This window comes from Streptomyces sp. NPDC058195 (genome assembly GCF_042883525.1).
Lineage (GTDB): Bacteria > Actinomycetota > Actinomycetes > Streptomycetales > Streptomycetaceae > Streptomyces.
This window is the reverse complement of the sequence record NZ_JBHVVM010000006.1, coordinates 3101-59708: the sequence shown is the minus strand read 5'-3', so window position 1 is coordinate 59708 and position 56608 is coordinate 3101. Positions and strand designations below refer to the sequence as shown.

At 71.1% G+C, this 56608-nt stretch carries 50 protein-coding genes and 1 pseudogene (1 of these 51 only partly in view); 27 read left to right on the top strand and 24 right to left on the bottom strand.

All coding sequences use genetic code 11. From position 1 onward, the window contains the following. On the bottom strand, positions 1-1297 hold the 5' portion of the coding sequence (gene eat / locus ACFVWY_RS09750; RefSeq protein WP_389869148.1) for an ethanolamine permease. Its footprint begins 161 nt before the window's first position; 1297 of the gene's 1458 nt are visible here — the first part of the coding sequence; its start codon is at positions 1295-1297; the stop codon falls past the left edge of the window. A 293-nt stretch (positions 1298-1590) separates the two neighbouring features. Between eat and ACFVWY_RS09745 the strand changes: the two genes are divergently transcribed. From ACFVWY_RS09745 to ACFVWY_RS09735, 3 genes are read left to right on the top strand one after another with little or no spacing between them, the layout of a single operon-like run. Then, a complete protein-coding gene (locus tag ACFVWY_RS09745) occupies positions 1591-2955 on the top strand; it encodes a glutamine synthetase family protein (protein WP_389869145.1) in 1365 nt (454 codons plus the stop codon). A gap of 41 nt (positions 2956-2996) precedes the next feature. Next, positions 2997-4388 carry an aldehyde dehydrogenase family protein gene (locus tag ACFVWY_RS09740; protein ID WP_389869142.1) on the top strand — a complete coding sequence of 464 codons (1392 nt, stop codon included), beginning with the start codon at positions 2997-2999 and terminating at the stop codon, positions 4386-4388. Positions 4389-4393: 5 nt separating this feature from the next. Further along, positions 4394-5179: a 3-oxoacyl-ACP reductase gene (locus tag ACFVWY_RS09735; protein WP_389869140.1), complete on the top strand. Its 786-nt coding sequence runs from the start codon at positions 4394-4396 to the stop codon at positions 5177-5179. A gap of 75 nt (positions 5180-5254) precedes the next feature. On the opposite strand, the gene ACFVWY_RS09730 is transcribed toward ACFVWY_RS09735, so the two are convergent. Next, positions 5255-5836, bottom strand: a complete 582-nt coding sequence (locus ACFVWY_RS09730) for a TetR/AcrR family transcriptional regulator (protein ID WP_389869138.1) — start codon at positions 5834-5836, stop codon at positions 5255-5257. 248 nt (positions 5837-6084) lie between these two features. On the opposite strand from ACFVWY_RS09730, the gene ACFVWY_RS09725 reads away from it, so the two are divergent. After that, a complete protein-coding gene (locus ACFVWY_RS09725; protein ID WP_389869705.1) occupies positions 6085-7224 on the top strand; it encodes a lipase in 1140 nt (379 codons plus the stop codon). Positions 7225-7313: 89 nt separating this feature from the next. On the opposite strand, the gene ACFVWY_RS09720 is transcribed toward ACFVWY_RS09725, so the two are convergent. After that, positions 7314-7892, bottom strand: a complete 579-nt coding sequence (locus tag ACFVWY_RS09720) for a GNAT family N-acetyltransferase (RefSeq protein WP_389869136.1) — start codon at positions 7890-7892, stop codon at positions 7314-7316. A gap of 628 nt (positions 7893-8520) precedes the next feature. Between ACFVWY_RS09720 and gndA the strand changes: the two genes are divergently transcribed. Together gndA and ACFVWY_RS09710 are read left to right on the top strand one after the other, a co-directional pair. Beyond that, on the top strand, positions 8521-9960 hold the full coding sequence (gndA, locus tag ACFVWY_RS09715) for an NADP-dependent phosphogluconate dehydrogenase (RefSeq protein ID WP_389869133.1): 1440 nt from the start codon (positions 8521-8523) through the stop codon (positions 9958-9960). A gap of 694 nt (positions 9961-10654) precedes the next feature. After that, on the top strand, positions 10655-12070 hold the full coding sequence (locus ACFVWY_RS09710) for an aldehyde dehydrogenase family protein (protein ID WP_389869130.1): 1416 nt from the start codon (positions 10655-10657) through the stop codon (positions 12068-12070). Between the two features lie 110 nt (positions 12071-12180). On the opposite strand, the gene ACFVWY_RS09705 is transcribed toward ACFVWY_RS09710, so the two are convergent. The 5 genes from ACFVWY_RS09705 to ACFVWY_RS09685 all read right to left on the bottom strand — a co-directional run bounded on the left by ACFVWY_RS09705 (position 12181) and on the right by ACFVWY_RS09685 (position 16460). Further along, positions 12181-13461 (bottom strand): ATP-grasp domain-containing protein, encoded by a 1281-nt coding sequence (locus ACFVWY_RS09705; RefSeq protein WP_389869128.1) that lies wholly within the window; start codon positions 13459-13461, stop codon positions 12181-12183. 123 nt (positions 13462-13584) lie between these two features. Beyond that, positions 13585-14154, bottom strand: a complete 570-nt coding sequence (locus tag ACFVWY_RS09700; protein WP_389869126.1) for a cupin domain-containing protein — start codon at positions 14152-14154, stop codon at positions 13585-13587. Further along, complete coding sequence (locus ACFVWY_RS09695; protein WP_389869124.1) at positions 14151-14411, bottom strand: indolepyruvate ferredoxin oxidoreductase subunit alpha; 261 nt, start codon at positions 14409-14411, stop codon at positions 14151-14153. The genes ACFVWY_RS09700 and ACFVWY_RS09695 overlap by 4 nt, the downstream gene beginning before the upstream one ends. Before the next feature lie 14 nt (positions 14412-14425). Further along, positions 14426-14722, bottom strand: coding sequence for a Rieske (2Fe-2S) protein (locus tag ACFVWY_RS09690; protein ID WP_389869122.1), 297 nt, complete (start codon positions 14720-14722; stop codon positions 14426-14428). A gap of 13 nt (positions 14723-14735) precedes the next feature. Further along, a complete protein-coding gene (locus ACFVWY_RS09685) occupies positions 14736-16460 on the bottom strand; it encodes a hypothetical protein (protein WP_389869119.1) in 1725 nt (574 codons plus the stop codon). Between the two features lie 630 nt (positions 16461-17090). On the opposite strand from ACFVWY_RS09685, the gene ACFVWY_RS09680 reads away from it, so the two are divergent. After that, on the top strand, positions 17091-18320 hold the full coding sequence (locus tag ACFVWY_RS09680; protein WP_389869117.1) for an ATP-grasp domain-containing protein: 1230 nt from the start codon (positions 17091-17093) through the stop codon (positions 18318-18320). 278 nt (positions 18321-18598) lie between these two features. Here the strand turns inward: ACFVWY_RS09680 and ACFVWY_RS09675 are convergent, their stop codons facing one another. Then, entirely contained in the window at positions 18599-19855 is a 1257-nt protein-coding gene (locus ACFVWY_RS09675; RefSeq protein WP_389869114.1) for an MFS transporter, read from the bottom strand. A 480-nt stretch (positions 19856-20335) separates the two neighbouring features. Between ACFVWY_RS09675 and ACFVWY_RS09670 the strand changes: the two genes are divergently transcribed. Beyond that, a complete protein-coding gene (locus ACFVWY_RS09670) occupies positions 20336-20698 on the top strand; it encodes a hypothetical protein (RefSeq protein ID WP_389869111.1) in 363 nt (120 codons plus the stop codon). A 325-nt stretch (positions 20699-21023) separates the two neighbouring features. Beyond that, on the top strand, positions 21024-21389 hold the full coding sequence (locus ACFVWY_RS09665; RefSeq protein WP_389869108.1) for a hypothetical protein: 366 nt from the start codon (positions 21024-21026) through the stop codon (positions 21387-21389). Positions 21390-21436: 47 nt separating this feature from the next. On the opposite strand, the gene ACFVWY_RS09660 is transcribed toward ACFVWY_RS09665, so the two are convergent. Continuing rightward, on the bottom strand, positions 21437-21637 hold the full coding sequence (locus ACFVWY_RS09660; protein ID WP_389869106.1) for a hypothetical protein: 201 nt from the start codon (positions 21635-21637) through the stop codon (positions 21437-21439). 771 nt (positions 21638-22408) lie between these two features. Between ACFVWY_RS09660 and ACFVWY_RS09655 the strand changes: the two genes are divergently transcribed. The 4 genes and pseudogenes from ACFVWY_RS09655 (at position 22409) to ACFVWY_RS09640 (ending at position 24769) form a co-directional block, all read left to right on the top strand. Next, positions 22409-22786, top strand: coding sequence for a hypothetical protein (locus ACFVWY_RS09655; RefSeq protein WP_389869702.1), 378 nt, complete (start codon positions 22409-22411; stop codon positions 22784-22786). 20 nt (positions 22787-22806) lie between these two features. After that, positions 22807-23463, top strand: a pseudogene (locus tag ACFVWY_RS09650) (caspase domain-containing protein); the annotation flags it as partial. A 438-nt stretch (positions 23464-23901) separates the two neighbouring features. After that, complete coding sequence (locus tag ACFVWY_RS09645) at positions 23902-24354, top strand: YbjN domain-containing protein (RefSeq protein ID WP_389869701.1); 453 nt, start codon at positions 23902-23904, stop codon at positions 24352-24354. 16 nt (positions 24355-24370) lie between these two features. Continuing rightward, on the top strand, positions 24371-24769 hold the full coding sequence (locus ACFVWY_RS09640; RefSeq protein WP_389869729.1) for a hypothetical protein: 399 nt from the start codon (positions 24371-24373) through the stop codon (positions 24767-24769). A gap of 107 nt (positions 24770-24876) precedes the next feature. Here ACFVWY_RS09640 and ACFVWY_RS09635 read toward each other — a convergent pair whose 3' ends face one another. Further along, complete coding sequence (locus tag ACFVWY_RS09635; protein WP_389869698.1) at positions 24877-25401, bottom strand: AAA family ATPase; 525 nt, start codon at positions 25399-25401, stop codon at positions 24877-24879. A gap of 671 nt (positions 25402-26072) precedes the next feature. On the opposite strand from ACFVWY_RS09635, the gene ACFVWY_RS09630 reads away from it, so the two are divergent. Further along, positions 26073-27161: a Dyp-type peroxidase gene (locus ACFVWY_RS09630; RefSeq protein ID WP_389869103.1), complete on the top strand. Its 1089-nt coding sequence runs from the start codon at positions 26073-26075 to the stop codon at positions 27159-27161. Then, positions 27161-27958 carry a family 1 encapsulin nanocompartment shell protein gene (locus ACFVWY_RS09625; RefSeq protein WP_389869101.1) on the top strand — a complete coding sequence of 266 codons (798 nt, stop codon included), beginning with the start codon at positions 27161-27163 and terminating at the stop codon, positions 27956-27958. Before ACFVWY_RS09630 ends, ACFVWY_RS09625 begins: the two co-directional genes overlap by 1 nt. Positions 27959-27964: 6 nt before the next feature. On the opposite strand, the gene ACFVWY_RS09620 is transcribed toward ACFVWY_RS09625, so the two are convergent. Beyond that, positions 27965-29359 (bottom strand): M64 family metallopeptidase, encoded by a 1395-nt coding sequence (locus tag ACFVWY_RS09620; protein WP_389869098.1) that lies wholly within the window; start codon positions 29357-29359, stop codon positions 27965-27967. Between the two features lie 217 nt (positions 29360-29576). On the opposite strand from ACFVWY_RS09620, the gene ACFVWY_RS09615 reads away from it, so the two are divergent. After that, a complete protein-coding gene (locus ACFVWY_RS09615; protein ID WP_389869096.1) occupies positions 29577-30953 on the top strand; it encodes a tetratricopeptide repeat protein in 1377 nt (458 codons plus the stop codon). Positions 30954-31192: 239 nt separating this feature from the next. Here the strand turns inward: ACFVWY_RS09615 and ACFVWY_RS09610 are convergent, their stop codons facing one another. After that, positions 31193-31909, bottom strand: a complete 717-nt coding sequence (locus ACFVWY_RS09610; RefSeq protein WP_389869093.1) for an aspartate/glutamate racemase family protein — start codon at positions 31907-31909, stop codon at positions 31193-31195. A gap of 180 nt (positions 31910-32089) precedes the next feature. Between ACFVWY_RS09610 and ACFVWY_RS09605 the strand changes: the two genes are divergently transcribed. From ACFVWY_RS09605 to ACFVWY_RS09595, 3 genes are all read left to right on the top strand, one after another. Then, on the top strand, positions 32090-32746 hold the full coding sequence (locus ACFVWY_RS09605; protein ID WP_389869091.1) for a M15 family metallopeptidase: 657 nt from the start codon (positions 32090-32092) through the stop codon (positions 32744-32746). A 279-nt stretch (positions 32747-33025) separates the two neighbouring features. Then, positions 33026-33352 (top strand): plasmid stabilization protein, encoded by a 327-nt coding sequence (locus tag ACFVWY_RS09600; RefSeq protein ID WP_389869088.1) that lies wholly within the window; start codon positions 33026-33028, stop codon positions 33350-33352. A gap of 605 nt (positions 33353-33957) precedes the next feature. Further along, complete coding sequence (locus tag ACFVWY_RS09595; protein ID WP_389869086.1) at positions 33958-34776, top strand: isocitrate lyase/phosphoenolpyruvate mutase family protein; 819 nt, start codon at positions 33958-33960, stop codon at positions 34774-34776. A 230-nt stretch (positions 34777-35006) separates the two neighbouring features. Here ACFVWY_RS09595 and ACFVWY_RS09590 read toward each other — a convergent pair whose 3' ends face one another. Then, complete coding sequence (locus ACFVWY_RS09590) at positions 35007-35939, bottom strand: alpha/beta hydrolase (RefSeq protein ID WP_389869695.1); 933 nt, start codon at positions 35937-35939, stop codon at positions 35007-35009. 339 nt (positions 35940-36278) lie between these two features. Here ACFVWY_RS09590 and ACFVWY_RS09585 point away from each other — a divergent pair, with 339 nt between their 5' ends. Further along, the gene (locus tag ACFVWY_RS09585; RefSeq protein ID WP_389869084.1) at positions 36279-37076 is read left to right on the top strand and encodes a GPP34 family phosphoprotein; all 798 of its coding nucleotides are present in this window, start codon (positions 36279-36281) and stop codon (positions 37074-37076) included. A gap of 78 nt (positions 37077-37154) precedes the next feature. Here the strand turns inward: ACFVWY_RS09585 and ACFVWY_RS09580 are convergent, their stop codons facing one another. From ACFVWY_RS09580 to ACFVWY_RS09570, 3 genes are all read right to left on the bottom strand, one after another. After that, complete coding sequence (locus ACFVWY_RS09580; protein ID WP_389869082.1) at positions 37155-37835, bottom strand: DUF5701 family protein; 681 nt, start codon at positions 37833-37835, stop codon at positions 37155-37157. A 112-nt stretch (positions 37836-37947) separates the two neighbouring features. Continuing rightward, positions 37948-39090 carry a glycoside hydrolase family 3 N-terminal domain-containing protein gene (locus ACFVWY_RS09575; protein WP_389869079.1) on the bottom strand — a complete coding sequence of 381 codons (1143 nt, stop codon included), beginning with the start codon at positions 39088-39090 and terminating at the stop codon, positions 37948-37950. A gap of 175 nt (positions 39091-39265) precedes the next feature. Then, the gene (locus tag ACFVWY_RS09570; RefSeq protein WP_389869693.1) at positions 39266-40057 is read right to left on the bottom strand and encodes a GH25 family lysozyme; all 792 of its coding nucleotides are present in this window, start codon (positions 40055-40057) and stop codon (positions 39266-39268) included. Positions 40058-40670: 613 nt separating this feature from the next. Between ACFVWY_RS09570 and ACFVWY_RS09565 the strand changes: the two genes are divergently transcribed. Continuing rightward, positions 40671-41546: a methylenetetrahydrofolate reductase gene (locus ACFVWY_RS09565; RefSeq protein ID WP_389869077.1), complete on the top strand. Its 876-nt coding sequence runs from the start codon at positions 40671-40673 to the stop codon at positions 41544-41546. A gap of 16 nt (positions 41547-41562) precedes the next feature. Here the strand turns inward: ACFVWY_RS09565 and ACFVWY_RS09560 are convergent, their stop codons facing one another. The 4 genes from ACFVWY_RS09560 to ACFVWY_RS09545 form a co-directional block, all read right to left on the bottom strand. Continuing rightward, positions 41563-42255 (bottom strand): L,D-transpeptidase family protein, encoded by a 693-nt coding sequence (locus ACFVWY_RS09560; protein WP_389869074.1) that lies wholly within the window; start codon positions 42253-42255, stop codon positions 41563-41565. Between the two features lie 124 nt (positions 42256-42379). Beyond that, positions 42380-44197, bottom strand: a complete 1818-nt coding sequence (locus tag ACFVWY_RS09555; protein ID WP_389869073.1) for a choice-of-anchor A family protein — start codon at positions 44195-44197, stop codon at positions 42380-42382. A gap of 107 nt (positions 44198-44304) precedes the next feature. Further along, entirely contained in the window at positions 44305-44883 is a 579-nt protein-coding gene (locus ACFVWY_RS09550; RefSeq protein WP_389869071.1) for a dienelactone hydrolase family protein, read from the bottom strand. Between the two features lie 76 nt (positions 44884-44959). Next, on the bottom strand, positions 44960-45421 hold the full coding sequence (locus ACFVWY_RS09545; RefSeq protein ID WP_389869068.1) for a hypothetical protein: 462 nt from the start codon (positions 45419-45421) through the stop codon (positions 44960-44962). A 463-nt stretch (positions 45422-45884) separates the two neighbouring features. Here ACFVWY_RS09545 and ACFVWY_RS09540 point away from each other — a divergent pair, with 463 nt between their 5' ends. The 3 genes from ACFVWY_RS09540 to ACFVWY_RS09530 all read left to right on the top strand — a co-directional run bounded on the left by ACFVWY_RS09540 (position 45885) and on the right by ACFVWY_RS09530 (position 50321). Next, on the top strand, positions 45885-46799 hold the full coding sequence (locus tag ACFVWY_RS09540; RefSeq protein WP_389869066.1) for a diiron oxygenase: 915 nt from the start codon (positions 45885-45887) through the stop codon (positions 46797-46799). A 46-nt stretch (positions 46800-46845) separates the two neighbouring features. Further along, positions 46846-48495 (top strand): FAD-dependent oxidoreductase, encoded by a 1650-nt coding sequence (locus ACFVWY_RS09535; RefSeq protein WP_389869064.1) that lies wholly within the window; start codon positions 46846-46848, stop codon positions 48493-48495. Between the two features lie 209 nt (positions 48496-48704). Beyond that, positions 48705-50321 carry a chitobiase/beta-hexosaminidase C-terminal domain-containing protein gene (locus ACFVWY_RS09530; protein WP_389869062.1) on the top strand — a complete coding sequence of 539 codons (1617 nt, stop codon included), beginning with the start codon at positions 48705-48707 and terminating at the stop codon, positions 50319-50321. A gap of 22 nt (positions 50322-50343) precedes the next feature. On the opposite strand, the gene ACFVWY_RS09525 is transcribed toward ACFVWY_RS09530, so the two are convergent. Next, entirely contained in the window at positions 50344-50871 is a 528-nt protein-coding gene (locus ACFVWY_RS09525) for a DoxX family protein (RefSeq protein WP_389869060.1), read from the bottom strand. Positions 50872-51131: 260 nt separating this feature from the next. On the opposite strand from ACFVWY_RS09525, the gene ACFVWY_RS09520 reads away from it, so the two are divergent. Together ACFVWY_RS09520 and ACFVWY_RS09515 are read left to right on the top strand one after the other, a co-directional pair. After that, a complete protein-coding gene (locus ACFVWY_RS09520) occupies positions 51132-53147 on the top strand; it encodes an FAD-dependent oxidoreductase (protein WP_389869057.1) in 2016 nt (671 codons plus the stop codon). A gap of 67 nt (positions 53148-53214) precedes the next feature. Further along, a complete protein-coding gene (locus ACFVWY_RS09515) occupies positions 53215-53772 on the top strand; it encodes a PadR family transcriptional regulator (RefSeq protein ID WP_389869055.1) in 558 nt (185 codons plus the stop codon). Positions 53773-53812: 40 nt separating this feature from the next. Here ACFVWY_RS09515 and ACFVWY_RS09510 read toward each other — a convergent pair whose 3' ends face one another. Both ACFVWY_RS09510 and ACFVWY_RS09505 read right to left on the bottom strand, forming a co-directional pair. Next, positions 53813-54763 carry a hypothetical protein gene (locus ACFVWY_RS09510; RefSeq protein WP_389869052.1) on the bottom strand — a complete coding sequence of 317 codons (951 nt, stop codon included), beginning with the start codon at positions 54761-54763 and terminating at the stop codon, positions 53813-53815. Beyond that, positions 54760-55584: a phosphatase PAP2 family protein gene (locus ACFVWY_RS09505; RefSeq protein WP_389869049.1), complete on the bottom strand. Its 825-nt coding sequence runs from the start codon at positions 55582-55584 to the stop codon at positions 54760-54762. The genes ACFVWY_RS09510 and ACFVWY_RS09505 overlap by 4 nt, the downstream gene beginning before the upstream one ends. Before the next feature lie 162 nt (positions 55585-55746). Here ACFVWY_RS09505 and ACFVWY_RS09500 point away from each other — a divergent pair, with 162 nt between their 5' ends. Beyond that, the gene (locus ACFVWY_RS09500) at positions 55747-56370 is read left to right on the top strand and encodes a TetR/AcrR family transcriptional regulator (RefSeq protein WP_389869046.1); all 624 of its coding nucleotides are present in this window, start codon (positions 55747-55749) and stop codon (positions 56368-56370) included. Positions 56371-56608: the final 238 nt, after the last annotated feature.

Here is a 56608-nt window from a genome sequence, read left to right as displayed (position 1 = left end):
TCGCCACCAGGGCCGAGCATGCCAGTACGAAGGCCACGGAGGAGGTGAGCGCGCCGCCGGGTGTGCGGTAGGGGCGTTCGAGCTCCGGTTCGCGGCGGCGCAGCACGATGTGGGAGAGCGCCATCAGCGCGTAGCTGATGGTGGCGCCGAAGACCGCGACATTCAGGATCCGGCCGCCGTTGCCGATCCAGGCGGCCAGGGTGAAGCCGATGGCGCCGGGGATCAGCAGGCCGAGGTAGGGGGACTTGCGGCGGTTGGTCAGCGAGAGGAAGCGCGGCAGGTACCCGGCCCGGGACAGCGCGAACAGCTGACGGGAACCGGCGTAGATGAGCGAGAAGAACGACGCCACCAGTCCGGCCAGGCCCGCGTAGTTGACGAAACGGCTCAGCCCGGTGGGCCCGCCCTCGCCCTCCAGCGCGACCACCAGCGGGTTGCCCGCCTCCTGGACGGCCCTGGACCCCTGGGCCCCGGTGGCGGCGAGGAAGGTGAGCACCGCCAGCCCCACCAGCACGGTCAGCGAGATGGCCAGCGCCCTCGGCATCGACCTGACCGGGTCCTTGGCCTCCTCCGCGGCAAGCGGTACGCCCTCGACCCCGAGGAAGAACCACATGCCGAAGGGGAAGGCGGCCCAGATCCCGAGCAGTCCGAAGGGCAGCCAGCTCGACGCGCCGAGGGCGCCGTGGTCCACCGGGATGTCGTCGAGCCGGCTGGCGTCGAATTCGGTGAGCGCGCCGACCGCGAAGACGAGCAGGGCGGCCACCGCGATGGCGGTCACGACCAGGCTGAACCGCAGCGCCTCGCCGACGCCCCACAGGTGGATACCGATGAACAGGGCGAAACAGGCGAGGTAGACCGGCCAGCCGGAGGTGAGCCCGAACAGGCCGAGGGACTGGACGTAGTCGCCGATGAACAGCGAGATCGCGGCGGGGGCGAGGATGTACTCGATGAGGATGGCCGTTCCGGTCAGGAAGCCGCCCCAGGTGCCGAGCGCCCGGCGCGCGAAGCCGTAGCCGCCGCCCGCGGTGGGCAGGATGGCGGAGAGCTCGGCCAGCGCGAAGACCAGGCAGGCGTACATCAGGCCCATCAGCGCCATGGCCGCGGCGAGTCCGCCGAAGCCGCCCTTGGACAGGCCGATGTTCCAGCCGGAGTAGTCGCCGGACACGACGTACGCGACACCGAGCCCGGTGAGCAGCAGCCAGCCCGCGCTGCCCCGGCGCAGGGTCCGGCGGTGCAGGTACGCGTCGGCGCCGGACGGTTCGCCGGGTGGGCTGGTGGGGGTGTCGGTTCCCTGGGCCATGGGCGCTCCAGATGTGTGGCGACGGCTCTGCGTCACGGCGGAGAGGCGGGAGGACCGAGAGACGGGGAGGGGCGCGAGACGGACCGACCCTCGATCAAAGGTTCAAGCGCACACCTTTGTGGAACGTCCGGTGAAACACAAGGGTCCTTCACCGAACGGCGGTTTTGGATATCGCACTCCCTCGACATGCCAGCGTCTGACGGGTTCGCGCACCGCCCACGGCCAGGCCCTCTTCCCAAGCAATGGTCTCCTGTCATACCTTACGGATCCCGGTGCACCCAAGGAGGAATCCCGTGGCAGAGCGCACACCCCCGCTGACCGTCGAGAAGCTGCGCGCGCTCGTCGCGGACGGGTCCGTCGACACCGTCGTGCTGGCCTTCCCGGACATGCAGGGGCGGCTCCAGGGCAAGCGGTTCGCCGCCGGTTTCTTCCTCGACGAGGTGCTGGAGCACGGCACCGAGGGCTGCGACTACCTGCTGGCGGTGGACACCGAGATGAACACCGTCGACGGGTACGCCATGTCCTCCTGGGAGCGCGGCTACGGCGACTTCGCGATGCTCCCGGACCTCGCCACGCTCCGTCTGCTGCCCTGGCACCAGGGCACCGCGATGCTTCTCGCCGACCTCGCCTGGGACGACGGCCGCCCGGTGACCGCCGCACCGCGCCAGGTGCTGCGCCGCCAGCTGGACCGGCTGGCGGATCTGGGACTGCGCGCCCAGGTGGGTACGGAGCTGGAGTTCATCGTCTTCAAGGACAGCTACGAGCAGGCCTGGGACCGCGGCTACCGGGGGCTGACCCCGGCCAACCAGTACAACATCGACTACTCCATCCTGGGCACCGGCCGCGTCGAACCGCTGCTGCGCCGCATCCGCAACGAGATGCAGGGCGCCGGGCTGACCGTCGAGTCCGCCAAGGGCGAGTGCAACCTCGGCCAGCACGAGATCGCCTTCCGCTACGACGAAGCCCTGGTCACCTGCGACCAGCACGCCGTCTACAAGACGGGCTCCAAGGAGATCGCCGCGCAGGAGGGCGTCGCGCTCACCTTCATGGCGAAGTACGACGAGCGCGAGGGCAACTCCTGCCACATCCACCTCTCGCTCACCGACGCGGAGGGCGCGAACGCCATGGCCGGAGACGGCCCGGACGGCATGTCGGAGCTGATGCGGCACTTCCTGGCGGGCCAGCTCGCCGCACTGCGCGACTTCTCCCTGCTGTACGCGCCGAACATCAACTCCTACAAGCGGTTCCAGCCCGGCTCCTTCGCGCCGACCGCCGTCGCCTGGGGGCACGACAACCGCACCTGCGCCCTGCGCGTGGTCGGGCACGGCGCCTCCCGCCGCTTCGAGAACCGGCTGCCCGGCGGCGATGTGAACCCGTACCTCGCCACCGCCGGACTGATCGCCGCCGGTCTCCACGGTGTGGAGCACGAGCTGACACTCCCGGAGCCGTGCGCGGGCAACGCCTACACCGCCGGGTACGAGCAGGTGCCGACCACCCTGCGCGAGGCTGCGGACCTGTGGGAGGCCAGCCCCATCGCCAAGGAGGTGTTCGGCGAGGAGGTCGTCGCCCACTACCTGAACATGGCGCGCGTCGAACTGACCGCTTACGACGCCGCGGTGACCGACTGGGAACTGCGGCGTTCCTTCGAGCGCCTGTGACCTCACCCGCCCCGTCCGCCACTCCTGAGCGAGGCCCGCACGTGTACCGTCCGAACGCACCGCACACCCTGGATGTCCTGAACCCGGCCACCGCCGAGGTCATCGCCACCGTCGCGGCCACCACCGCCGACGGTGTCGACGCGGCCGTCACGCGCGCCGTCGCAGCCCAGCGCGTCTGGGCCGCGGCGGCACCCGCCGACCGTGCCCGGCTGCTCCGCCGGTTCGCCGCCGTTGTCGACACGCACGTCGAGGAGCTGGCCCTGACCGAGGTCCGCGAGGCGGGGCACACCCTCGGCAACGCCCGCTGGGAGGCGGGTAACGTACGCGACCTGCTCGACTACTGTGCGGGCGGCGTCGAACGCCTGCTGGGCCGCCAGATCCCGGTCGCCGGTGGCATCGACTTCACGCTGCTGGAGCCGCTGGGCGTCATCGGTGTCATCGCGCCCTGGAACTTCCCGATGCCGATCGCCGCCTGGGGTACGGCCCCGGCACTCGCGGCCGGGAACGCCGTCCTGCTCAAGCCCGCCGAGACCACCCCGCTGACCGCGCTGCGCCTGGCCGAACTGGCCCTGGAGGCCGGGCTGCCCGACGGGCTCTTCCAGGTGCTGCCGGGCGAGGGCCCGGTGGCCGGTGCCGCCCTGGTGGAGCACCCCGGCGTAGCCAAGATCGTCTTCACCGGGTCCACCCGGACCGGCAAGCACATCATGGCCCGCTGCGCCGCGCGCGTGAAACGCCTGACGCTGGAACTCGGCGGCAAGAGCCCCAACGTGGTCTTCGCCGACGCCGACCTGCGGGCCGCTGCGGACGCCGCGCCGATGTCCTTCCTGGACAACGCCGGCCAGGACTGCTGCGCCCGGACCCGCATCCTGGTCGAGCGCTCGGTCCACGACCGCTTCCTCGAACTGCTGGCACCGGCCGTCGCCGCCGTGGTCGTCGGTGACCCGTCGGACGAGAAGACCCAGATGGGACCGCTGATCTCGGCCGCCCAGCGGGACCGGGTGCGCTCCTACCTGGCGGACGGGCCGGTGAACGGCGCGGAGACGATCCTCGGCTCGGCACCCGACGGGCCGGGGTTCTGGTACCCGCCGACCGTCCTCGCCGGGGTGTCGCCCGACGCCCCGGTCGCCGTCGACGAGGTCTTCGGCCCGGTCGCCGTGGTGCTGCCCTTCGACGACGAGGCGGACGCCGTGCGGCTGGCCAACGCGACGGAGTACGGCCTGTCCGGGTCGGTGTGGACCCGGGACGTGGGCCGCGCCCTGCGGGTCGGCCAGGGACTGCGGGCCGGCAACCTCTCGGTCAACTCACACTCCAGCGTCCGCTACGCCACCCCCTTCGGCGGCTACCGGCAGTCGGGGCTGGGCCGTGAGCTCGGCCCCGACGCACTCACCGCGTTCACCGAGACCAAGAACATCTTCATCAGCACGGAGGACTGAGCACCATGACCGACACCACCGCCGTCTGCCGCCGCCTGATCGGCCGCACCGCCGTCGTCACCGGGGCCGGAAGCGGCATCGGCCTGGCCACCGCGCGGCGCCTGGCCGCCGAGGGCGCCCACGTGGTCTGCGCCGATGTGGACGAGACCCACGGCAAAGCCGCCGCCGAGGAGGTCGGCGGACTCTTCGTCCGTACCGACGTGACCGACTCCGAGCAAGTGGAGGCCCTGTTCAAGGCCGCGTTCGACACCTACGGCTCGGTCGGCATCGCCTTCAACAACGCGGGGATCTCGCCGCCCGAGGACGACTCCATCCTGGAGACCGGCCTCGACGCCTGGCGCCGGGTGCAGGAGGTCAACCTCACCTCCGTCTACCTGTGCTGCAAGGCGGCCATCCCGTACATGCGCCGCCAGGGCAAGGGCTCCATCATCAACACGGCGTCCTTCGTGGCCAGGATGGGCGCGGCCACCTCGCAGATCTCGTACACCGCCTCCAAGGGCGGCGTGCTGGCCATGTCGCGGGAGCTGGGGGTGCAGTTCGCGCGGGAGGGCATCCGGGTCAACGCGCTCTGCCCGGGACCGGTCAACACCCCGCTGCTCCAGGAACTGTTCGCGAAGGACCCCGAGCGAGCCGCCCGCCGGCTGGTGCACATCCCGGTCGGCCGATTCGCCGAGGCCACCGAGATCGCCGCCGCCGTGGCCTTCCTGGCCAGCGACGACTCCTCCTTCGTCAACGCCACCGACTTCCTGGTGGACGGCGGGATCTCCGGCGCGTACGTCACGCCTCTCTAAGGGGTGTCCGGTCCAGGGGGCGTTCGGTCCACGAGGTGCCTGACGCCCCCTGGCCCAGTCGTCCCACCGTGTCCGTCAGTCCTCACCGGTCGCGGACGGCCAGTGCTCCAGCAGGAAGTGCAGCGCCTCCACGGACCGCTCCCAGGAGGCCTGCACGTCGCGGGGCGCGCCGAAGCCGCCGCTCGCCTCCAGGGCGCAGTAGCCGTGGAAGGCGCTGCGCAACAGCCGTACCGCGTCCGTGAGATCGGGCTCGGCCAGGCCGTAGGCGCGCAGCATTCCGCCGGTGATCTCGATGGTCCGGTGGTACGCGGACGACCGGGCGACGGTCTCGGGGTCGACCCGCAGCTGCGTCGCCGCGTACCGCCCGGGGTGCTCCAGGGCGAAGGCGCGGTAGGCGTCGGCGAACCCGGTCAGGGCGTCCTTGCCCGCACGGCCCGCTACGGCGGCGGCGATCCGGTCGATGAACTCCCCGGCGGCCAGCAGCGCGACCCGCGTGCGCAGATCATGCAGATTGCGGACGTGCGAGTACAGGCTGGCGTCCTTGACGCCGAAACCGCGGGCCAGCGCGGAGAGGGTGACCTTCTCGAAGCCGATGGAATCGGCGAGGTCCGCCGCCGCCTCCACCACGCGTTCGGTCGTCAGACCCGCGCGTGCCATCCCCCACCTCCGCAGGAACCGTCTAGAGCATCTAGGAATTTTCCTAATATACAGAGGAAGGCTCGTCCGGGCGATGCCGGCTGAGGGCTGTCCTCGACCGCCTGGGCAACGGGCTCGGGCGCACCGGGCCAGGGGAGGTGACGAGTGGCGCGAAATGCTGGTGCGCTGAGGCGCGGCGGGGAAGGTGGGAGACGCAGGCACGATTCCCAACCGCAGGTTGGCCTTGGGCAGGAGCGTTGACGGTGGCGATGCGGGCAGTTCCGCTGACGGGCGGGCCGGTGGAGTTGCGTGGTGCGCTGGATACGGAGATCACGCCGGCGGGGGTGATGCCGCGCCGGCTGCCCGCCTGGACCAAGGAGCAGTACCAGGATCCGTCGGTGTACGGGGTGACCGTGATGCCTTCGGGCGTGCGGCTGGTGTTCCGCACCGATGCGCGTGAGCTGGCGCTTGAGGTGCTCACCTCCACAGGACAGCTCGACAGCGACCCCCGTCCCCGCCCGACGGGGATGCTGGAACTGCTGGTGAACGGCACCCTGGCCGGGCGCCAGCAAGCGCCGGTGGGCCATGTGCTGCGGATGGCGGGCCCCAGAGGTGTGCAGCGCATGATTCCCGGAAAGCCGGGGACGGTGCGGTTCGCCGGGCTGCCGGCCGGAATGAAGCAGGTCGAGCTGTGGCTGCCGCAGCAGACCCCCACGGAGCTGGTGGGGCTGAGCGCCGACGGAGACGTGCTGCCGCCCCTACCGGACGGCCGACGCCGCTGGGTGCATCACGGCAGCTCCCTCAGCCACTGCATCGAGGCCGACGGCCCGACCGGCACCTGGCCGGTGGTTGCGGCCGCGCTCGGAGGGGTCGAGGTGATCAATATCAGCCAAGCGGGCAACGCACTGCTGGACCCCTATGTCGCCCGGACGATCCGCGACATGCCTGCCGACCTGATCAGCCTCAAGACAGGCATCAACATCGTCGGCCTCGCCGCCTTTCGGCTGCGGACGTTCGGCCCCGCCGTACACGGATTCCTGGACACGATCAGGGACGGGCACCCGGACACCCCGCTGCTGCTGATGTCCCCGGTCAGCTGTCCGGCACTCGAGGAAACTCCCGGCCCGGTCTCGATGGGCCCGGACGGGAAGATCACAGCCATGGGCGACCCGGCACAGGTGGCCGCTGGGGCGCTGTCGCTGGCGGTCGTCCGTGCCGAGCTCGAACGGATCGTGACAGTACGGCGGACACGCGATCCCCACCTCCACTATCTCGACGGCCGCGACGTGCTCGGCCTGGACGAGGCCGACGACCTCACCGACGGCCTGCATCCCAACGCCGCCGCGTACCGTCGCATGGGTAAACGTTTCGCCGCCCACGCCTTCGCGAACGACGGCCCCTTCCGCTGAGGGATCCGTCTTCGGCCCTCGGCCAGGGATGAGGCGCAGTGATCAGTTGTGCGCGGGGGTGGCCGCTACTGGGTGCCGGGCGGCAGAACTCAACGGGCGGGATCCGGCTCGGGCGACGGCTGCCACTCCCGCCTGATCAGCCCGTAGACCCATGAGTCGGAGACCTCGCCGTTGACGACGCAGTCTTCCCGCAACGTCCCTTCCCGCAGGAAGCCGAGCTTCTCCAGCACACGGGCAGAAGCCGCGTTGCGCGTATCGGCCTCGGCTTGGACGCGGTTCAGGTCCAGCGTGTCGAATGCCCACCGCAGCAGAGCACGCGCGGCCTCGGTCGCGTAGCCATGGCCCCACGCCGCATCGTCGAAGCAGTAGCCGAGCGACGCGCTGCGGTAGTCCGGATTCCAGCTGTTCAGGGTGCACCAGCCGATGAACGCCCCGTCGGAGGCACGGTCTACGGCCAGCCGGGCCCCGGTGCCCTCCTGCGCCATCTTCCGGCAGTCCGTGATGAACTTCTCGGCGCGCGCGCGTTCGCTCCAGGGTGGCGTGTCCCAGTAGCGCAGCACGTAGGCGCTGCTGTGCAGTGCGAAGAGGTCGTTCGCATCCGTCTCTTCGAAGGCACGCAGTCGAAGGCGGGCGGTGTGCAACGCGGGGGTGGGCAGCGACGTCCTCATATTCCCTTCCCTGGTCGGTGACCGACCTATCAGATATCCGATGCCGGTCGCTCGCAACGGGGTTTCCCGGCGGGCCGACAGGCGTGTCCGCTCATCGGCGCGACTGAGCCTCCCGGAGGGCGGCGCCTGGGGTGAGGCCCGGTCCGGCCTTTCGGGTGGTCTGAGCAGACTGGTCGCGGCCCGCCGGAGGGGCTTCGGCTGCGGCAGGATGAACAGCCCCGCTCGGTCTCGGCCAGGATCCCCGCTCGGCGCGCCGCTCAAGCCGAGGGAAGCCTCAGACGGACGTGGCTGACGTTGCCGGGAGCGATCTCCCAGTCCATCGCCTCGCGCGCCGCCCCCGCCCTCGGGCGGGGCGTCGGCCGCGCTGAGCACCGGCCTGATCCGGCGGCAGGACGCATGGCCCGGCGGCTTCGCGGCCTGCCGGAGCTCTCCGCGTGAAACGGTCCGCTCACCGCCCGCACGAACCGTCGCGCCCCAGAGCGCTGGCGACCATCCGGGGCACATCGGCGACACTACGACAGCCTCCCGGTCCGCGATCGCCGGTACCTCGTAAGCTCGGCAGCCCGTTCCGTTATGGGGGTCGGCCGGACTGCCGAAGACCACGAAACCGGAAGTGGGCAGAGCCACCATGAGCAGCACAGCGAACATCGGCGTCACCGGGCTTGCCGTCATGGGCCGTAACCTGGCCCGGAATTTCGCACGCAAGGGATACACCGTCGCCGTGCACAACCGCACGGCCGCTCGCACCGCGGAACTGGTCGAACGGTTCGGCGATGAGGGTGATTTCATCGCGGCCGAGAGCGCCGAGGATTTCGTCGCGGCCCTGGAAAAGCCGCGACGTCTGGTCATCATGGTGAAGGCCGGAGAGGCCACAGACGCGGTGATCGCGGAGTTCGCGCCTCTCCTGGAGCCTGGCGATGTGATCATCGACGGAGGAAACGCGCACTTCGCGGACACGCGCCGCCGGGAGCGTGAACTGCGCGAGCAGAACATCCACTTCGTCGGCACCGGCATCTCCGGCGGCGAGGAAGGCGCGCTCAACGGGCCGAGCATCATGCCGGGCGGCAGTAAAGAGTCCTACGACTCACTCGGGCCGATGCTGGAGAAGATCTCCGCGAAGGCCAAGGACGGCGCCCCCTGCGTCACACATATCGGCCCTGACGGCGCCGGGCACTTTGTGAAAATGACGCACAACGGCATCGAGTACGCGGACATGCAGCTCATCGGGGAGGCATACCAACTGCTGCGCGACGTGGCCGGATACTCCCCCGCGCAGATCGCGGACATCTTCCGCACCTGGAACACCGGGCGCTTGGACTCCTACCTCATCGAGATCACCGCAGAAGTGCTCTCGCATGTCGACGCTGCGACCGGTAGGCCCTTCGTGGATGTCGTACTCGACCGGGCGGAGCAGAAGGGCACCGGCCGCTGGACCGTGCAGATCGCCCTCGACCTGGGCGTTCCCGTCTCCGCCATCGCGGAGGCCGTCTTCGCCCGCTCCGTCTCCGGCCACTCCGCCCTCCGTGACGCCTCACGCCACCTCGCCGGACCGGCCGTCCGCGAACTGGGCAGGGACGAGGCGGCGGTGTTCGCCGACCAGGTCGAGCAGGCACTGTATGCCTCGAAGATCGTCGCCTACACCCAGGGCTTCCACGAGATCGCGGCCGGAAGCCAGCAGTACGACTGGAACATCGATCTCGGCAAGGTCGCCAGCATCTGGCGCGGCGGGTGCATCATCCGGGCCGCGTTCCTCGACCGGATCACCAGCGCCTACGAAGCCCAGCCCCAGATGGCAAGCCTCCTCTCCGACAAGAGCTTCGCCGAAGAGATCGCCGCCGCGCAGAACGACTGGCGCACGGTGATCGCCACCGCCGTCACCGAGGGCGTCCCCGTGCCCGCCTTCGTCGCCACCCTCGCCTACTACGACTCCTTGCGTGCCGAGCGCCTCCCCGCCGCCCTCACCCAGGGCCAGCGTGACTACTTCGGCGCGCATACCTACCACCGCGTCGACCGCGACGGCGTCTTCCACACCCTCTGGGGCGGTGACAGGACCGAAGTCGAACACTGACCGACGGAATCTGGTGGCGGGGCGGCTTCTTCGCCCCGGATGCGGTCGCGGGCGCCGAAGGGATCAGAAGCGGGGGCACGCTCCCGTTCACCGCCCCGCGGTGCCCCCGGCGCGCCGGTCACCCTGACCGGGACGGCTGGACGCTCCACCTGCTCCGCCACAGTGCCCTGACACACGACGCCGAGGACGGCACATCTCCCCCGATGCTACTGACCCGATCCCGCCACGCCTCTGCCCGCTCCCTTGAGCGGTGCGCCCGCCCCGGCGTCGATGCCGTCGCCCGACGCGTCGCCGAACGCGACCCCGCCGCCCGCCGGAAGCGCTGACGCCTCCGAGATCAACTACTGGCGGCTTCTGGACTCACCTCGGCGACACCCCTGATCCCGGTGCCAGGGGCCCGGAATCCGGTCTGCGCGCACCTCGTACCGCCAGTCCCGGGCGCACTGTTCGGCCTGTTTCTCCTGGCCGAACCACATCAGGCGGCAAAGGCGCCGACGTGACCGGGCTGGTTCCCGGTACCGGTATCCGTGTGTACTGACCAAAGGATTCCGGCAGTGCCCCGAATCCTTCCTGCACCGTCTGACGTATCCGGTCATTCCGGAGGGAACTCCCGGCTGATCCACGAGGACATCCGGTTTCGGACAGAAGTCGGATTTCTGGGGTACCCGGTAAGGCGGAGGGTACCGCGACGTGTATGACGCAGACTCCGCCCTCCGAAAGCGTCGGCACCTCCGACGGAATGGAAGACCTCTCCGGACCGCGGCCCGGTCTCAGGAATCCCAGGACCGGTCACGAGCGGCCCACTGCCGCTGCCGCCGCGCACGCGTCGCAGATCGAGGACGCGGTCGTCGCGGCGCGGGCCGCGGCACAGGAATGGGCGGCCCTGACCACGGGGGAACGATCCCGTCGGCTGCTGCGGCTCGCGGCCACGGTCGAGGAGGACACGGACGCGTACGTACGCGCGGAACAGGCCGGAACGGGAAAGCCGGACTCCGAGGCACGGGGGGAAGTGGCGCAGTGTGCCGACCTGCTCCGCTTCTATGCCGGAGCTGTGCGTGGTGACCTCAGTCCCGGCAGCGGGGGGCGCATGCCCGGCCGGGAGAGCTGGGTCCGCTGGGAGCCACTCGGTGTCATAGCCGCGATCGTGCCGTGGAACTATCCCCTGCTGATGGCGGCCTGGCGCGTCGCACCGGCTCTCGCGGCAGGCAACACCGTCCTGCTCAAACCGGCCGAGACGACACCGGACAGCGCTCTGCTGCTCGCCCGGCACGCCGAGGAGGTACTCGGCGCCGGGGTTCTTCAGACCCTGCCCGGCGACCGGGCCACGGGGCGGCTCGTGGTAGCCAGCAGTGGAGTGGACGGCTTCGCGTTCACGGGCAGCCGCGTCGGCGGCCTCGACGTCCTGCACCGGGCGGGGCTGCGCAGGGTCAGCCTGGAGCTCGGCGGAAACTGTCCTGCCCTCGTCCTCCCCGACGCACCCGGTCACACCTACGAGCGGCTGGTCGACGCGGCAACCTACAACGCGGGCCAGAGCTGTGCGGCCCCCGCCCGCGTCCTGACCCTCCGGGAGTCCTACCGGCGGACCGTCGAACGTCTCTCCGAGGCGATGGCCGCCAAGCGGGCCGGAGCGGATTTCGGACCGCTGAACAACGCTGCCCAGGCCGCACGGTTCGACGGCCTCATCAGTGCCAGTGGCGCCGGCGTCCGGCACATCGGGGAACTGGCCACCACCCTTGACGAGAAGGGCGGGTACTGGCGGCCCGGCATGATTCTGGCCGACCTTCCGGACGACGACCCGGCGGTGACGGAGGAAGTCTTCGGCCCCGTCCTCACCGTGCAGGCGGTCGACTCCGTCGAGGAGCTGCTGCGGGCGGCGAACGGCATGCCCCATGCCCTGGCCGCAAGTGTGTGGAGTGAGGCGTCGTCCTCGACGCTGCGGCTCGCCCGCGGCCTCAACGCCGGTGAGGTGTGGGTGAACTGCCACCTGGAGCAGACTCCCGAACTGCCGCACGGCGGCCGCAAGGAGTCGGGGAACGGCACGGACATGAGTGTGCTGGCCCTGACCGAGTACCAGAGGCCGAAGACCATCACGGTCAACGTGGAGCAGTGAAAGCGGGGGCTGGGCTCCCCGCAGTACGGGGAGTCCGGCGAACGCCCGCGCCCGTCAGTTTCGTACCACCCGCCGTCGGCGGGGTACGCGGACGCGGTAGCCCACACCCGTCACGGTCCGTCCGGTCCGAGCGGATCTGGCCCCGCTTCCTTCACCGTGTCGAAGGTGATGCGGGCGGTGAGGGCGGAGACCAGGGCGTCGAGTTCCTCCGGGCTGTCGGCACCGGCCGCGAAGACCGCCGGGCGGGTGTAGGAGTCGGTCGCCTCCGGAACGGTGTCACCGACTGCGACCTGCAGATGAGAGGCGAACACCGACGGGTGCGCGGCGACCTCCTCCCAGCCGTGCACCGCGCGCAGCCGTCCGGGCGGTGCCAGGACGAACTGCGCGCACGCGGCTCCGGCAGCTGGCGGGACCGGCTGTGGAGCATGCCCGAGCAGGTCGTCAAGGAACGCGCCGTACAGTGAGAAACCTGGCCGGGTGCGCTCCACCAGGGCATGGATGTAGTCGCCGCCGCCACGGTCGTGCAGTTCTCCAAGGACGATGCCAGCGGCGGTGGACCAGAACTCGACGTGGAAGATGCCGCGCGTGATGCCCACCGCGGTCAGCGCCCGTCCGACGGCCTCGCGTGCTTCCGCAGCGGTCGCGGGATCCAGTCCGGACGGGATGCGGTGGCTCGTCTCGACGAACCCCTCGCCCTTGCCCTTGCGGGTCAGTGCCAGGACCTGCGGCCTGCCGTCGATCACGACGCCCTCGGCGGAGTACTCGTCCCCCTCGACGTAGGTCTCGGCCAGGAAGGAGTCCGGCCGCCCCAGCGGGCTTATGGCGGGGGGAAGGTCTTCGAACTTGGCCAGCGCCGCGCCCAGTTCCGCGGGCCCGTGCACCACGGTCACCCCGATGCCGGCAAGGCCGTCCCGGGGCTTGACGACCCACGGGCCGGGGCCGGTCGTACGCAGGAACCGCTCCGCCTCCGCCGCGTTGTGGCACACCGCGGTCGACGGCTGCGGGAACCCGGCCTCCCGCAGGCGCTGACGGCATACGTCCTTGCGCCGGACACGGAGCACGGCCTCGGGGTCGTTGCCCGCGATGTCCCGGACGCGTGCCATCCATGCCGTCGGCAGCACGGAAAGCTCCCGGATCGTGGCCACGGCGGCGATCCCCGCCTCATGGTCCGTCGCCCAGGCACGGCAGGCACGCACATCGTGCACGTCGAGCTCCACCGTCTCGTCCATCCGGGGCTGTTCGCCCCCGGCCACCGCCAGGTTGCCCGGCGTGTCGGCGCCCATCACGCGCAGGCCGCGCTGACGCGCCTGGGCGCTCAGCCGGCTGATCTGGTCGCGTCCCCACGGGGTGCTCGCGGTGCTGCCCACGATGAGCAGCGTGGCCTCCGGCATGCCGCTTCCTTCCTTTCGCCACGGTCGGACGAGGCGGGGCGCACTTGCCCGCGCGCACGGTACCGCGCGCAGCGCGCCCCGAGCCCCGGTGCGGTCCGCCTCGCGCTGCGCGGCAGGCAGGTTTCAGCCGATCGGCCGTCCGTTCACGGCACAGGTGTGACAGGGACAGTGCGGACAGTCCACGTCGTGGAGGTACTGCGGGACACGGGACTTCGTGTCGCACAGGAAGCAGTGCAGATCGCCCACTTCGCTGAGTACTTCCTCGTAGGTGACGACCGCCATGCGCTGGTCGGAGTCGACCGGCATGTGGGGTGCTCCCATGGCGAGGATGACGTGGTCGGTCACGGCCCCGACGGCGTGGGTGACCGCGCCCTCGACGAGGTAGATCTGGCCGGCCTCCGTCGGGTGGACACGGCCGTTGTAGGTGATGGTCCCCCGGCCGCCCAGGACCGCGAGCAGATGGTGCCCGGGGTGGGTGTGCGGAGGGAAGCCGGCGCCCGCGGGCAGCCGGATCACGTCGGCGCCCACGATGCCGTTGCTCACCAGGCCGAGGCCGGTGGAGTCGGCGCCGTGCATGGACACCGGACGCTCACCGTGCGGGATGCGCAGGGTCGTGGAGTCGCCGCCGATGTCCGACTCGGCCCAGCGGACGATGGACAGATGCTCCTGGCCCGGCTTCTCAGTGGTGGTCACGATGCGTCGGCCTCCCGGTCGGTGAAGTAGTCGGCGTTGATCCGAGTGAAGTGCTCCCACTCCTGCGGTACTTCGTCCTCGGGGTAGATCGCGTCGACGGGACAGACCGTCAGGCACAGATCACAGTCCACGCACCGCTCAGGATCGATGAACAGCTGCCGGTCCTGCTCGCCGCCCTCGATGCAGTCGACGGGGCAGACGTCGACGCAGGCTCCGTCCTTGACGTCGACACAGGGCTGAGTGATCACGTACGTCATGCGGACTCCTCGCGTCAGCCGGTGGAGCCGTCGCTCCGCCGCTGCGGCGGAGTGACGGACGTACTCTCGGTGGTCTCGCAGGCCTCGACCCGCAGGTCGGGGCAGACCGGTCCGCGCAGGCGGCTGCCGGTACGCAGGTCGAAGGTGGCCCCGTGCCACGGGCAGACCAGCAGGGTGCCGGTGATCGTGCCCTCGGCGAGCGGCGCGCCCCGGTGCGGGCAGCGGGCCGGGACCTGGACGGTACGGTCGCCGACGCGCACGGCGAAGGCGCTCTCGCCGTTCTGCGGGCCGGTTCGGACGGTGTCGGTCATCAAGTCCTCCGGGTCACAGCGTCAGGTCCACGACCTTGCCGGTCCATTTGGCGTCGAAGGTCATGTCCCTGCGGTACGTGGCGTCCGCGATGCCCTTGACCCACTGCGTGTAGCGGTGTCCGAGAACCATGTCCCGGGGCCGGAAGCGGTTCTCCAGGCTGTAGACGCACCGGTTGAGGCGCACATCGGCCAGACCGTTCCAGTCCGTGCCGCGGTGGTGAACGGTGAGCGGGAGACGGCAGGCCAGCCGGATGCCGGACGCGGCATGCCCGCCATGGTTGGCGTCCTCGGCGATGGCTATGTCGGGCAGGTTGAACCCCTGGGGGGCGAAGCGCATCACGGGCGCGTAGTTCTGCGCCTTCTTGACCGCGTTGTAGCGCATCCGCTGGGCGATGATGTTGTACATGCCCACGCGACCGGCCGTGACGCCGGCATCGGCCGGCTCGAATCCCTCCCGGAATGCCGTGTAGCAGAACAGGTCCGTGAACTCCATCGTCCACGGCTCCCGCAGCTTCGTGCCGCGCGGGGCGGTGAAGACAGCGATGTCGACGGGCAGGTCCGCGGCGTTGGCCGCCCAGTGCGCACACTCCTGGATGACTCGGGTCGGGCCGCTCCCCGCTTCCAGGGCGCGTTCCACGAAGGCGTCCCAGTCCTCGCCCGTTCCCTCGGCCGAGGGCGGCTCGGCCCCGATCCGCTCGTACAGGTGGGCGCGGAGGCTCTCGGGCAGAAGCTGCCTTCGCCGGTAGACCGAGCGCGGCAGGAGGAACTCGCGGCGCTCCCAGTTGCTGCCGTCGAAGTGCAGGCACCGCTCGTACGTCTTCTCCGCGCGCTGCCGCAACGCGCTCAGGTTCCGTGCGTACCGCACCGTGTCGCCGTCCAGGAGTCCGGCCGGGCTCTCCTCCGCGAGCCCTTCCCCGTATGCCGCGTCCTTGCGAGCGAGGAAGAGGGCCAGGGCCGGCAGGGACACGAGGGTCTGGTTCATCTCCTGGAGGACGAAACCGGCTTCATGCCAGCAGCGCAGAAGGGTCATGAGCGCCAGGTGGGTGTGCGGCCACTCGGCCACCTGTTGTTTCGCGCACCGCGCGACAGCCGCGGCCACCCCGCGGTTGTCCAGAACCTGCTCGTCCACCAGGAGCCGCACGCGCTCCACTTGTGTGACGCGCCGCTCCAGCATGGCGAGCAGCTCGTCACGCTCGCCGTCCGGCAGGTCCGCCCAGGTCTGGCGGGCGGCCTCCTCCACCGCGCCCACGGAGACACGCCGTCCGTGCCAGAAGGCGTCGCGGGCGTGCGGCGCCGGGACGAGTAGTGCCGCGTTGCGGATGGCGGTCGCCAGACCCTCCACGTCCGTCGTCTCGGATTCGGTGACCACGGCGGCCGTGTTGGTCAGCCCCGTCTCGTCCAGCAGACCGGACGGCGTGGCCGCACCGGCTGCGGCCTCCAGCATCCCGAGCCAGCGGGTCATCCGGCGCAGTGCCCGGTCGACGCCCTCGCTCTGGCCGAGGGCTCGGCAGAACAGGTGCCACCAGACCAGTGATCCGTGGCCGTAGGGGACCTTGAAGACGTACCACAGCCGCTGGAAGCGGGAGAAGTCCTCCGCGGGAATCCCCTCGGACGCAAGGTCCAGGGGCTCATGCTGGTTCCTGATCCGGTCGATGGCCGGGCCGTCCCACTCCGGCCGCCAGCGGCCGGCTGCGGCAAGGCCCAGGGCGACGATCACATCGTCATCGCGGGAGTGCATGTCGATTCGACGGTAGAGATCCTTTTCCACGGCGGCCGTGTCCGCATCGTCCTGTTCACTGAATTCCGGACGTAGACGCAATTCCAGGAGCATGGCGCATGCCCTTCGCTAAGCCTCGGCAGCGGCGTCGTACGCGCCCACACATGTCCGCCGTTGGCCGAGAAGAGGGAGGCGATCTTCCTGAGGGGCAGAGCGATCATCTGCCGAACGCAGCGTATGCATCTCCCCGGAACTGGTCAACGAAGTGCTGTGTGGCGGAAATACGCTTCCGGCCATGTGTGCCGGATGGGACGGAGTCCCGAATGGTCGGCTTCGTAAGGTGGGCGCTACGTCGTATCACCGCGGCCATGGGCGCCATTCGGGTATCGGCCCGCCTGATTTCTCACCTGAAACACGGCCGGACAGGTCCCGTGGGTGAGGAACGGGCCACTCCTCCTGTCCGGTAATGAGGATTCAGACCGAAACCGGGCGCTGCTGGCTGGGCCTCGGGATGCTGGATTTCCCGCTCCGCTTGCTGGATTCTGATTCCGACATCGAGCCGCACACAGAAACACAGAGGGTGACGCCGTGACGAAAGGAACGATCCTTGTTCTGGGGACATCCGGGATGCCTTCTTGGGGGCGGGACCAGATGAAACGGCTGAGCGAACAAGCGCGCCGCCGCGACCTGCGTCTGGTGGGCGCCGACACCGCGGCGAGGCTGGCCCAGGACACGCCGCAGGAGCGGGCGGTGTTCGACGAGACGGTGGAGCTCGACGTACGGGATGCGAGGGCGTGCCGCGCCTGGGCCGCCGGACAGAAGGGGCTCGACGCGGTGGTCACCATCGCGGAGCTCTCCGTGCTCCCCGCCGCGGAGATCGCGCAGGAACTCGGTCTGCCCGGCAATGATCCCGACGCGGTCCGCGGTATCCGGTACAAGGACCGGTGCCGCCGGCTCCTGCGGGAAGCCGGCTTCGTGCAGCCGGAGTCGGCTCTGTGCGACGGGCTGGAGGAGGCCCGGCGCTTCGTCCAGCAGACGGCTCCCGGTCCATGGGTGGTCAAGCCCCGCGACGGTCTGGCCAGCATCGGCGTCTGCGTGGTCCATGACCCTGAGGACCTGCCGGCGGCCGTGGCACTGGCATCCCGGGCGACGTTCATGGAGGAGGTGACGTCCCCGGCGGATGGCACTCCGGGATCAGTCCGTGACTCCGGCAGGGCGGCCCGGGAGACGTTCCCGTTCCTTGTCGAGACCTACGTGAGCGGAGCCGAGTACTCCGCCGAAGGAGTCTTCGTCGGGGGAACTCCCCTGGTCCTCGGGCTGACCCGCAAGCTGGTGACCAGCGGCTTCATCTCCACCAGCCAGCGCATGCCCTCGGGGCTGGACCAGGCGACCGCGTCAGCGGCCCAGGACACCGTGGCCCGTGCGCTGACGGCGACCGGGATCACCCACGGAGCGTTCCACGTCGAGCTGTGGGTCACCGACCGCGGCATCGTCCTGGGTGAGTTCCACATTCGCACCGGAGGCGACTTCATCCACGCGCTGGTGGAGCACACCCGGCCCGGCCTGGAGTTCTACGGCATGCACCTCGACGATCTGCTGGGCAACACACCGGGTCCGGTCCCGCCGGTGACACGGGCGGCCCGGGTCCAGTTCCTTTTCCCGCCCGCGGGCAGGCTGCGGGCGGTGCACGGATGGGACGCCCTCACGCATCACCCGGCCGTGCTCAACGCCGACCTCATGGTCTCCGAAGGCGATGTCATTCCGCAGACAGCGGACTCGTTCACCCGGGCAGGAGTGTTCGTGGTCGGGGGCGCCACCGCCGAGGAAGTCGACACCCTGGCCGAGAGCCTGGTGGCGCAGCTCGACTTCGAGACCGCGTGACGTGCGGCCCGGCATCCTTCAGCGCACCGGATTGGTGGAACCTCAATTCTTCGAGAGGCACACCCCGGTTTACGGGCCGACGCCGGCAGATCCGATCGGAGCACGCCTCTTTGCCGTGCCGCCCATCCCCTCATCCACCCATCTACGTCCACCCATCTACGTCCATCCATCTATAGAAATAAATCAGGATTCCCGCCCGCTTCGGAACTCACCAGCTCCGCAAGGACCTCCACGTACTGGCCGGAACCTGAATACCTGTGCCTGTGCCGAGGGCGCGGTCACATCGCCGGGACCGCCCTCGCCGGATCGCCCGGCAGTACCCGCATACGGTGCAGCCACGCGGTGGCCAAAGCCGAGGCGAAGCCCACGCCCATGCAGTACATCCAGGGCAACCAGACGCGCCCGGTCTGCTGCCCCGTGTCCATCGCCCAGCCGACGATCGCGTTGCCCACAGCCGCGGCTATGCCGGAGAAGACGTAGTAGAGGCCGAAGTAGGTCCCGGTCAGCGTCTCCGGGCCGAAGCGCGGAATCAGTTCCATCACCGACGGCTGAGCCGTCATCACTCCGGTGTAGAGCAGGAAGGTGCCGATGATCAGCGGCACCATGTGCAGCACCGCCTCTCCGGCGTCGACCGGATCCCGCATCCCCGCCACCAGTACCGGGGGCAGGAAACTCAGCCCCATGAGAGCCAGCCCCGGGGAAACCCAACGGGCGATGCTCCCACGCGCGCACACGTACCGCGTGACCCGGACCTGGAACAGTACGTTGACGGCGGTTCCCAGAATGGGCAGGACGCACGTCGCACCGCTCCATCCCGACGCCTCGCGGGCGGCCTGCGGGATCAGGAGGAGGATCTGGTTCTCCATGGTCGACATGCCCACCATGGCCAGGGCGAATGCCAGAAAGCCCCGGTTCCTCAGCACCTCGCGCCAGTCCCGTAGCACCGTCTCCCGCGCTGGCTTGACGCGATGCGGAGGAAGCGTACGCAGCTGAGTGGTCGCCAGCAGCAGCGAGAGGCCGGCGGCGAACAGCGCGCACAGGCGGAAGTCGGCGAGGAACAGCAGGCTGCCCAGCAGCATCCCGGTCAGGCTGCCGGTCGTGGACGCCATGTTGTGCAGCGCGAATGCCTCCGCTCTGCGGCCGGGGCACTCCACGGCGAGGTAGGCGCGCACCGACGGGTACATCAGGGCCGCGGCGAGACCGCTGAGCGCCGATGCGGCCAGTGCGACGGGGATGCCGCCGACGAGCGCGAAGAGCGAGTAGCCCACGGCGCCGACCAGGCACCCGGCCGGAAGGACGCGGTGTGCCCCGAGGCGGTCGGTGGCGCTGCCGCCCAGCACGAACAAGCACTGCGAGCTGATGCTGCGCAGCCCGAGCACCAGGCCCACGACGGTGGCCGACATGCCCAGGCCCAGGCCGAGATGTGAGGCGAGAAACGGAATCAGCAGATAGAAGCCGAGATCAATGCCGAACTGATTGATCAACAACAGCCGTACCGACGCAGGAAAACTGCGGACCGTCTGAAGCGTTCCCATATGCGGAGGGTAGAAGCATGAATCTCGCTTCAGCTATAAGTCGACAAAAGGAACCCCTTTCGGTGACATTTTCCATATTTACTGCCTTCGGACATGTCGTTCCGCTGCAATAAACGTAACGCCGTTGACGGAATGTGGCAGATGACTCCTTGCCGCACTTGGCTGCCGAGGACAACCGGACCGCCCCGACATCCCGCGGCGTTTCATGCCGGATCATGGCAAGAAAAGTTATTCGGCTGGTCCGATCAGCTGTATGGCCTGGGGAGACCGCCGTCCCACGGGGGAGTGCGGTGCGGCGTTTCCATCGGGCGTCGAAGCAGATGAAGTGGAACGGGGTGGAATTCTGCTCGCCGGTACGACGGGTGATGTCCGGGCTTTTGATGGCCGGGCACCGTTTACGGGAGATGACGGGCAGGATCCGGTGCTCGCGCAGGGCATCGCGGGTGGGGCGGGGGCGCAGGTCTTGACGCCGGACAGGGCGTGGGGGCGTCGCCGGGACCGGCCGAGGCGAGGCGGCCTGCGACGGACGGGATCATTCGACCGGGCAGGGCTCCGCGTGACGCCGCCGACATTGCCGACATCGCCGATACCGCCAACGCCGCTGACGCCTCTGACGTCGACCGCGCCGTGACGGCCTTCAGCGGGGTGCCGCGTCCGCCGCGGATCCTGTGGTGCTCGCTGAGCAAGATCCGGCACAACGGGTCGACGTGCACCTACCTCGCCGACTGGACCGCCACGAAACTCCGCTGGAAGCTCACCGCGGACACCCAGGAACGCGAAGCGCTGGAGAACCTGGCCAAGGACTGCGCGGACACCATCGTGAAGTACGAGGCAGCCCCGTAGACCTACACCACCGCAGCGTCCGCCCGGACCGGGGCGACCACAGCTCCGCCCGGGCTCCGCAGCCCAGCGGGAGTTCCGCTCATCTCCTCGCAGAACGCCCCGTCCCGGCGCTACGGCTGAGGACACACACCAGCAACCCGCCCAGGAGCACCGGATGAGCTAGCAGCGGGCCCCGCGCCCGTCCCCGACCGCCACCCCCTCGGCGAGCACGCCGCCGCGTCCGTTCTCGCGTGCGCAGCCGAACAGCGCGCGAAGGTCGACGCCCTCGCCTCGGTCCTGGAGAACATCGCGAAAACGGCTACCCGGCCGCAGAGTCCGGCCTGCTGTGGGAAAACGCCCGCGACGCTCACCTGGAGCGACGCGCGAGCTCGAAGCAATCGGGCTGGGCCGACCTGCCAGCGGCCAGGACGTCGTCCGGTTCCGCGGCATCGACGTCTTCGGCCTGCCCGCTGCCGGGGTAGTCACCCTGCTGCGCGGGCTCACCACGATCACCAAGGCCGAGGACGACCCGGCCTCCTTCATCGCACCAGACCTTCTTCTCAGCTTCTGGCGCCCCTTCGAAGCGGACGACGAACCTGACGAAGGACAGGGCCACTACTTCAGCTCGGTCCTCCTGGCTCGACCCGGCTACTACGACACGCCTGCTGAAGCAGCTGCCAGACTCCGCGCAGCTGGACACCAGGAGCCGTGACCTGACGAGAGTTCGGCTGGTGACGATCCACTCCCTACCACCGCCTTTCAGAGTGGAAGGGCCTTATCATCCACGGTCTTCAGGTCTGCCGGCAGATCAGGTGAGTCTCGCCAGTTCTGGGCGATCAGCAAGAGCGCGCCCCATGCGTCACGCGCCTCAGCGTTCGGCTGCCCGGAAGGCACTGCGTCCAGCACCCGCCTGGCAAGACCGTCGACAACCTCATAGAGGGCATTCGACACCTTGCTCACGTCATCGAGAGGTGAGCCCGCAGCATGAGGCGGTGCACCGTCGAGCCGGATGGTGACTGAGGCAGCCGAGTACGTCCTTCCATGGAGGAAGTCACGAAGGCTGGCAACTTGATGACGAGACGGCAGTAGCTGATCAGGACTCTGAGACACACTGTCACCCTATTTGGAGCGGGACCGTCGCTAACGTCCCTCACACAGCAGCGAAGCCCTGACCCGTGACAAGGCCACATAGACCCGAGACAACGATCACGATCGTGGCGTACGTCGAAGCCTGAACAGCAGATGAAGCAGCAACGCCTGACCCGCTGCGGTTCGGACGCTGCGGCCGGTCGTTCCCCTCGGCCAGCTCGGTCCCCGCACCTGCGACAAGACCCGGGCCGCCACCATTGAGGACGCCGCCGCGACCGCCCTGTCCTAGGGTCTTTCGTTTGGATCAGGCTGGATCAGGGAGCGGGGGCTGGTGCGTGCAGCTGCAAGGCGGAGGAAGGAGCCGACGCGGAGCGTCGGTGACTGACGACGACGCGGCAGATGTGCGTGCCGGCCCCCGCGAGCCCGGCATGATCCAAACGAGAGGCCCTAGGAGCATGGCCGGTCGGCCACGGAGTGGTCACCGATCGCGAGATCGACGATATGGTATTAGGTCAGTTCAGATGGGCTGCCGTCGGTCACTGCGGGCCGTCACACTGTGGGGCATGCCTTTCGGATACCAGTGGGGGATGCATGCGGCAAGATGCTTCGGGAAGAAGTAGCTGGGCGGGTGACGCAGTGAGTATGTTGCTGGTGTTCGCGCCTGACCCTGAGCTGGACTCTGAGACGGCTGAACGGCTGATGCGGCGATTACGGTCCGAGATTGCTGAGCTGGATGTCGACTCGGTTCGTGCTGGGCCTGCCGCTGCGGCCCCTCATGGTGCGAAGGGCAGCGATGCCGTCACGCTCGGGGCGATCGTCGTGGCGCTGAGCGCATCCGGTGGGGTGTTCACCGCCCTCATCGAAGTCCTGCGTGACTGGCTTGGCCGGACTTCCTCACGGCATCGCATCTCGTTGACCATCGACGGCGACACGATCGAACTGGAGCGGGCGTCCGACTCCGAGCGGCGCGATCTGATTGATGCGTTCATCCGTCGCCACACAAACCACACGGACATTTAGCCGTGGGTCGCCGACTGGCGATGCTCATCGCCACGTACGAATACCAGGACAGCAGCCTCCGGCAGTTAGCCGCGCCAGCACACGATGCGGAAGCCCTCGCTACGGTGCTGAGAGACCCAGCCATTGCCGGGTTCGATGTCACCACCCTGGTTAACCAGCCACATCATCTCGTCGGCGAGGCTATCGGCGATTTCTACCAAAATCGGCGCCGCGACGACCTCACCCTCCTTTATTTCACGGGCCATGGCCTCAAGGACGACGACGGTCGGCTTTACCTGGCGATGGCCAACACGCGCCGTGACAGTCCGCTGTTCACCGCTCTGTCCGCCGAACAGATCGACCAGGCCATAGAGGGGTGTGTCTCCCGGCAAAAGGTGCTGATCCTCGACTGCTGCTACAGCGGGGCGTTCCCCGCTGGGAAGATCTCCAAGGCTGACACTGCGGTACACACGCTTGAGCGCTTCCAGGGCCGCGGGCGTACCGTTCTGACCGCTTCGGACGCGACACAGTACTCGTTCGAAGGAAGCAGGGCGCACGGTCAGGCGTCGCAGTCGGTCTTCACCCGCTACCTGGTGGAAGGTCTACGTGACGGCAGCGCAGACCTCGACCTCGACGGCGACATCACCCTCGACGAGCTCTACAGCTACGTCCATGACCGAGTTGTCGACGAGATACCACAGCAACGGCCCAAGAAGCAGGACAACGTCGAAGGACGCATCGTTATCGCCCGCAACGTCAACTGGACCCTGCCTACTTATCTGCGCAACGGTTTATGTAGCCCCATCGCGACAGACCGGGTTGTCGCACTCGACGGGCTCACTCACCTGCACCGCATTGGCAATGACGTCGTACGCAACGCTGCTATCGAGGAGATCCGCCACCTCACCGAGGACGACAGTAAGTTCGTGTCCGCCGCCGCTGCCGCACGCTGGTCGTCCCTCGTCCAGCGAATTCCGCAGTCGTTGGGCGAAGTATCGGCGGAGCCAGCGGATGAATCACCGACCGAAACGTCCTCCGGTCCTCACTCGGGGCCAACAACCCTTCCCGATCCGAGTGGTGATCACGCTGACGGCCTGATCCCGTCACAGGTGGCTGAGCATGCTCCCACGCACCAGATGGCGGTCGCAGAACCGTCCCCTCTTCCGGAGCTCCAAGAGCCCGCGAACCCTGTTCCAGATCAGGACCTTGTGAAAAGGATCCTTGACGAGATGGAGCTCACCTACGTCGTTGACGACGAGGGCGACCTCACGGCACCGTGGGAGCAGTTCCGCGTCTATTTCATGTTCCGTGGGGAAGAGGACCAGCAGGTCTTCAGTGTGCGAACGTTCTACGATCGCCCCCTCAAGGTCCAAAGAAAGCAGCTACTAGAATCTATCGACGAGTGGAATCGTCGGACCCTATGGCCCAAGGTCTACACTCACACAGCGAACAACACCACCAGACTGATTGGCGAGGCACAGACGCTGGTCAGCACCGGCGTCTGCCTCGAGCAGTTCACCTCCTGCGTGGTCAGCTGGATTCGCGCCGCCATCGAGTTCGACGAGTGGATCGTGGAGCACCTCGCGTGAAGCGTGGGAATCACCCGTGATCCGGGACCTGGACGACTGCGAATTCCTGGAGAGCGACCTGCAGGGGCTGAGCGGCAAGTCCGGGTACACCGACCGCCGGATGCTCTCCCGGGACGGGCGCCCGCCCCCGCTCGGGGACGCGATCGCGCACTACGGGCGGATCTCGATCGGTGCGCTCGTCCACCAGCAGGGCCTCGCGCTGTCGGTCCTCCACCACCGGTTCGACCGGACAGACCTCCACGGCCAGCCACTCGGCCAGCACCTTCTCACCCGCGACGGTCGACGGCCAGAACCCCAGGGCCTCACGGATCTGCTGCGGTGGTACTCGGCGGTCCGGCCGGCCAGCGTGTGTACTCGGCGACGCCGGCAAGCCGCGAAGCGGCTCTGTCTACGCTGCCAGCGGCCCGGTCGATGACCTGCGGTGCCCCGAGATCAGCGAGACGGTTCACCTTGTGTTCGTCTCGGTTGAGTCCAAGCATCCGAGCTGCCGCGGTGGGGCTGTACCTGGGGTGAACCGGATAGTCATGGGAATGACGGCCACCGAGCGGTGGCCCACTCCAGCCAACCCGACCACCCAGGAGGTGGACCGTCAATCTCATGACCATCGAGTTCTGAAGCGTCGGGCTCCTCGAACAGCGCTCTCCAGTGCAAGAGGTCCGCATCGCTCATGAGGAAGGTCTGATCCGGAGTGGTTGACTGGCGATGGGCGATCCGAGCGCGTTGGGTCTCGTGGTCCACCGGAACGTAGACGAGGTGACAGGACGCACCCGCAGACTTCACCAACCAGCGGATTGCGGATCTCTCGTCACGAGACCAGCATCCGAAATCCAGGATCACGTTGGTTCCGATCCTCAGCGCCTCCAGAGCCAGCGAGAGCAGCCGTCCCTCCAGGACATCGCGCTTCCCATCCGGCTGTGGATCGCCGAACAGCGGAATCATCCACTCGTCAGGTGTTAGCCGCAGTGCACTGCGCTCCTCGGCCAGCTGCCGAGCCCTCGTGGTTTTTCCGGCCCCCGGCAGGCCGACTGTCAGAAACAACTCGGTCACATCCGGATCGTTCACGGAAACGATGCGGAGGGCAACTTCCTCGCGGCGAACGCTTCCGCGGTCCGCTCGTCGACATCGTCCTCGGCTCAAACGTCAACCACGCAGGCGCGTCCGTCGGCCAGCCGTACGCATCAGTCAGGCGCGTGCCGCCGCTTCCCTTCCGCCTCGCGCCAGTGGAGCCAGAACGGCTGTGAGGCGATCCCCACCACATCTGAAGTCCGGCACGATCAATCGGTCCCGCTCCAGCCACGACTCGTAGCCAACGTGGTCGCCTGCGGTCACCGCGCAGTACCAGCCCGCGAAGCTGCGGTCACCTTTGTTCTACCGGAACCCGCATACAGCCGGTACGTCCTCGAACCAGGCATCCACTCGGAGCCCAACGAGCTGCGACGGCGCTGGCCGCTGTCGAAGAAGTCCAGGTCAAAGGCGCTCAGCACAGGATCGCCGCACGCGCGTATCAGTTCCCCACCGTCTCCCCGGACAGCCAGCCCTCATGAGACCCACGCGCTCCGTGGCCGTGCCGCTCCGCAGGCTCCGCGGCCTCCGCGGGCTGACCAAGGTCCGTCGCCCAGGCGGGCGACCCGGAGTGCGGTGGCGGCGGGCCCGTGCGTAAGTAGCAGCAAGCCCCTTGTCCACGCCGTCACCCGCCCTCGCCGCCCAGGAGCCCCCGCATGTCCGACGCCACCCCGGAGTCCGCGGCAGCCGGTCCGGAGCCGGGCGCGGCCCAGCCCGTCGTCGCACCGCTGACCTGCGCCGCGCTGATCCTGGTCGCCACGATCGAGCCCGGCGGCGAGGCGGACGTGCGCGAGGCGCTGCCGGATCTGGCAGCCTTCGCCCGCTCCATCGACTTCCGCTATCCGCAGGCCGGCCTGATCTGCGTGACCGGTTTCGGTTCCGAGGCGTGGGACCGGCTGTTCACCGGGCCTCGTCCGGCGCTGCTCCACCCCTTCGAGGAGCTGCGCGGCGCCCGGCACCACGCGCCCGCCACACCGGGCGACCTGCTGTTCCACATCAGGGCCGAGCGGATGGACGTCTGCTTCGCCTGGGCGAACCGGCTGCTCGGCAGGCTCGGGGACGCGGTGCGGGTCGTCGACGAGACGCAGGGGTTCCGCTTCTTCGACCACCGGGACCTGCTCGGCTTCGTCGACGGCACGGAGAACCCCCTGGGGGACGACGCCCGTTCGGCGGCGCTGATCGGTGCCGAGGACCCGGCGTTCGCGGGCGGCAGCTATGTCATCGTGCAGAAGTACCTGCACGACCTGACCGCCTGGAACGCGCTGAGCACCACGGAGCAGGAACGGGTCATCGGCCGCACGAAGCTGGACGACATCGAATTCGACGACGCCGCCAAGCCCGCCGACTCGCACGTCGCCCTGAACACGATCACCGACGCGGACGGAACGGAACGCGACATCCTGCGCGCCAACATGCCGTTCGGCAGCTTCGAACAGGGCGAGTTCGGCACGTACTTCATCGGATACGCGGCCGATCCCGGAGTGACCGAGCAGATGCTCCGCAACATGTTCCTCGGCAGTCCGCCCGCCACCCACGATCGCATCCTCGACTTCTCGACCGCGGTCACCGGCACGCTGTTCCACGTCCCCAGCGCCGGCTTCCTCGACGCCCCGCCCCCACCGCCGTCCCCGGCCGGGGCCGCCGCCCTGCCGGAGCCCGCGTCCGCGCCGGTCACCGCACCGGCCCCGGACCGGCCCGCCGACGGTTCGCTGCACATCGGCAGCCTGCACGAAAGCGCCCAGTGATGAACAATCTGCACCGCGAACTCGCCCCCGTCACCGATGCCGCCTGGGACCAGATCGAGGAGGAGGCCCGGCGCACCTTCAGCCGTCATGTGGCCGGCCGCCGGGTCGTGGACGTCACCGACCCGGACGGCCCCGGGCTGGCGGCCATCGGCGACGGCCATCTCCGCGGCATCGACCCGCCCACCCCGGACGTCATCGCACGGGCCCGCACCTCGGTGCCGGTCATCGAGTGGCGGGTGCCGTTCACGGTGACCAGGTCGGCGGTGGACGACGTCGAGCGCGGCTCGGACGACAGCGACTGGCAGCCCGTCAAGGACGCGGCCCGCACCTGTGCGTTCGCCGAGGACATGGCGATCATCGACGGATACGCGTCGGCCGGGATCACCGGGCTGCGGAACGGCTCCTCGCACACACCGCTGACGCTGCCCGCCGACGCCCGTGACTACCCGGCCACCGTCAGCCAGGCGCTGACCCGGCTGCGACTGGCCGGTGTCGACGGCCCGTACCGGCTGCTGCTCGGAGCCGATGCCTTCACCGAGGCCACCGAGACCTCCGACCACGGGTACCCGGTGGCCACCCATCTGGGCAGGCTCCTCGACGACCAGATCCTGTGGGCGCCCGCCGTCACGGGCGGGGTGCTGCTGTCCACCCGGGGCGGCGACTTCGAGCTGCGCCTCGGGCAGGACCTCTCCATCGGCTATCAGGACCACGACGCGACGAGCATCCGGCTCTACTTCCATCAGGCGTTCACCTTCCGGATGCTGACTCCCGAGGCCGTGGTCCCGATCGTCGCCTGAGCCCGGTCACTGCCCCCGGTGGCCGGACGCCCTGACCTCCCAGGTCAGGCTGGTCGTGGCGAGGGCACGGACGGCGGGGTCACGGATGGCGTCCGTACGGTCGACGGCCCGTGCGGTCACCCGGTGGCCTCGGCCGTCCGGGCGGACGCCGAGCGAGGCGGGAGTGACGGCGGTGCGCCCGCGGGCGGCGGTGCGCTCCACCCCGTCCACGTACCAGCGCAGTTCGGTCCGGGCGAGGCCGGTACCGGTGCCCGGCCGGTGGGCGGGGGACGCGGCGCCGGTCGTGCGTACGGTGATGCGGTGGCCCGGAGCGAGTGCGGTGCTGGTACCGACAGTGCTGGTCAGGGCCTTGCCCGCGCGGTAGAACCCGGCGATCATCGCCTCGCGGCCCGGCAGGTTGAACTCGGTGTTGCTCAGCTCCCGCATGAGCGAGGACTCGGTGGGGCGGTACAGGCCGAACGGATAGTAGGCGCTGCCCTCGTACGTGCCGACGGTGCCGCCCGCCGGGTCGGGCTGGCCCAGCCAGCGATACCACTTCGTCTGCTTCTCGGCGAGCTGGCCGGAGGTGTACGTGGTGGAGTTGATGCCGCCGGGCTCGCCGCCGGTCCAGGTCCCGTACTCGTCGTAGGTGTACTCGTCGTCCAGCAGGCCCACCGAGTGGCCTATCTCGTGGGCGGCGATCATGCCGGAGGCGGGGTGGTCGGAGGAGAGGGTGGAGACCCCGTTGAAGGGGTAGCCCTCGGCCTGGAGCCCGGAGTAGCCCGCGCCGCCGTACTTGGTGGAGTTGGCGATGACGACCACGAGATCGGCGGCCGGGGCCTTCGCCGCGTACGCCGCCACCTTGTCGATGTCCGCGCAGATCAGCCGCTCGATGCCGGAGCACCAGAAGCCGCTCCCGAGCGCGGTGTTCCGGACGGTGCCGGCGCCGGGATCACCACTGATCCCGGATTCGGCGGAGACCGCGTCGACGGTCCACACGTTGAACAGGTCCTGGTAGCTCCGGTAGGGCTCCAGGGCCGTGATGTCGGCCCACTTGGCGGCGGCGTCGGCGTGGAAGTCGTCCTGCTGGCCGGCCGTGTAGCCGTCGCCGACGATCACGACGTCCAGGCGGTCGTCGGTCGGGCCGGTCACCGCCTGTTCGCCCACCGTGCCGTCGGCGGCCGCCCCGGCGGCACTCGGCGGAGCGGCGGTGGCGGAGCGTGCCGGAGCGGCGGCCGGGACTTCGGCGATCCGCCCGGCACCGCCGGGGTCGGGGAAGTACTCGGCCGCTACGCGGCGGCCGTCACCGGGGCCCGCGGGGGCGGCCGTGGCCGGGGCGGCGGCGGTCGCCGCCAGGAGCGCGGCGAGGGCGAGCCCCGCCGTGACTCCTGCCGTTCGGCGCGCGTGGGGGCGTATCCGCATGGACAACTCCTTCGGTTCCGGGGTGACTTCCAGGGGACGGGCCACGTGTAACCCTTAAGTTAAGTCGAGTTGATTCGGCACTTAACCTAGGGGCGAACGAACCTTCGAACAAGGTCCGGTGCCCGGTGCCCGGGGTCCGCATGCGGGCCCTTACGATGCGTGGACCGCGTTTCGCGGCGGTACGAGCCGGTACGAGGCAAAAAGAGGGGGCGGCGCGATGGCCGCGAAGAGCACGGCGGGACGGGGCGCGGCACCGGAGGACGACCCGAAGGATTTCGGGCGCCGTCTGCAACAACTGCGCCGCGACAGGCATCTGACGCAACGCCAGATCGCTGAGCCGCTCTACACCCCGGCCTACGTCTCCACCCTGGAGGCAGGCCGGGTACGTCCCTCGGAGTCCGCCGTGCGCCACCTCGCGGACCGGCTCGGTGTGACGTACGAGGAACTGGCGACGGGGCGCCCGGCCCACCTGGCGACCACCCTGCGGCTGCGGCTCGTCGAGGCCCAGCGGACCCTGGCCACCGGGGCCGCCGAGGACGCCGCCGCCGACTACGCCGGACTGCTCACCGAGGCAGCGGGGCACGGGCTCGACGAGGAACGCGCCACCGCCCTGCTGGGCCTTGGCCACTGCGCGCTGGAGACGGGCGATCTTCCCGCGGCCCGCGAGCACTTCGAGGCCGCGGAACGGCTCCTCGCTGACGCCCCGCTCCCCCGCCGCGCCCCGGCGATCCGCGGCCGGGCCGTCGCACACCTCCTGGCGGGCGAACTGCGGTACTCCTGCTACCTGCTGGAGAACGCCATCGACGAACTGAACACCTCGGGGCTCCAGGACCCCGGCGCGCTCCTGCTGCTGTACACGGCCGCGATCGCCCCGTACATGGACATGGGCGCCCACGCCCGTGCCGCCCAGGCGGGCGAACTGGCCCTGGCCCTCGCCCCGCGGGTGTCCGACCCGGAGCTGGTCGCCGGACTGCACCGCAGCGTCGCCCGCACGCTCATCGCGGCGGGCCGCACCGCCGAGGCGGACGCCTCACTGGCCCGCGCCGCGGAGATCTACCAGCAGCTCCAGATCCGCACCGAACTCGCGCACTGTCACTGGATGCGCGGCTACGTCCGCGCCCAGGACGGGGACCTGCCGGGCGCCGAGAGCGAACTGCGCGCCGCCCGCGACATGCTGGCGTCCAAGCGGGCTCTGCTCTACACGGCGCAGGTCGAGGTGGAGCTGGCCGATGTGCTGCGCCGCCGGGGCAGGACCGGCGAGGCCCGGGAGCTGCTCCACCGGCTCCTGGGCGAACTGCACCCGGACCGGGGCGCGGTGCACGCGGGCGGGGCGCACCGGCTGCTCGGCCTGATCCAGGAGGAGCAGGGCGATCCGGAGGCCGCCGAGGAGCACTACGTCACCGCGCTGTCCCTGCTGGAGCGGGCCGGGGCCGCCGGGGACCTCGCGGACCTCTCCCGGCTCCTGGGCGACCTGCTGCGTCGTACGGGCCGGACGGAGGCGGCCATGGACGCCTACCGGACCGGGCTCGGCCACCGTTCCTCCCCCGGCACCACCACCCTGGGCCCGGCCCCGGTCCGTCCCTTCACGGCCTGATCCGGACGACCGGCCCTACGGCTGCGGGGCCGGCTCGGGGCGCGGCTCCGGGGGTTTGGGGATCGGGTCCGGCGCGGGGCCGGGCGGAACCGGTCCCGGGGGCGGGGACGGCGGCTCCGGCAGCGGCGCGGGCGGGCCGGGCATCGGCCCGGGGGTGGGCGCGGGCGGCACCGGATCGGGGTACGGGTTGGTCATCGGGGCCTCCGAGGGGTCACGTCGTACGTCCCGGGCGGGGCGTTTCACTCCACCGTCCCCCGAGGCGGCCGGGCTCGCCCGGTGAGTCCGCCCGTGCGGGTTCCGGGCGCGCCGCCGGAGCACGGGGAAGCCGACCGGGCCACGGCGGCGGCCGCGGCGGCGAGCCCCGGCCGGGGGCTGGAGAGCACCGGTACCCGGGTGGCCGTCCGTCCGGCCGCCCCGGCCATCGACGCCTGGGCGAGCACGATGACGTCGGCGTCCGTCACCGCGTCCGCCGCGCCCGCCACCAGATCCAGGTAGCCCTCGCGGTCACCGGCCTCGAAGCGCGTCCAGGCACCGTCCACCACCGCGGCACGCACCTCGACACACCGGTCTCCCGCCTCCTCGGCGAGCAGCGCCAGGGTCGGCGCCAGCGTGCTGCCCACGGCCGCGAGCACGACCACACGTCGCCGGGTCACGGCGGCAGCCGCCATCGGGCGGTCGACGCGCAGCACGGGGACGCCGAGCGCCGCCGCCCGCGCCTCGGCGACGGCGCCGATCGTCGAGCAGGTGCAGAGCACGGCACGGGCACCGTCCGCGACGGCACCGGCCAGCAGCGCCCCGATCTCGTCCGCCACCGCTTCGGGCCCGGCCTCCCGGGCCCTGGCGAGCAGTTCCTCCCGTACGAGATGGCGCAGGGCGAGCCCGGGGTGGCCAGCGTCCCGCAGGGCGTCGAAGACCGGCACATGAACCGGGGAGGTGTGCAGCAGCGCGAGAGTCACCGCCGCACGCTACTGCCCCGGACGGGTCCGACACGAACGTGCGTGCGCCACCGGCCGTTGCTGCGGGGCCGGACAGGACCGCGGTTCTGCCCCGCCTGTCCGGAGGAGACCGGTGTCCGCCGACAGAAGACCCGGCGGCTGGGGAGCTGCCACGTCACCAGGCCACGAGATGATCGCGTCATGACCGAGATCATCTTGATGTCCGACCCGAGGGTGGCAGCCGTGCCTGTTCGGGAGTGCGGTGAACGGCTCGTCGATGTGCGACGGGACCACACTCTTCTGATTTCCGAACGGCAGTGGCAGGACTCCGGCGGCGCCTTCGCCCACCTACGGGAAGGAGTGCGTGATCGACTCCTCAAGGCCCAGGAACAGCTGCCTCAGGGGATACGGCTGCTGTTCGTGGAGGGGTATCGCCCGCCCTCCCTTCAACGCCAGTACTTCGACGCGTACGCGGCGCGGCTGCGGGCCGATCACCCGGAATGGTCCGCCGAGCAGGTCCGCTCGGCGGCCAGCCGCTACGTGTCCCCGCCTGAGATCGCCCCCCACAGTGCCGGCGCGGCCGTCGACCTGACGCTCGGAGACGCCGACGGCCGTGAACTCGACATGGGCACCCCCATCGACGCGACTCCCGAGGAGAGCGCGGGCGCCTGTTACACCCGGGCTGGCAACATCAGCGACCGGGCCCGCTCCAACCGGGACATCCTCGGTGCGGCACTTGCCGCCGCCGGCCTGGTCAACTACCCCACCGAGTGGTGGCACTGGTCGTACGGAGACCGCTACTGGGCCCTGCTGACCGGAGCGGCAGTCGCCCGCTTCGGGCCCGTGGAAGTCGACTGACCGCGGACTGCGCGAAGCCCCCGGACAGGTCCGGGACGAGGAACCCCCGCCCCCGCGGGAACGGTGACGCGGTCACCTCCCCGGCGGAGCCCTGCGGTGGTGGTCGACGGAAGCCGGAAACGCCACGGGTGCCCCAGAGGGAGCGCAACGGCACAGTGCGTCCTTGTCCGGTTCGCCGCGCCCTCGTGTGGCAGGAAGCGGAATCTACCCGTCGACTGAAGGCGACCCCCTTACCCTCCCGTGCGGTCCGCTGGCCGCACCGGCACACCGGAGACACGCATGCCGGCTGGATCGGACAAGAAGCGTCAGCGCCAGTACGAGCACATCAAGGAAAGCGCCGAGGAGCGCGGCGCCTCGGAGAAGCGCGCGAAGAAGCTCGCCTCGCGGGTCGTCAACAAGGAACGCGCCCGCTCGGGCGAGGCAAAGTCGTCGAGCAGAACATCCACTCATGACCCCAAGTCCTCGTACGAGCGAGGCGGCCAACGTTCCCACCGCGGCTCGCGAGGGCCCACCAAGGACCAGTTGTACGAGGAGGCCAAGCAGAAGAACATCGAGGGCCGCTCGTCCATGAACAAACAGGAACTGCGCCGGGCCCTGGAGCACTGAGGCCGGGCGCCTACGACGTGCGGCCGAAGACGGTCAGCCGGGATCCACGTCGGCGAGCGTGAGTCCCGGCCGGACCGTCCTCCCCCGTGCTGCCTGTCCTTTCCATCTCCCCGTCTCCCCATCTCCCGCCCGTGTCCGCGCATCGTCCATGGACACCGCGGCGGCGGCCACTTCGGCGACCCGGCCGTTCAGGTGCTTCCGCGGTTCCTGGAGTTCGCCCTGTCCGACGCCGTAGTTCGTGTCTGGCGCCGCCACCATCGCGACAGGGGGCCAGGGCCCGGTAGTAGCCGCGCGGCGCAGCGGTCCATGGGCGTCGGAACCGGGGCCGCGTCCCGCGTGACCGCCCCGCATCGCCATCGCCCCCGTCCCGGCCCCGGCCCCGGCCCCGGCCCCGGCCCCTGGCGGCAACAGCAACGGCCCGTGCGTGCGCGGCGGAGAAGCGCGCCGCCGCCGTCAACTCCGCGCCGCTGGAAGCCCGCGCTGTGGCCGGTGCCGGGAGCCCCTCGGAATTGACTCCGGCGACGGGCACGCGCCTCGGTCCCGCAGGTGACGTATGTGTCGGATTCTCGCCGGAAGATGAGCGAAAGTCGATGGTGGCTTTCCCTGTGACCATCACGCAGTCGGGCCATGCCCGCGTCTTCCGCTCCCTGCACACCGCACCTGCACCCCTGGCTCTCGCCAACGCCTGGGATGTCGCGAGCGCCCGCGTCATCGAGGCCGCGGGCGCCCCGGCGATCGCCACGACCAGTGCCGGAGCCGCCTGGTCGCTGGGGCTGCCGGACGGCGACTTCCTCGATCGTGACCAGGCGGTGGAACGGGTCGGCCAGATCGTCGCCGCCGTCGCGGTTCCGGTCACCGCCGACATCGAGGGCGGGTACGGGGCGGATGCCGCCGGTGTCGCCGAGACCGTCGCCGGGATGCTCGCGGCTGGCGCCGTCGGTGTCAACATCGAGGACGGCACCCGGCCTCCGGCAGAACTCGCGAGGCGGCTGGCCGTAGCCCGGCGGACCGCCGACCGGGCGGGTGCGGACCTGTTCCTCAACGCCCGGATCGACACCTTCCTGTCCGGGCTCGGCGCCCCGGACACCCGCTTGAAGGAAACCCTGGTCCGGGCACGCATGTACATCGATGCGGGCGCGGACGGCATCTTCGTCCCCGGCGTCACCGACACGGCCACCATCGCGGCGCTGGCCGAGGACATCGCCGCACCGCTGAACATCATGGCCAGCCCCGGCACCCCGACGGTTGCCCAACTCGGTTCCCTCGGCGTGGCTCGCGTCAGTCTCGGCTCGGGCGTGGCCCAGGCCGCCTACGCCGCCGCCCGCCGCGCCGCACGGGAACTCCTCGGCACGGGCGGCTACGGCTCCCTCGCCGACGGCCTCGCTTTCCCGGAACTCAACGCACTCTTCCCAGAACCCCACTGACCCGAGGGGAGTTCCCTCCGCAGTCCAGCGGGAGTCCGGGGCACCTGGCAGTTGGTGACATCGCCCGCTGGCACTCCCTGGCACTCCCGCCGGGCTTCGGTGTATGCCCTGGTCAGCGGCTCGGCCATGGGGAGGGCAGCGGCGTGGCACGCGCTCGCGGGCCCGCGCGGCCCGCCCCGTCCGCGCCGTACGCCCCGTCCGCCCCGAGAGGGAGTGACCACGCCGTGTGTTCAGCCGCCGGTCCCCAGGGCCTGGAGCAGCATCGGCAGCGAGGAGTGCAGCTCACGCTGCCAGTACGGCCAGCTGTGGGTACCCGGTCCGTAGAAGCTGGTGAGGACGTGCCTGGCGCCCTCGCGCCTGAGCGCGCTCGCCAGGGCTCGGTTCTGCCGGTTGAAGTCCGCCTCAAGCGCGCTCGTGCTGCCCGCCGGGTCCAGGGGGCCGTTGGTGCCGTCACCGCACGACAGGTAGAGGGGCATCCGGGTGAGGCGCTCGGCCAGGTGGAACGGGTCGTGGGCCGCCCAGACGTCACGTTGCGCCACCGGGTCGCCCCAGACCCTCAGCGGATCGTTTCCCTGACCGGCGAAGAACCCCAGGATGCGCTGCGTCGACTCGTCGTTGAGCAGTGGATGCACGGAACCGGAGTACGCCGCGGCCGCCTTGAACATCCCGGGGTGCCGGGCGGCGTACAGCAGGGCGCCCTGACCTCCCATCGACAGTCCCGCCACGACCCGGTTCCCGCCAGCTCCCCAGCCGTGCTCCAGGAGCACACGCAGTTCCTTGGTGTGGAAGGTCTCCCAGGCCGGGCCGCCGCCCTCGCCGTAGTTCCACCAGTCGCTGTACCAGCCGTTCCAGCCGCCCTCCGGCATGACCACGAGGACGTCGCGCAGGCTGTCGATCCGGGCGACGTCGGTCCGGGCGGTCCACGACGTGTAGTCGCCGCAGCAGCCGTGCAGCAGCCAGAGAGTCGGCCAGCGCCGGCTCCGGTCGCCCGGAACCCAGCCCTCGGGCGTGAGCAGCCGTACCTTCACCGTCTGGCCGCCGAGGGCCGCGGAACGGACCGACAGGTCGAGCTGCCGGTCGGCGACCTGGGTGACCGCGACGACCTCGGCACCCCTGGTCAAACCCCCTGACGCGCCCGCCTCCCGGGCGGATGACGATGACACCGTCGAGGCCGTGGCGAGCGTCGGCGGCGCCGATGCCAGGGCGAGCAGCAGCACGGCGAGGACGAGCAGGAAGCGGGGTCGGCGGACCCGCACCGGAACGGCCGGAACGGCGACACGCCTGCCGAAGTCCGTACGCGCATCGAGCACTTCACTGTTCACGTGACTCCCTCGGAAAGGACGGCCCGGCTACGGTGCGCGCGGCGGCGGCCACCAGTCAAGGCATGTGCGCGTCCGTCTCCCCGCCCGCCCGGGGCAGTTCGGACAGGCCGGTGAGGGAAGTCCGCGCGGCTGTCCGCGGAGGACTGCCCTCCGCGCACGGCCGCGCCTACCCTGACCGGTATGACCACGGGGGATGATCTGCTGCTGCTCGCGATGGTCCCGGGCAGGCGGCGGCTGCGGATACGGGACGAGGACCGGCTCCGGTTCGCCCTGCGGGCCTCGGAGCTGGCGGATCTGGGCCTGGCCGGACGGATCGCCGTCGGGCCCCGGCGGATCGAGGTGCTGGACCCCCGGCCCGTCGAGGACCGCCGTCTGAGCAATGTCCTGCGCGCTCTTGGCGCCGCCGCTCCCGCGCCCGGTCTCGCGGACTGGCTGCGCCGGACACCGCGCTCCCTGACCGTCGAGTACCTCTCCCGGCTACAGGACCAGAAGGCGGTCCGTGTCCGTCGGTGGCGCGACTACAGCGGCCGTACCCGCCACGACCTTCTCTCCGTGGACCTGCCGCGCCGCCAGGAGCTGCTGGCCCGTCTCGACCGTGTCATCCGCTCCGGCCCCGCGCGGTCCCCCGCGGACCGTGACCTCACCCTCGCCGTGCTCGTCCAGGCCGCACGCCTCGCCCCCGCCGCCTGCCCAGGGCTGCGCGGCATCACCGGCCGCCGTCGCCTGGCCGCGCTCGCCGCGGTCCACGGTCTCGCCCCGGCGACCGGCCGGGCGGGCCCCGTGGCCGACGGGGAACTCGCCGAGGCGCTGATCTCCGGCGCCGACGTCCTCACCCGCCGGCTCCTCGGCGAGCTCGGCGACCTCTACGCGGACGTCACCACCGGCGGCCACGGTCTCGGCCACGGCCTGGACCCGGGCAGCTGGTCCGAGGGTGGCGGGGGCGGCTCCGGCCACCACGGTGGCGGGCACGCCGACTGACGACGGCGCCAGCCGGGAGCCCTTCCGCCAGGGGGTGTCCGGAACCTGACCGCGACGCCGCAGGCCTGTGCCGGAGACTCAGTGGAGGAGACGCCCGGCCGCGGAGGCGAAGCCCAGCCATGTGTGCCGGTTGCCCGCCCAGCACCAGCCGACCTTGGGGGCGTCGCGGCGCTCGCGTCCGTCCCGCCCGGTGCCGTTGCTGATCCAGACCGCCGGGGTACGGGCGTCCAGGGTGCCGTTGGGCTTGCGCAGCCGGGAGCCGATGGTCATGAAGCAGTGGTTGCGCTCCAGGACGGCGGGTTGCTGGAGCGCCCAGTGGATGCCTTCGGTGAGCGTCAACGGGGTGCGGGCCCGTGCGACGAGGGCGGGCAGCGCCTCGTCCGGGCTCCAGTCGGCCATCTCGTCGCCGCGGTCGAGGCCGGTGAGGAGGTAGAGCGGCGCATCGGGCAGCGCGATCGTTTCGAGCGGGGCGAAGAGGTCGACATCGGTCATGTCGCTGACCACGAAGCCCGGTTTGCCGTCGCGGCGGAGCAGCGGAGCGAGGGCGGAGGCAGGGGCGAGGTCGGGGTGAACGGCGAGGAGGGCACCGCCACCGGGCGCGGAAGCCTCGGCGGACTCGGCGAAGGTGCGGAGCTCCGCGGCGGACAGCCCGGCGGTCTCGTGCACTCCCCACTCGATCAGCCGCTCCGCCTGCGCGCCTAGGGCCGCAGGCGCGAGCGCGGGCAGAACGGACGGGACGGCGGGTACGGTTTCGGACACGATGCTCCCAGGGACAGCGGCGTGGACGGGCTCCCGAGAAACGTGGCGGACTGCCGGAACGTTCCCCGTCGCCACCCTGACCGCCGCGCGGTATCCATCGTTGCGGACCGGGTCAGGACAGGCCGGAGCGGAGGGCGTTGACACGCGCGGCGGCCGCGTCGAAGGCGGCGCCGTCGAGCGTCCCCGCCGTCAGGGCGCCGCTCAGCGCGGTCACCGCGTCGTCCCCCTGGGCGACGTCGCGGGCTGAGCACAGCAGCAGGTCCATGCCCGCGGCGGCGGCCAGTACGGCACGTTCCGCGGTGCCGCCGTAGGCGCGGAGGGCCCCGGCCTCCAGGGCGTCGGTGATCGTCACGCCCGGGAATCCGAGCCGGTCGCGCAGTTCGCCGGTGACCGTCGGGGACAGGCCCGCGGGCCGGTCGGCGTCCAGCGCCCGGTAGACGGCCCAGGACAGCATGACCAGCTTGGCCCCGGCCGAGATCGCCGCCTGGTACGGCGCCTGGTCGACGCTGCGCAGTGTGGACGCGGATGTGGTGAGGGTGACGGGGCCCAGGTCGGTGTTCTCGTTCGTGGAGGCGGGGCCGAGGCCGGGGAAGTGCTTGGCGGTGGCGGCCACCCCGGCGTTCTGCTGCGCGGTGATGAAGGCCGCGCCGCAGGCGCCGACCGCCGCCTGGTCGTTGCTGTACGACCGTTCGAACCGGTCGGTGAAGTCGCCGGGCGTGCGGTACACGTCGAGTACCGGCGCCAGGTTGACGTTCATGCCGACGCCCGCGAGGTTCATGCCCGCACCGCTCCCGGTGAACCGTGCCTGCGCCTCCGGGTCCGCGGCGGCGCCGACGTCCTTCGCGGAGAGGACGGGCTCGCCGGGCAGACGGCGTACCAGGCCGCCCTCCTGGTCGGTCATCAGGAGCAGCGGGACGGTGACGGGGGCGGAGGCGTGCGCCTCGTTCATGGTCCGGATGACACCCTCGATCTGGCTGAGGCTCGCGATGTTCTCCTTGAAGAAGATCACTCCGGCCGTCCGTCCCTCCCGGATGGCGTCCAGCAGGGAGGCCGGAGGAGTGAGTCCGGGGTAGGAGTGGATGACGCACTGCCCGGCGCGTTGGTCCGGGGTCAGCTCGGGCACACGCAGGCGCGCCCCCTCGGGCATGCGGACGGCCGCGTCCGCACGGCCCGCGAGCCCCATCCCGCTGGCCAGGGCCGCCGATCCGGCGAGCAGAGCGCCGCGCCTGCTGAGGGGCGGTGGTGTCGAACTCATGGCGTACTCCTTCGCGAACGGTCGTTGCGCCCTCACCGGACCGCGGGCCGGGGAGCTGGCCGGGCCGTCGGCAGGGGCTCCGGGCCGGAGCGGGGCGCACGGCCCGCTCCGGCCCGGGGTGCCGGTCACACCAGGGTCACAGACTCCGGCAGTGACCGCGCATCGGCATCGGCTGTCACGGGGTGTTGTTGGCCAGGGCCAGCAGGCGTGAGCGGTCGCCGCCGAAGCGGTCGCGGTCGACGTTGCCTGAGACGCCGCCCACCGAGCCGGTGGAGGTGTACTGCCAGACGGTCCAGTACGGGAAGCCCGTGGGGATGCTGGGGCTGCCCGCGGAGGTCCAGTGGGCCACCCACAGCGGGCTCCGGGCGGACATGCCGGTCCAGCCGCCGGTGCAGGAGTTCCACCAGCTCGCGCTGGTGTAGATCACGACGTCGCGGCCGGTGCGGGCCTTGTACCTGGTGTAGAAGTCGAGGATCCAGGACTGCATCGCGGCAGCCGTCTTGCCGTAGCAGCTGCCTTCGATGTCCAGCACTCCGGGGAGCGTCAGGTTGTCGCGGGACCAGGCGCCGCCGTTGCTGGCGAAGAAGTCCGCCTGCGCCGCGCCTCCCGACACATCGGGCCGCGCGAAGTGGTACGCGCCCCGGATCACGCCCGCGTTGTAGGCGCCCAGGTAGTTGGCGCTGAACGTGGGGTCCTTGTACGTGGTGCCTTCGGTCGCCTTCATCCAGGCGAACTCGATGCCCGCGCCGCGGACCGCGCCCCAGTTGATGCTGCCCTGCCAGCTGGAGATGTCCACACCCACCGGGTTCGCCAGGAGGTCCGCGCCCGGCCGGGCGCCGAGGTGCAGCTGCCGGGCGTCCGGCCTGAAGTCCTTGCTGTCCTGGACGTAGCCCACGCCCATGTAGCCCTTGCCCGGCGGAACGGCGCTGTCCGACGGGCGCGGTGCGGAGGAGGCGGTGCCCGACATGAGGCCGAGGGCCAGTGCGGCGCTCACGCCGACGACACCGATCGCGGTGAGTCTTTGCTGTACGGATTTACGGGAAAGGCTCCGGGGGAACAAAACTGCCTCCTGCTGGGTGGGGGGAGTGGGATGCAGTGTGCCGCGTGGTCCTTCGGTGCGGTGGTTCTTGCCGCGCCGGCGCCCGCTCGGCGTGGCGGACAGAAGACCCGTGCATGCGTCCGGTCAGGAGGAGTCGGCCACACGCTTCCCCCGGAGGGTCTACGCGCGTCCGATGACGCGAACATGACACAGTGAGCCACAGGAGTGCGCGCACGGTAAACAGTTCTCCGCCCCGTTAGTGGACCAGACCAATCCACACGTCGGTGAGCTGCGGAAACGAACAAGGCCCGGCAGAACTTTTTTCAACTGGCGGGGACCGGGAGGAAAGTGGGGGACACACCACAACGGTCCGGCCGGAGCCCCGACGGCGGCCCGGCCGGCTCCCCGCGTACGCGTCGGCACAGCTCCCCCGTCACCCGCCCCCGGGCTCCCGCGCGGGCGCGCTCCCGCACCGCCCGGCCCGGCCGCCGGACCGCTCCCGGGCTCCTGTTATTCTCCCCCGGCCCCCGACAGGAGCACGATGAACCCTCTCAGCCCTTCCGCCCCGACCGCTCGTACGCTGTCACTGCTGGACGACTTCTCGCTTGAGATGACCGGCAAAGACGTACCGAAGCTGGAGGAGGCCGCACCCCTCATTCCGTCCGGGACACGGATCAACGTGACCTTCCTGGGCCATGAGGACGCGCGGACGCGGCTCGGCGCGGCGCGGGCGGTCAAGCGCCTCGGGTTCCGTCCGGTACCGCACATATCGGCCCGGCGGCTCGGCTCCCGGGCCGATTTCGAGGAGTTCCTCGACGGCCTGCGGGCCGACGCCACCCACAGCGACGTCTTCGCCGTCGGCGGCGACCCCGCGCGCCCGCACGGGCCGTACCCGGACTCGCTCTCCCTGATCGAGTCCGGTCTGCCGGCCGCGTACGGGGTCAGGCACATCGGGATGGCCGGGTACCCGGAAGGCCACCCGGCCATCCCCCGCGACGCGCTGTGGGCCGCGTTGCGCGCGAAGAGCGCGGCCATCGCCGACCAGGGTCTGGGCGCGGACGTCATCACGCAGTTCGGCTTCGACGCCGGCCTCGTCCTGGCCTGGATCGAGCGCCTCCGCGGCGAGGGCATCACCCTCCCGGTCCGCGTCGGCGTCCCCGGACCGGCCGGGGTGCGGCGGCTGATGGGCTACGCGACGCGGTTCGGTGTCGGCACCAGCGCCTCCATCGCCAGGAAGTACGGCCTGTCCCTCACCCACCTGGTGGGCACCGCGGGACCGGACAGGTTCCTGCACGGACTGGCCGAGGCCTACGACCAGGCACGGCACGGTGAAGTGAAGGTCCACTTCTATACGTTCGGCGGGCTGAGGGCCACCTCCGAGTGGGTTGCCGGAGCCAGTGAGGGGCCACGCGCATGACGGCGCCCCGGGCCGTTCAGGAGCCGGTGCCCGGCTTGACGCCCCAGACGTAGACGGCGTCGTCAAGCCCCAGCAGGTCCCACAGCGAGGCGGCGTCCCCGACGGTGAGGTTGACGCACCCGGCGGAGCCGCCGCCGTCGAACAGATCGCCCGGGTGGCCGTGCAGGGCCTGGCCGCCGTCGAAGAACTGGGAGTACGGCATCGGGGCGTCGTCGTACAGCGAGGAGACGTGGTCCTTGTCGCGCCAGTAGATGGAGTGCCAGCCGGGCCTGGTCTCCTGCGCGTCGCGCCCGGTACGGATCGGGACCGGCCGGAAGTCGATCCGCTTGCCGGTCTGCACCCACAGCAGCTGCCGGTCCATGTCCACACAGGTGACCCGGTACGTGCGGGCCGGGCAGTGCCCCGCCGCGTTCGGGTCGTCGGCCGCCTGGACCGCGAGCATGTAGCGGTAGGTGGCCAGGTCGGCGTATCCGTCGGTGCGCGGCAGCTTCTGCTTCACCTGGAAGGCGCGGACGGCCTCGCAGTCCGCCTCGGACTGGACTCCGTCGACGGGACGGCCGAGGTACTTCTCCAGCTGCCGCTGGTAGGGACCGGTCGAGGCGGTACACGCGGCGACCGGGGCCGCGGTGGCCGGAGCCGCGAGCGGCACGGACACGAGGGCTGCCGCTGCGGCAGCGGCCACGACGGCGGATATGGGGGCAGGACGCACGGGGCGAACCTCCTGGCGTACGGGGGACCGTTTCCGCCAGTGAATCAGCGCACCGGCCCGGCCGCCCTGTTGTGGTGGCCGAACCGGTGACCGCCCCGGTGCCCCGGGGCGGTCCCGCGCCGGATCAGTCGTCGCAGGTCTTGCCCTTGCAGGGCTCACCGCGCTCGTTGGAGAGCTCGACCTCCACGCCAGCGGAGCTGTTGGCCTCGGTCACCGCGTAGGGACCGAAGACCGGGTTCTCGGGCCGCGCATAGCCCTCGGGTACGGCGGTCTCAAGCAGGTAGTAGTCCCCGAGCGGCAGGGCGGGGAAGTCGCACCGCCCGGCCTCGTCGGTGGCACAGCCAGGACCGTACCGGGTGTCGGGGTTCGCGCCCGTGGTCTGGAGACCCGCTACGCCGTTGGTCTCCCGCCAGCTCTCGAACACGGCCCCCGGCAACGGACTGCCGTCCGTGCGGTCGATCTTGGTGAGGTGGATCGAGCCGTGGTTCTGCGGGGTGGGGATGCGGGTGTCCCGGGCCACGGCCTGCACACCCCGGCCCGCGTTGGCCTCGGTGAGCACCAGCGGGCCGAACACGTCGGGGTCGGGGAGTTCGTAGCCCGCCGGGGCATCGGTCTCGCGCCAGTAGTACGTGCCGAGTGTGGTGGTGACGACGCAGCGCCCGTCGGCCGCGGTGACGCAGTCGGTCACCCGGGTGTCGGGGGTCGTACCGGCGGTCTGGAGCCCCGGGACGCTGTTGCTCTCCCGCCACAGCTCGAACTCGGCGCCGGGCAGCGGATCCCCGGTCTCGGCGTCCGTCTTGAGCACCCGGACCTGGCCGGTGACCAGCGGAGTGCCGGAGCAGTCGGGCAGGTCGCCGTCGAAGGGATAGGCGTGGAACTCCTGGCCGCCACCGCCCCCCTCGATGCTGGTGTGGGTGAGCGAGCCGGTGGTGAAGAAGCGGCCGTTGACCCCGGCCATGGTCACCGTCGTCATCGACGACTGCTCACCGATCAGGAAGCTGCCCTGCATCTGTCCGATGCCCTGGAGCCGGACGGAGGACGCGTCGGGGATGTTCCACAGCAGCCGCTCGCGGAGGGCGTTGAGCGGGTCGGTGCTGTCGTCGATGCCACCGCTGTAGGTGTTGATGGTGCGGTTGCTGCCGACGATGTTGACCAGGACGGTGGCGTCGCCGGGGATGTCCTCGAAGACGATTCCCTGCGGGCCGCCGCCGGGCGCGGTCAGGTCGAAGTCCACGTTGAAGACCTGGAGCGCGGACGTGCCGTCGCCGCGGAACAGGGTCTGCCCGCCCTGGTTGACCGCCGTTCCGGTGGCCTGCCGGGGGCGGCCGTCGACCCGGGCGTAGCACCGGCTGGCCGCGGTGAGCTCGTCCCGCAGCCCGGTGTACGGCTGGGCGGCGTCCGGGTCGTGGACGAGCCGTCCGTCCACCGTTCCGGACTCGGTACCGGCGTACCGTGCGACACCGGGGGTCTCCAGGACTCCCCCGGTGAGGTCGAGACGCTGGCCCCGGGCCACCGTCAGGTTCCCGCCGGTGGTCAGGAAGTCCGCGCCGGGAGGCGGCGGCACCCGGGAGCCCACCCCGGCGATCCCGAGGTTGTACAGGCTGCTGGCCCCGGCCTCCTTCTGCTGGCTGAAGTCGTCGAGCACGACCACGCGGCCCTCTGCCTCCGCCGCCCGGCCGCGTACCAGGAAGTCGTTGCCGACGAAGACACTGATGGCGTTGTCGCGGCCGGCGAACGGCCCGTTGCTGACCCCGGGGAACGGGTCCGGGCACGAGCCGGGAACGCACGGGCCGAGGCCGCCAGGGAGCGGAGCGGCGTGGGCGGGCGCCGCACCGAGGCCGAGGGCGAGCACCGGCAGGGTCGCCGCGGCCACGGCCAGGGCCGTACCGGTGCTGCCGGCTCGGACACGCAGCGCGCCGAAGCGCTGGGAGATACGTCTCATGAGGGCATGTTCGGCGTCCGCCCCGTGCCGGACGCCCGCATGACACGGAGCGCCGTTCGGATCTCCCGGTCTATCTCATGCGAACGGCGTACACCTGACGTGGCACGTCACGCGTCCAGGGAGCGGAGGAAGGCGATCGTGCGGTCGAGCAGCAGGGCGGCGGCCCCGGCCTCGTACGAGGGAAGCGAGCTGTCGGCGAAGAGGTGGCGGTCGCCGGGGTAGAGGTGCAGCTCGGCCTCGGGGACCTCGGCGGCCAGGGCGCGGGCCGCGTCCGCGTCGCCCTCGTCGGTGAACAGGCGGTCCGCCTCCATCGCGTGGACCTGGACCGGAAGCCCGGCGGGCCAGGTGCCGAAGGCCGGCACCGGGACGCAGGAGTGGACGAGCACGGCGCCCCGGGCGCCCGGCCGGGTCTGGGCCAGCTTCTGGGCGGGCAGCACGCCGAGTGAGAAGCCGATGTGGACCACGTCCGCGGGCGCCTGTGCCGCCGACCGGACGCCGCGGTCGAGCAGTTCGTCGAAGCCGGTGCGCTCGGCGTGGTCCAGCCCCGCTTCCAGGGTGTCGAAGGTGCGGCCTTCGTAGAGGTCGGGGGTGCGCACGGCGTGGCCTTCGGCGCGCAGGGCGTCGGCGAAGGCCGTCACCCCGGGGGTGAGGCCCTGGGCGTGATGGAACACGAAGACGTCAGCCATAAAGAACCCAAACAAATGTTCGAACAGAAGGGCGTGCGGGAACGGGGCCATCATGCCGGACGTGACCGGCGCGGGCTCACTCCCCGGCCGCCGGTTCGCCCTCCGGCGGGAGTGCCAGGATGACGGGCCAGTCCTCCCCGCCTTCCAGCGCCTCGTCCGGCACCCCGGTGAAGAGTGCGGTCGCGGGCGCCGCCCGCGCGTACACCTCCGGGTCCACCGAGGTCTGCGCGCGCAGGATCAGCACCGCCTGCGGGTCCGCCGCCGAGCGGTCGGGGAACTCCGCCGGGTCCACACCCATCCGCGTCAGCACGGCGGCGTACACCGCGATGCCGACGGTCAGGCGATGACCGTCGAGGGTGTGGTCGGCCCAGCCGTCGGTGCGCACCAGGTACAGCACGCCGTCGCCCTCGTAGCAGTGGTCGCCGAGCCGGGCGGCCACGCGCTCGCCGAGCACCCCGTCCGGGTCGACATGGAGCGTGACGACGGGCGTCGCGGGCTCGTCGGGGTTCACGCCGGGGCGGACGTGGAGCTGGGCCATGAGCGGGCCTCCGGTGAGGAGCGGGACGGGCGGCGATCAGTACAGCACGGCGCACTGACAACTACGGTCCACGGAACCGCCCGACGGGGCGGAGAGTGCCCAACATGCGGCAGAGAAGCGCGAGTTCACTCCGACATGGCACGAAGTACGGAACGGGCCATGGCACGAACCACGGAAAAGGCCATGAAATAGACGGCAGCACGGATCACGGCACGGGCCGCCGCCCAGATCACGGCGCAGACCTCCGTACCGGCCAGGGAACCACCCGCGGAAGCGGCCACGGAACGCAGTCCACCGCGGACACCGGGCCGGAGATCAACCGACTGGATCCGGCCCAGGGGGTAGGCCCGCACCGCACTCTTGCTATACGTTCCGTCTAACAGCTTGCTAGACGTGACGTCTAACAAGGGAGCGAGGCGCCCGGCGGGCGTCGAGTCGATCTGTCGAATCGAGGAGCCGCACCATGGCAAGCAGCACCGTTCGGCCACAGGACCACGACCGGTTCGACGAGCACGACGTCCCCCGGCGCCTGCTCGACTCGTCGGCGAAGCTCTCGTACGACCCGGCCACCGAGGTGGACTGGGACACTCCGCTGGACAAGGAGTTCCACGGCGCGAGCCCGGAGTGGAGCACGCTCTACGGCACGTCGTACTGGAACGAGCTGACCGAGGCGCAGCGCAAGGAACTGACCCGGCAAGAGGCCGCCTCGGTGGCCAGTACCGGCATCTGGTTCGAGATGATCCTCCAGCAGATGGTGCTGCGTGACATCTACACCACGGACGCCACCGACCCACGGTTCCAGTGGGCGCTCACGGAGATAGCCGACGAGTGCCGCCACTCCATCATGTTCGCCCGCGGGGCGGCGAAGCTGGGCGCTCCGGCGTACCGGCCGCGCCGCGCGGTGGTCGAGCTCGGGCGGGCGTTCAAGACTCTCGCCTTCGGCGAGGCGGCGTACGCGGCGATCCTGGTCGCCGAGGAGGTCCTCGACGTCATGCAGCGGGACTGGATGCGGGACGAGCGGGTCGCGCCGTTCGTCCGCACCATCAACAACATCCATGTCGTCGAGGAGTCCCGGCACATGAAGTTCGCCCGCGACGAGACCCGCAGGCGGCTGCGGAACGCGGGCCCGGTGCGCCGGCGGATCAACGCGTTCGTGATCGCCGTCGCCTCCTACTTCATCGTCACCAGCATGGTGAACCGCGAGGTGTACGCGAACGCCGGGCTCGACACCCGGCGCGCCCTGGCCGAGGCAGGTGCCAATGAGCACCACAAGTCCCTGATGCGGTCCAGCTGTTCGGGCCTGATGGACTTCCTGGCCTCGGCCCGGCTCCTCACCCGGCCCGCACTGGCGCTGTACAGGCGCGCCCACCTGATCTGATCCGTCCCGATCCGACGACCCGAGCCGAGCGACCCGAGATGACGAGATGACCTACGCCATCACCCAGACCTGCTGCAACGACGCCACGTGCGTCGCCGTGTGTCCCGTCAACTGCATCCATCCGACCCCGCGGGAGCGGGCCTTCGGCAGCACGGAGATGCTGTACGTCGACCCGCGGGCCTGCATCGACTGCGGGGCCTGCGCCGACGCCTGCCCGGTCGACGCGATCTTCCCGGTGGACGGCCTGCCCGAGGAGCAGCGGGAGTACGCCGCGATCAACGCCGCGTACTACGCCGGTCCGGAGCCCGCGCCGGTCGGCACGGGGCCTGTCTTCCACCACTGGGACGCGCCGTCGTTCGAGCGCAGCCTGCCCTCGGACTTCGGGCCGATCCGGGTCGCGGTCGTCGGTACGGGACCGGCCGGCATGTACGCGGCCGAGGACCTGTTGCTGCACACCAACGCCGAGGTCACCCTGGTCGACCGGCTGCCGGTGGCCGGCGGGCTCCTCCGCTACGGCGTGGCACCCGACCACCCCTCGACCAAGAAGGCCGGCGACACCTTCGCCCGCTTCCACGCCCATCCCCGGGTGCGGATGCACCTGGGGGTCGAGATCGGCACGGACATCACCGCGGCGGAACTGGCCGCCCATCACGACGCGGTGATCTACGCGGTGGGTGCCCGCACCGACCGCCGGATCGGCGTCCCGGGCGAGGAGCTCGCGGGCAGCATCCCGGCGGCCTCCTTCGTGGCCTGGTACAACGCCCACCCGGAGGCCGCGCCGGACTCCGTCGCCCTGTCCTCGCCGCGGGCGGTCGTGGCGGGCAACGGCAATGTGGCCCTCGACGTCGCCCGCATCCTGGTCACGGACCCGGAGGTCCTGGCCGGTACGGACATCGCGGACCACGCGCTCACGGCGCTGCGGGCCTCGCGGGTGCGCGAGGTGGTGGTGCTCGGCAGGCGGGGACCGGAACACGCCGCGTACAGCACAGCGGAGTTGCTCGCCCTGAAGCGGCTGCCGGGCGTGGAGCTGGTGGTGGACGACCACGATCCGCGGACCGGTGAGGCGATCGACGGTGCGGCGGCGGACGGCAAGGCGGCGCTGCTGCGCGGGGTGCGCCGGGAGACGGCCGACCGGACGGGTACGCCCGGCCCGGGGCGGCGCATCGTCCTGCGGTTCCACGCCGCCCCCGTACAGGTGCTGGGCGACGAGGGCGTGCGGGCGGTGCGGGTGACCGACGGCCGGGAGGAGTCGGACATCACCGCGGGCATCCTGCTGCGGGCGGTCGGCTACCGCGGCATGCCGGTCGCGGGCCTCCCGTTCGACGAGGCGACCGGCACCGTGCCGCACGAGGGCGGCCGGGTGAGGGGAATGCCGGGGACGTATGTGGTCGGCTGGATCAAGCGGGGGCCCTCGGGCGGGATCGGTGCCAACCGGGCCTGCGCCGCCGAGACCGTGGGCACACTGCTGGCCGACGCGGTGGCCGGTGGTCTGACGCCGCCCGTGCCCGCGCCGAAGGAGTTCCGGCGGCTGGCGCGGAGCCGCAACCGTCAGGTGGTCGATGCCAGGGGGCTGGCCGCCATCGACCGGGCCGAGCGGGCCCGGGGCCGCGCCGGAGGGCGCCCGCGGGTCAAGTTCGGCACGGTCGCGGAACTGGTCGCGGCGGCGCGGGGCGGCCGCCGGAGGACATCGGGCTGAACCGGCCGCGGGGCGGGGGTGGCACGGGCCGGGCGGCCCCGCCGCCCCCGCCTCAGACGTTCATGATCGATTCATCCGGCGGCCCACCGGTTCGCACCGCCCCCTGACTCACGGCACCTAACGTCTCTGGTTCAGACCGGTTATTCATCCGTTACACACCGGTCCGGAAACCCGGAGCGGGGTTTCCGGGCCGGGGAACAGGGACTCACGTGAGACTCACCCCCCTCGCGATCGCCGCGACGTCCGTCGCGCTGATCGCCCCGACCGCCGCGCAGGCCGACTCCCCCGGCACACGCACCCCGGCCGCCCCCGGCGTCAGTGTCCCGGGCGGGCGGTACGAGCAGGCGGTCGAGGTGAGGTTCCAGTCCGAGCGCGGCACCACCGTCCGCTACACGCTCGACGGCACCACCCCGACCCGCGACAGCAGCGTCTACTCCCCCGGCCGTCCGCTGCGGATCGCCAAGGACACCAACGTCACCGCGGTCGCCTTCCACGGCAACCGGAGCAGCGTCCCGGTCTCCTACGGCTATCTGGTCAAGACGCGGGAGAAGCCGCTCGCCCGGCTCGTCGTCATGTCCGATGTGCACATCGGCAGCCACAAGGACGCGGACAAGAAGTACGAGAGCTTCTTCGACACCATCGGTTCGATCTTCCCGAAGCCCGACGCGATCCTGTCCAACGGCGACATGATCAATGACAACGGTGACGGCAAGGGGCCCGACCACCGGATCGTCTCCGAGGTCTTCCAGTCCAACCTGGCCCGCAAGGGCATGACCGGCACCCAGCTGCTGATCTCCAACGGCAACCACGACGCGAGCCTCGCGGCGATCCGGTCCGGCTACCCGGCCGCCTGGTTCCCCGACGCGGGCGGCGGCTACTACGAGTCCGAGGTGAAGGGCCTGCACGTCCTCACCGTCAACACCGAGACGTACGACTCCGACACCGCCCAGCGCGACTGGCTCAAGAAGCGGCTCGCCGCGATCACCGCGGACCCGGGTTACGCGGGCAAGCCGGTCCTCGTCCAGGGCCACCGGCCCACCACCAAGACGACGATGGACGGCCAGCAGGCGGCCAACCCGCGGCTCGCCGAGGACCTGAGCGCCTTCCCGCAGGCCATCCTCTTCTCCGGTCACTCGCACCTGAACGTCAACGACGACCGCTCGATCCACCAGCGCGACTTCACCTCGGTCAACGACGGTTCGATGTCGTACGTCGAGATCGACCACGGCTATCAGATGGTCACCGAGAACGGTCTGGCCGACCGCTTCGAGACGCCCACCGCGCAGGCGCTGTTCGTCGAGGTCTACCGGGACCGCACGGAGATCGCGCGGGTGAACATGGCCGCGGACCGGCACGACATCTACACCGGCGGAAAGTGGTCGGCGAGCTGGCAGCCGCCCTACGCCAGCGCGGGCACCCTCGCCGGGTCCACCTGGACCGTGCGGCTGAAGGGCTCGACCAACAAGGAGATCAAGGAGAACTTCCGCTACACCGACGCCACGCGTAACACCGTCGCACCGGCGTTCACCACGAACCGTCCGCTGTCCCGGGTGAGCGGCGCCGCGGGCGGCACAGCGCTGCGGATCGCCCAGGCCCGCGACGACCAGATGGTGCACCACTACGCCGTCGACATCACGGACGCCGCGACCGGAGCCCCGGTCGTCTCGTCCAAGGTCCTCTCGGACTACACCTTCATGCCGCGTCCGAACACCCTCGACATCCCCGTCCCGGGCGCCGTTCGCGGAGGCCGGTACGTGGCACGGGTGGTCGCCGTCGACGCGTACGGGAACGCCTCCCCGGCCGCGTCGCTGGCCTTCCGCGGATAGCGGAGTCCCCGGGGGCGGGCCGTCAGGTGGTGTCGGGATCGACCGCGGCCCGCCCCCTGGCGCGCCTGCCGACCACGGCCGCCGCGGCGGCGGCACTGCCCGCGAAGGCCAGGGCGACGGTCCACGGCCGGTTGAAGACGTGCCGGGTGACATGGTCGAGGGAACAGCGGCCCGGCCCGATCAGGCCGATCGCGGCGGCGGTGAAGCCGAGGAACGCCGGGTACTCGTATCCGCCGCCCTGCGCGAAGAACCCGGCGGGCGCGTGGACGGCCACGGCTCCCGCCATCGCCCCGGCCGCCGCGGCCCCGGCGGCCGGGGTGGCGAGGCCGAGGGCCAGCAGCGCGCCGCCGCCCGCCTCACCGAGCCCGGCGGCGACCGCGCTGTGCTTCGGCGGATGGAACCCCATCGCCTCCATCGCTGCGGTGGTCCCCTCGATGCCCCCTCCGCCGAACCAGCCGGCCAGTTTCTGGGTGCCGTGCGCGGCCAGCACCGCGCCGGTTCCGACCCGCAGGACGAGCAGGCCGAGGTCACGTCGGTCAAGGCAGGACATGGGGCTCTCCGCGGGGTTCGGGTACGTAGGGGACACATGAGCGACCGCGCCGTTCCGGTCGGGGCGGGCACACCCCGCGCCGGCCGGAGCGCGCAGTTCCACTCTCCGTGGCGCGAGGCGCCGACGGGGCCCGCTGCTGGGCCGTCCGGGCGACGGCCACCGGACGGGCGGTGAGACCCATGCCATTGTGCAACTTGTTGCATAATGGCGTTCCGGTGGATTACAACTGGCGCAACCGACACCGCGCGAGGAGCCGCCGCATGAGCCCGTACCCGAATCTGCTGAGCCCGCTCGACCTGGGGTTCACCACGCTCCCCAACCGGGTCCTGATGGGCTCGATGCACGTCGGTCTCGAAGAGGCGGAGAACGGCTTCGAGCGGATGGCCGCCTTCTACGCGGAGCGCGCCCGGGGCGGCGTCGGCCTGATGGTCACCGGCGGCATCGCCCCCAACGCACGGGGCTGTTCCTCCCGCGGCGGGGCCATGCTGACCACCGAGGCGGAGGCCGAGCAGCACGCACGGGTCACCTCCGCCGTCCACGCGGCGGGCGGCCGGATCGCCCTGCAGCTCCTGCACTTCGGCCGGTACGCGCACCATCGCGGACTGGTGGCGCCCAGCGCGATCCAGGCGCCGATCAGCGCCTTCACCCCGCACGCCCTGACCGACGACGAGGTCGAGGAGACCATCGAGGACTTCGCCAGGGCCGCCGGGCTCGCCCGCCGGGCCGGGTACGACGGGGTCGAGATCATGGGCTCCGAGGGTTACCTGATCAACGAGTTCATCGCCGCCGCCACCAACCACCGCACCGACCGCTGGGGCGGCTCGTACGAGAACCGCATCCGCTTCCCGGTCGAGATCGTGCGGCGGGTCCGCGAGCGGGTCGGCGAGGACTTCATCCTGATCTACCGGCTGTCGATGCTGGACCTGGTGCCGGGCGGCTCCTCGCTGGAGGAGGTCGTGCGGCTCGCCCAGGAGATCGAGGCGGCCGGTGCGACGATCATCAACACCGGGATCGGCTGGCACGAGGCCCGTATCCCCACCATCGCCACGTCGGTGCCCCGCGGCGCGTACACCTGGGTCACCGAGAAGGTGCGCGGCGCGGTGTCGGTACCGCTGGTGACCAGCAACCGCATCAACACGCCGGAGGTCGCCGAGGAGGTCCTCGCCGCGGGCCGGGCGGACATGGTGTCGATGGCCCGGCCGTTCCTCGCGGATCCCGACTTCGTCGCCAAGGCGGCCGCGGGCCGCGCCGACGCGATCAACACCTGCATCGGCTGCAACCAGGCCTGCCTGGACCACATCTTCAGCGGACAGGTCACCTCCTGCCTGGTCAATCCGCGCGCCTGCCACGAGACCGAGCTCGTCCTCGCGCCGACCCGCACCGTGAAGCGGGTCGCGGTGGTGGGCGCGGGGCCCGCGGGCCTCGCCTGCGCGGTCTCGGCGGCCGAACGCGGGCACACGGTGACGCTGTTCGACGCGGCCGAGGAGATCGGCGGCCAGCTCAACGTGGCGCGCCGGGTGCCCGGCAAGGAGGAGTTCGACGAGACGCTGCGCTACTTCGGCACCCGGCTCCGCGAGGAGAAGGTCGCGCTCCGGCTCGGCGCACCGGTCACGGCCGAGGCGCTGGACGGCTTCGACGAGGTGGTCCTGGCCACCGGCGTCACCCCGCGCTCCCCGGCGATCCCCGGCCAGGACCACCCCAGCGTGGTCGGCTACCTCGACGTCCTGCGCGACGGGGCACCGGTCGGCGACCGGGTGGCGATCATCGGGGCGGGCGGGATCGGCTTCGACGTCGCCGAGTTCCTGACCGACCCGGGCGAGGCGGCGAGCCGCGACCCCGAGGTGTTCTTCCGGCAGTGGGGCGTTGACACGGACTACCGCGAACGGGGCGGGCTGCGTGCCCCGGACCACCCGCGCGCCCCCCGCAGCGTCCATCTGATCCAGCGCAGGACCGGCAAGGTCGGCGCGGGCCTGGGCAGGACGACCGGCTGGATCCATCGCACCGAACTGCGCCACCGCGGCGTCACGATGATCGCCGGGGCCGCCTACGACCGCATCGACGACGAGGGCCTGCACCTCACCGTCGACGGCGAACAGCATGTGCTGCCCGTCGACACGATCGTGCTCTGCACGGGTCAGGAACCGCGCCGCGACCTGTACGAGGAACTGCGTACCGCGGGCCGGGCGGCGCACCTCATCGGCGGTGCCGACGTGGCGGCCGAGCTGGACGCCAAGCGGGCGATCCGCCAGGGCACGGAACTCGCCGCCGCCCTGTGACCCCCGGGTCCGGTGGTCCGGGGACGGCCCCGCACCACCGGACCGGCCCCGCCCCTAGGATGCGCCCATGTCACTCCCCCACGCGATCCTCACCGCCCTCCTGGAGAAGCCGTCGTCGGGGCTGGAGCTGACCCGCAGGTTCGACCGCTCGATCGGCTACTTCTGGTCCGCCACGCACCAGCAGATCTACCGCGAGCTCGGAAAGCTGGAGCAGGCCGGACAGATCCGGGCACTGCCGGCGGAGCAGCCCGCCCGGGGCCGGAAGAAGGAGTACGAGGTGCTGCCGGAGGGGCGTGCGGCGCTCGCCGCCTGGGTGGCGCGCCGGGAGGACCCCAAGCAGGCCCGTGATCCGCTGCTGCTGCGGATGCGGGCGGCGGCCGCCGTCGGCGCGCCCGGCCTGGACGCGGAGCTCCGCCGCCATCTGGGGCTGCACCGCCGTCAACTGGCGGAGTACCTGGAGATCGAGGCGCGGGACTTCCCGCCCGAGCGGCACTCCGAGGAGGACCGGCTGCGCCATCTCGTCCTGCGCGGCGGCATCGACCTGGAGAACTTCTGGATCGGCTGGCTGACGCGGGCCCTGGGCGAGGACGGGGAGCCGGGCCACGGGCGGCCGGACCTTCCCTAAGGCTGTCCCGTAATCCCTGGCGGGCGTGCGACGACAGCCCTTAAACTCCGCCGACCGGCGCCTGTTCCCGTTCCGGCAGCAGCCGGCCGCCCGGCGGGCCCGGGTTCCCGGCCACCAGCCGCGACGGCGGTGCGGCGGCCGGGGCGTCCTCGGCGCCGAGGGGTGCGTACTGTGCCTGGGCGCGGCTGAGCAGGACGACTCCGCGTACCGCGGCCACCGTCCCGAGCAGGGCGAGGAGCAGGCTCACCGCCCCGCCCTGGAGGCGCTCGCCGAGCAGTGCCAGGCCGATCGCGGCCGCCGCCACCGGGTTGGCGAGCGTGACGACCGCCAACGGTGCTCCCAGGCCGCCCCGGTAGGCGGTCTGGGAGAGCAGCAGCCCGCCCATCGCGAACGCGGAGACCAGCAGCGCGACGACAAGCAGTTCCCAGCTGAAGAGCGGTCCGGTGCGGCCGGTGACCGAGACGGTCAGGGTCTGGGTGAGCGCGGAGGCGACCCCGGAGGTGATACCCGAGGCGGCGGCGTGGCGCAGTCCGGGGCGGGCTCCCGGGCGGCTCAGTCCGGCGACGACGGCCATGGTGCCCGCTCCGACGGCCAGCGCCTCGGGGAGGCTGAGGACTTCGTGCGGGGCGCTGCCGCCCGCGGTCAGCAACAGGGCGCCGAGCCCGAGCAGGGTGAGCACCGTGCCACGCCACTCGATCCGGCTGACCCTGCGCCCGGCGGCCCGCGCGCCGAGCGGAACGGCGGCGACCAGGGTGAGCGCGCCGAGCGGCTGTATGAGCGTGAGCGGACCGTACTTGAGCGCCGCGACGTGCAGCAGGGCGCCGCCCGCGTTCAGCCCGACCGCCGCCCACCAGGCGCCGCGCCCGAGCAGGCGCAGCACCCCGGTGCCCGGTTCGGTGCGCCCGGCGAGCCGGGCCTGCGCCACCGCGGCCGAGGCATAGGCGGCGGCGGAGACCAGGGACAGCGCGACCGCTGTCACGGTGGCGTTCATCGCCGGGCTCCGGCCGGGGCGTAGCCGGACGCGGGCCGTGCCCCGCCACGCCCGCCCGCCGCGGACGGCCAGGGCACAGGGGCCCGCACCGGCTCCGCGCGCGGCAGTCGCAGTGCCGCGAAGGCCAGCGCGAGCAGCGCGGAGACCACGATCGAGTCGAGCCAGTAGTGGTTGGCGGTGCCCACTATCACCAGCAGGGTGAGGAGCGGGTGCAGCAGCCAGAGCCAGCGCCACCTCGTCCGGGTCGCCACGATCAGTCCGACGGCGACCATGACCGACCAGCCGAAGTGCAGCGAGGGCATCGCGGCGAACTGGTTCGCCATCGAGTCGGTCGCCGGGGTGTCCCCGTACACCGTCGGCCCGTACACCTGACCGGTGTCGATGAGTCCGGTGGCGGCCAGCATGCGGGGCGGGGCGAGCGGGAAGAGCAGGTGCAGGGCGAGCGCGGCGCCGGTGAGGGCGGCGAGGATGCGGCGTGACCACACGTAATGGCGCGGGCGGCGCCAGTACAGCCAGGCCAGGAAGAGCAGCGTGGCCGGGAAGTGCACGGTCGCGTAGTAGGTGTTCGCGAGGTGGATCAGCGTCTCGTTGTGCAGCAGCAGGTTCTGCACCACGTCCTCGCCGGGCAGATGCACGGCGCGTTCGAAGTCCCAGACGTTCCCTGCGTTGCGGAACGCCTCGTCCACGTGACCGTTCGCGGCCTGTCGGCCGAGCTTGTAGATCACGAAGAGTCCCACGACCAGAAGCAGCTCGCGGACGAGGGGCGGTCGGGCAGAACCGTCCGGCTCCCGACCTGCTGGTTCGCTACCGGCGTCGATCACCCGGTGCCCCTTTGCTGACGAAGCGGTGTTACGGCGGCATGGTCTGGACCACGCCATATCGATACGCCAGTGTACCGATACGTTCGCGTATCGGTACACGCACGTATCGGTACACTGGCGTATCGAAGAACCTCGCCGCAGTTCCGCCGAGAGGGAAGAGCCATGCCGCCGCAGGACATCGCACCGGAGCCGGCCCACGCACCGCGCCGATCGAAGATCACCCCGGAGCGGGCCCAGGAGTTCTACGCGGCGGTGCTCGACATACTGCGGGAGTCCGGCTACGAGGCACTCACCATGGAGGGGGTCGCCGCCCGGACCCGCTGCGGCAAGTCCACGCTCTACCGGCAGTGGGGCTCCAAGCCCGAGCTGGTGGTGGCAGCACTGCACGGCACCCACCAGGCCCTGCTGCCGCACATCGACACCGGTACGCTCACGGGCGATCTGCGCGAGGCGGCGCGGGCGATCGGCGCGGGCTCGCGGCGCGACACCCCGCTGATGCACGCGCTCAGCCATGCCGCGCTGCACAGCCCCGGGCTGCTGTGCGCGCTGCGCGACGCGCTGATCGCGCCCGCCGTGGCGACGATCAACGCCATGGTCCGGCGCGCCGCCGCGCGGGGCGAGATCCCGGCGGACACCCCGGCGGCGGAGTTCGTCGCCGCGCAGCTCATGGGCGTGATGCGGGCCCGTCCGCTGCTGGAGGGCAAGGAGGCGGACGCGGCGTACCTCACCCGCTTCGTGGACACCGTGATCCTTCCCTCGCTCGGGCTCGGCGCGTCCGGGCCGTAAGGACTGCCCAGCAGTCCCGACAGACGTGGGCCGTCGTCCGAGCGGATGACGACGGCCCGCTCGCGCCGCACCGTGGGGACGGGGGCGGCGCACCACCGGGCGGGGGGGGGGGGGACGGGGGGTGGCCCGCCGCCCCCCCCGGGGACGGGGGGCCCCCCCGCCCCCCCCCGTGCCCCCCCCGCGTGGGCGGGGGGGACCCTGCTGGGCGCGCCCCCGCGACCCCTCGAACTACTTGAGC

Excerpts from the sequence above, each read along its gene's own strand:
- ACFVWY_RS09600 (WP_389869088.1), top strand. The coding sequence starts at position 33,026 with ATGCCGGCTGGATCGGACAAGAAGCGTCAGCGCCAGTACGAGCACATC.
- ACFVWY_RS09680 (WP_389869117.1), top strand. The coding sequence starts at position 17,091 with ATGAAACGGCTGAGCGAACAAGCGCGCCGCCGCGACCTGCGTCTGGTG.
- ACFVWY_RS09725 (WP_389869705.1), top strand. The coding sequence starts at position 6,085 with ATGCGGGCAGTTCCGCTGACGGGCGGGCCGGTGGAGTTGCGTGGTGCG.
- ACFVWY_RS09510 (WP_389869052.1), bottom strand. The coding sequence starts at position 54,763 with ATGAACGCCACCGTGACAGCGGTCGCGCTGTCCCTGGTCTCCGCCGCC.
- ACFVWY_RS09555 (WP_389869073.1), bottom strand. The coding sequence starts at position 44,197 with ATGAGACGTATCTCCCAGCGCTTCGGCGCGCTGCGTGTCCGAGCCGGC.
- ACFVWY_RS09520 (WP_389869057.1), top strand. The coding sequence starts at position 51,132 with ATGAGCCCGTACCCGAATCTGCTGAGCCCGCTCGACCTGGGGTTCACC.
- ACFVWY_RS09710 (WP_389869130.1), top strand. The coding sequence starts at position 10,655 with ATGACGCAGACTCCGCCCTCCGAAAGCGTCGGCACCTCCGACGGAATG.
- ACFVWY_RS09605 (WP_389869091.1), top strand. The coding sequence starts at position 32,090 with ATGACCGAGATCATCTTGATGTCCGACCCGAGGGTGGCAGCCGTGCCT.
- ACFVWY_RS09735 (WP_389869140.1), top strand. The coding sequence starts at position 4,394 with ATGACCGACACCACCGCCGTCTGCCGCCGCCTGATCGGCCGCACCGCC.
- ACFVWY_RS09500 (WP_389869046.1), top strand. The coding sequence starts at position 55,747 with ATGCCGCCGCAGGACATCGCACCGGAGCCGGCCCACGCACCGCGCCGA.
- ACFVWY_RS09685 (WP_389869119.1), bottom strand. The coding sequence starts at position 16,460 with ATGCACTCCCGCGATGACGATGTGATCGTCGCCCTGGGCCTTGCCGCA.
- ACFVWY_RS09620 (WP_389869098.1), bottom strand. The coding sequence starts at position 29,359 with ATGCGGATACGCCCCCACGCGCGCCGAACGGCAGGAGTCACGGCGGGG.
- ACFVWY_RS09630 (WP_389869103.1), top strand. The coding sequence starts at position 26,073 with ATGTCCGACGCCACCCCGGAGTCCGCGGCAGCCGGTCCGGAGCCGGGC.
- ACFVWY_RS09540 (WP_389869066.1), top strand. The coding sequence starts at position 45,885 with ATGGCAAGCAGCACCGTTCGGCCACAGGACCACGACCGGTTCGACGAG.
- ACFVWY_RS09705 (WP_389869128.1), bottom strand. The coding sequence starts at position 13,461 with ATGCCGGAGGCCACGCTGCTCATCGTGGGCAGCACCGCGAGCACCCCG.
- ACFVWY_RS09675 (WP_389869114.1), bottom strand. The coding sequence starts at position 19,855 with ATGGGAACGCTTCAGACGGTCCGCAGTTTTCCTGCGTCGGTACGGCTG.
- ACFVWY_RS09570 (WP_389869693.1), bottom strand. The coding sequence starts at position 40,057 with ATGTCGGGCACCGCCTCCTCCGCACCGCGCCCGTCGGACAGCGCCGTT.
- ACFVWY_RS09550 (WP_389869071.1), bottom strand. The coding sequence starts at position 44,883 with ATGGCTGACGTCTTCGTGTTCCATCACGCCCAGGGCCTCACCCCCGGG.
- ACFVWY_RS09625 (WP_389869101.1), top strand. The coding sequence starts at position 27,161 with ATGAACAATCTGCACCGCGAACTCGCCCCCGTCACCGATGCCGCCTGG.
- ACFVWY_RS09690 (WP_389869122.1), bottom strand. The coding sequence starts at position 14,722 with ATGACCGACACCGTCCGAACCGGCCCGCAGAACGGCGAGAGCGCCTTC.
- ACFVWY_RS09565 (WP_389869077.1), top strand. The coding sequence starts at position 40,671 with ATGAACCCTCTCAGCCCTTCCGCCCCGACCGCTCGTACGCTGTCACTG.
- ACFVWY_RS09545 (WP_389869068.1), bottom strand. The coding sequence starts at position 45,421 with ATGGCCCAGCTCCACGTCCGCCCCGGCGTGAACCCCGACGAGCCCGCG.
- ACFVWY_RS09525 (WP_389869060.1), bottom strand. The coding sequence starts at position 50,871 with ATGTCCTGCCTTGACCGACGTGACCTCGGCCTGCTCGTCCTGCGGGTC.
- ACFVWY_RS09615 (WP_389869096.1), top strand. The coding sequence starts at position 29,577 with ATGGCCGCGAAGAGCACGGCGGGACGGGGCGCGGCACCGGAGGACGAC.
- gndA (WP_389869133.1), top strand. The coding sequence starts at position 8,521 with ATGAGCAGCACAGCGAACATCGGCGTCACCGGGCTTGCCGTCATGGGC.
- ACFVWY_RS09575 (WP_389869079.1), bottom strand. The coding sequence starts at position 39,090 with ATGAGTTCGACACCACCGCCCCTCAGCAGGCGCGGCGCTCTGCTCGCC.
- ACFVWY_RS09585 (WP_389869084.1), top strand. The coding sequence starts at position 36,279 with ATGACCACGGGGGATGATCTGCTGCTGCTCGCGATGGTCCCGGGCAGG.
- ACFVWY_RS09695 (WP_389869124.1), bottom strand. The coding sequence starts at position 14,411 with ATGACGTACGTGATCACTCAGCCCTGTGTCGACGTCAAGGACGGAGCC.
- ACFVWY_RS09720 (WP_389869136.1), bottom strand. The coding sequence starts at position 7,892 with ATGAGGACGTCGCTGCCCACCCCCGCGTTGCACACCGCCCGCCTTCGA.
- ACFVWY_RS09515 (WP_389869055.1), top strand. The coding sequence starts at position 53,215 with ATGTCACTCCCCCACGCGATCCTCACCGCCCTCCTGGAGAAGCCGTCG.
- ACFVWY_RS09645 (WP_389869701.1), top strand. The coding sequence starts at position 23,902 with ATGGCGGTCGCAGAACCGTCCCCTCTTCCGGAGCTCCAAGAGCCCGCG.
- ACFVWY_RS09535 (WP_389869064.1), top strand. The coding sequence starts at position 46,846 with ATGACCTACGCCATCACCCAGACCTGCTGCAACGACGCCACGTGCGTC.
- ACFVWY_RS09655 (WP_389869702.1), top strand. The coding sequence starts at position 22,409 with ATGTTGCTGGTGTTCGCGCCTGACCCTGAGCTGGACTCTGAGACGGCT.
- ACFVWY_RS09730 (WP_389869138.1), bottom strand. The coding sequence starts at position 5,836 with ATGGCACGCGCGGGTCTGACGACCGAACGCGTGGTGGAGGCGGCGGCG.